Genomic DNA, 57,671 nt, shown 5'->3' with positions numbered 1-57,671 from the left:
GGAAAAACCTTTCAAGAAGCGCGGATCGAGACAGGCGGGGCTTGCGCCACCGCTGGAGCAGCTCGCGATCCACCACGGATAGCAGGCGCTCCAACCGAGTCAGGCGTGTCCGCGAAAGCTCCCTCGCAAGCGCGGGCACGCCTTACCGGCGCATTTTCCTAGTTCATATGCGCGAACCAGGGACGCACATACTCGTCGGGGAATTGCGGCATGTCGACCTTGTCGCTCATCGCCCAGGCGACCGGCTGCTGGTGCAGCGGCAGATAGAGGGCCTCATCATGCGTGATCTTGAAGGCCGCCTTCAGCATATCCACCCGCTTGGCCTCGTCCAGTTCGGTCGATGCCGAACGGGCCAATTCGTCGATCTTGGCGTTGGAAAGCCCGTTGGGGTTGCTGCCGCCATAATTGCCGTCATTGGTCGCCAGCAAGGCTTGCAGCACGCTGTAGCCATCCATCGGCGGTAGCGAGGCCCATCCGAGCATATAGATATCGAGATCGCCCTTATCCATTCGAGGGAAATAGGTCGTCTTGCTTTCGACGTGCACGTCGGCCTCGACGCCGATCTTGGCCCACATCGACGCGATTGCCAGGCAGATCTGTTCGTCGGCGATGTAGCGGTCGTTGGAACAGGCCAGTCCAACCTTGAAGCCGTCGGGATAGCCGGCTTCCGCCAGCATGGATTTCGCCTTCGCGACATCATAGTCCAGCGGTACGTCGATCGACTGATCGTAGCCGGTGACCTGTGGCGCGACCAGCGTGCCGGAGGTGCGCGACTTTCCGCGCATCAAACGCTTCTGGATCGTGTTCAAGTCGACCGCGTGCCAAAGCGCCTGGCGCACTTTCACGTTCAGCAGCGGATTGGGCTTGCCGGGCGCTGCATGAAGCTCCGGCCGGAAGCTGAAGCCGAGAAAGATCTCGCGCAGCGACGGGTTCTCGACAACCTTCAGGCCGGCGGTGTTGGCGACCCGGTCGATGTCCTGCAACGGAACCGGCGCGATCATGTCGAGTTCGCCCGAAAGCAGCGCCGCGACGCGCGTGGCGTTCGAAGCGATCGGGCGGAATTCCACCCCCGTCAGATTGTGCTGCGGCTTGTCCCACCATTCCTTGTTGACGGCGAAGACCGAGCGCGAGTCCGGCTCGTAGCTGACCAGCTTGAACGCGCCGGTGCCATTGGCATGATTGCTGGCGTAGGTGACGACCCCCGTCGAGGCATTGCCGGGCTTGAGGGCATTGTGCTCCTCCATCCATGGCTTGCTCATCATGTAGATGGCGACGAGATCGTTCAGGAGCAGCGGATAGGGTCCGCGCAGGATCAGGTCGACCGTGTAGTCGTCAACCTTCTCGACGCCGGTTACGGCGGAGAGGTTTTCTCGGTTGCGCGCGCCGGGATCGATCTGACGTTGGATGGTGGCGACGACATCATCGGCATTGAAGGGTTGACCTTCGTGGAACTTGACGCCCTGCCGCAGCTTGAAGCGCCAGCGCGTCGGCGAGACGATCTCCCAGGAGGTCGCAAGCGCAGGCTCGATAGCCATTTCCTTGTTGCGGCGCACCAGCCCGTCGAACACCATGTTCTGGACGCTCTGGGTAAAACTGTCGACCTGGGCATTCGGATCGTACGAAATGACGTCGCCGGCCGATGACCAGCGCAGTGTCTGTGCAAGCGAAGGCGCTGTCACCGACATCACCATCGCAAGTCCGGCGAGCAGGACCCTAACGCATTTTCTCATTCTCTTCTCCCATTTGTATACGAAGTTTCCGATATATTGGATACCATTTATCCCCATTGATATCGTACACACATTGTGCACAATATCAAGGCAGGCATGTTCGATTTCGTTTCTCATGTGCAAAACCGCTCAAGTGACCGTTCCGAAAAGGGATTCCGAATGACCCAGGCCTTGCTGATAGAAAACGGTGTCATCGTCACCATGGATGCGGGGCGCCGGATTTTCTCGAGGGGTCATGTCCTGGTGGAGGATGGCCGGATCGTCACCGCCGGCGACGGCGCGGCCCCCGCCACAGATCATAAGGTGGCGCGCATCGATGCTTCGGGAATGGTTGTCATGCCGGGTCTCGTCGACACGCACGCGCATGCGGGTCACATGCTGACCAAAGGCCTGGGAGACGATTCCGAAGCCTGGATGACTATCGCGGGGCGTATCTATGCAGAGGCGTCGGATACGGAATTCTGGGCAGCCGAGGCCACATTGTCGGCCCTTGAGCGCATAAAATGCGGAACGACCACCGCTGCCCTGCTGTTTGGCGGCGGGCCGGACATCATGCGCACCGAGGCGCCGGGGGCAGCACGGGCACATCTTGCCGCCATCGCCGAAATGGGAGTGCGCGAGATACTCGCCGTCGGGCCGAACCGGCCGACCTCGTCCCATGTCTATCGGGACCACGCATACGTTCCGTCTGTCGAAATCACCATTTCGCCGGAAACCCAGTTGGCAGTGTGCGCGGAAATCATCGATGATTGGGCTGGTCGCGATGGCCGGGTGCGGATTGCGGTCTCTCTCCCGGTGTTCACTCGGCGCGAACTTGACGAACAAACGGTATACAATCTGTCCCGCAATGCTCGCGACCTTGCTCGCGCAAAAAACGTGCTGTTCATCCAGGATGGCCATCGCGACGGTTCCATCGCCGCCAATGCGGAACGGCTCGATCTGTTCGACGAGCATTCGCTGCTGGCGCACTGCATCGAACTGACCGAGGCAGACATCGCCGCGCTGAAACGCAGCCACGCCAAGGTGGCGCATAATCCAAGTGCTCTGATGTCGGTCTCGGGCCGTTGTCCGGCGACGGAACTGATGGAAAGGGGTGTCACCGTGTCGCTCGGCACCGACGCGGCGGCGCCCGATCGCTCTTTCGACATGTTCCGCAACATGTTCCAGGCGCACCGCTATCATGCCCGGCACTTCAGGAACGATGCGGTCCTGCCGCCGATGCAATTGCTGGAGATGGCGACCATCGAGGGCGCGCGTGCCCTGTCGATGGAGAACGAAATCGGCTCGCTGGACCCGGGCAAGCGCGCCGACATCATCCTGGTCAACATGCGCCAGCCGCATCTGTGGCCGCCGGCACACCCCGCGCAGCGGCTGGCACGCTTCGCCAACGGCGCGGATGTTGACACGACGATCGTCGACGGGCGTGTCCTCATGCGCGGACGCCGCCTCGTCGATCACGATGAAGACGCCATTCTGGATCGCGCCGAAGGAGCCTTCCATCTGATGATGAAACGCGCCGGGCTGGCATAGGCCGAGTTCCGGGGCGCAAACAGGGAGACCCAGATGACCGAAGACCTTCTCATTCGCAATGTCAGGCCCTTGGGCGGCGCTGTCACGGACCTCTACATTCGCGACGGTCGGTTCGCGCACGCAACCAGCGGGAAAGCGGCGCATGAAATCGACGGGCTTGGACAGGTTGCCCTGCCCGGCCTGGTCGAGGCGCACACGCATCTCGATAAGACGCTTGTCGGCATGGACTGGTTTCAGAACCGTGTGGGACCCACGCGCAACGACAGGATCCTGGCCGACAGGAAGGCCAAGCGGGAACTCGGCATCGATGCGCGCAGGCAATCGGCGCGTCAGATCGTGCAGACGCTGGCTTTCGGCGTGACGCATATCCGCAGCCATGTCGATGTGGATACGGAAATCGGCATTACCAACATCGAGGGTGTCGTTGCAACGCGCGAAGCCTTCAAGGGATTGGTCGACGTGCAGGTCGTCGCCTTCCCGCAAAGCGGCATGCTGGGACGCGAAGGCACGCAGGCGCTGATGGAGGACGCATTGAAGGCGGGGGCCGATATTGTCGGCGGCATCGACCCGGCAACGATCGAGCGGGATCCGGTTCGCCACCTGGACGCAATCTTCGCGCTCGCGGATCGATACGGCAAGCCGGTCGACATTCATCTGCACGAACCGGGAGAATTGGGCGCCTTCTGCCTTGAGCTGATCGTCGAACGGACCAAGGCGCTCTCCCTTCAGGGCCGCGTCATGGTGAGCCATGCCTATTGTCTCGGCATGCTGGACACGCATAGGCAGCACACGTTGATCGACGCGCTGGCGGCTGAAGACATCGCCGTCATGACGGTCGGCAGCCCATCCGCGCCGGCGGTTCCGCTGCGCATGATGCGCCAGTCCGGCCTCGTCGTGGCATCCGGTTCCGACGGCATCCAGGGCACCTGGGAGCCATGGGGCAATGGCGACATGCTGGAGCGGGCCAAATATCTTGCGCAGCGCAACGGCATGACCAACGATGCCGATCTGGAAGAGACGGCGCGCGTTTGCACCTTTGGCGGCGCGCAAGGTATCGGCCTGACGGATTATGGGCTTTCGCCCGGTTGCCACGGCGATGTCGTGCTGGTTTGCGCGCGGACCCTGGCGGAAGCCGTGGCCCTGACCCCACGGAAGCGCACGGTCATCCGCGGCGGCCGCGTGCTCGTGCGTGACGGTGCGCTGGCCGGAGATCTGCCCGATGTCGCATAGTCGTCGGACGAACCAGCGTGACGACGGACCTGTCCTGCTCACCGCGCGATGGGTTGTCGGCCACCGGGACGGGCGCCATGTCCTTCTGGAGAATGGCGAGGTCGTCCATGAGAACGGCAGGATCGTCTTCGTCGGCCATCGCTACGGCGGGCCTGTAAAGCGGCGGATCGATCATGGCAGGGCGCTGATCGGCCCGGGTTTCATCGATCTGGATGCGCTTTCGGACCTGGATACGGGCGTGCTCGGCCTCGATCATCAACCCGGCTGGAAGAAGGGCCGCGTCTGGCCGCGCGACTATGTGGAAGCCGGGCCGGTCGAAATGCTGGCGCGCGAGGAGCTGGCGTTTCAAAAACACTATGCCTTCGCGCAACTCATCCGCAACGGCATCACTACTGCATTGCCGATCGCATCGCTGTTTTATCGTGCATGGAACGAGACATCGGACGAATTCGCATCCGCCGCCGAAAGCGCCGCAGAGTTGGGCCTTCGCGTCTATCTCGGGCCTGCCTTTCGCGCCGGCCATTCCGTCATCGAGGTGGATGGCGGCATCGTCGTCGAGGTGGACGAAGAGCGCGGCGCGGAGGGTCTGGACGATGCCGTTGCCTTTTGCCTGGAGCACGAAGGACGCTTCGGCGGATTGGTGCGAACCATGCTTGCACCGGACCGTGTCGAGTTCTGGACCGCCGACCTGTTGCGCAGGACCGCCAATGCCGCGCGAGACCTCGGCGTGCCGGTCCGTCTGCATTGCTGCCAGTCTTCATTCGAGATCGAGACAGTGCGTCGCCGGTTCGGCACGACATCCGCCCGCTGGCTCCAGGACATCCGCTTTCTCAGCGAAAGAGCGTTGTTGCCGCATGGCACCCACGCCGACGGCGATGATCTCGAAATCATCGCCGGTTCGGGTGCCACATTGGTGCATTGCCCGCTGGTGATGGCGCGGCATGGCGCGGCGCTCGACAATTTCGCCCGCCTTCGCGGCCAGGGTCTGCGCATCGGCATGGGCACGGACACCTGGCCACCCGACATGGTGCAGAACATGCAGGTCGGCCTGATGCTCGGCCGCGTCATGGCGGGCAATCTGGAGACGCCGAAATCAGCCGATCTCTATGACGCGGCAACGATTGGCGGCGCCGACGCGCTCGGCCGGTCGGACCTGGGACGTTTGCAGGCGGGAGCAGCCGGCGACATCGTCGTGTTCGACCTGTCCGGCAACCATCTGGGACAGGTCCTCGATCCGATCGCCTGCCTGACGACGTCCGCAAGCGGACGCGATGTGCACACGGTCATCATTGACGGGCGCACCGTGATGAGCGCCCGAACCATTCCGGGTTTCGATCTCGATGCAGCCCACCAGCGCGCACAGGCCCAGTTCGAACGGCTTGTCCAGCGTTATCCGCAACGCACCTGGCGACATCCGACGGTCGCCGAGATTTTCCCTCCCAGCTATCGGATGTTCATGGCATGAGGGCTCCAGAAACGACACACAACGATTGGAATAAACCTTGATGGCACGCGAGCCGACGGCATTGGCCCTCGACGCCGGGCCGTTTGCATCTCTAAACTCCGGCTTTGCGGATGCTTTTCTTCTTGTGTGCTTGGATATGAATTTTCAGGATCGGTCATGACAATCAACATTCGCAATAAAAATCCGAAATCCGCCGTATCCAAGTCCGACGCGGTCTATCGCACGTTGAAGCGCGTCATACTCGACCAGGCGCTGACCGCGGGAACAAAGCTGCCTGAGGATTCGATCGGCGAGCGGCTGGGCGTCAGCCGCACCATTGTCAGGCAGGCGCTGGCAAGGCTGAACGGCGAAGGCCTGGTCGAATTGCGCCCGCACAAGGGCGCCTGCGTCGCGCAGCCGAGCCTGGAGGAAGGCCACAATATATTCGAGGTGCGGCGGGCGCTTGAAGCGCTGGTGGTCGACACGCTGATCGGCAAGCTGACGCCGCAAAAGATCAAACAGCTCGAAGCTCATGTCGACGCGGAAGAGATGGCCAAAGCCAACAATGCCGCGTCGTCGATTCAGTTGGCCGGCGAATTTCATGTGCTGCTTGCCTCGCTCACCGGAAACGAACTGTTGCTGCGCTATGTCACGGAACTCGTTTCGCGTTCATCGCTCATCCTGTCGCTCTACGGGCGGCCGCATTCGTCCGACTGTGCCGTATCCGAGCATCACGAGATCATTGCCGCCCTGGCCGCGGCCGACCGGAACAAGGCTGCTGCCTTGATGGATCATCATATTGATGCAATCACCACACGTGCACTGCTGAAAGCGAAACCCGAAAATGACTTTCCGGACCTTCTTGCTGCCTATGCGCGGGAGGAAGGGCTATGATTTATTGGATGAATGCCGAAGAGACGAGGAGTGACCCGAAAATGATCAGGACGAAGGTGATGTCAGGTTAAATCCGCCTCCTCATGCGGTCGTGGCGACCAGCACTTCGGTCGGCTGGAACTTCAACACATCGATCAGTCCGATGTCGGAGATGCGCAATTCCGGGATGACGACAAGCGCCAGCAGAGAGTGCTGCATATAGGCATTATTGAGGGCGCATCCGCAGGCAAGCATCGCCGCGATCAGGCCATTGGCTTCTTCTGCCACGATTTCGGCGCGCTGGTCAGACATCAGTCCGGCGATCGGCAGCTTGACAAGCGCAAGTTCGCGTCCTTCGCTGAACAGCACGACGCCGCCGCCGACCTGTCCCAGCCGATTCGCCGCCAGCGCCATGTCGTCCTTGTCGGTACCCACCACGATCATGTGATGACTGTCATGGGCGACGGTGCTGGCGATGGCGCATGGTTTATCATAACCGAAGCCGGAAACGAACGCGTTGATGACCTTTCCCGTGCCGTGATGCCGTTCCACCAGCGCGATCTGGCAGACGTCACCGGTCCGATCCATCTGAACGATACCATTCAAGGCGCCGAGCGAAGCCTCCAGGGCACGGGTCGGTGCCTGGTTCTCGAGCACGCCGATGACCCGCGCCATGACCTGGTTCGCACCCTCGGGCGCCACGATGTCGAAGTCCGCCGCTGAGAGCTTCTTGCCCAAGCGAACCGTGTTCTTGGTCGAGGCGGGATAGTCGTAGGGCGTGATGTCGGCGACGAGCTTGCCGTCGTTCGACACCACACAGCCGCGTGCGATGACGGTTTCGACCGGGAGTTCGGTGAGATCGGAGGTCAAAACCAGGTCGGCGCGCCGCCCGGGCGTTATCGAGCCAAGCTCACGCTCCATGCCGAAATGCTGAGCAGTATTCAGGGTGGCCATCTGAATCGCGGTGATCGGCTTTAATCCCTGGGCGATGGCATGGCGCACAACGCGGTTCATATGGCCGTCATTGACTAGTGTGCCGGAATGGCTGTCGTCGGTACACAGCACGAAATTGCGCGAGTCCAGGCTGAGCTCGGTCAGCGCCTTGATCTGCGCGGCGACGTCGTACCAGGCGGAGCCAAGCCGTAACATGGCGCGCATGCCCTGGCGCACCCGCGCAACGCAGTCCGCCAGGCTGGTGCCTTCGTGATCGTCGGACGGACCGGCGGCGACATAGGCATGGAAGGGCAGACCGAGATCCTTCGAGGCATAGTGGCCGCCCACCGTCTTGCCTGCCGCCTGAGTGGCAGCGATCTCGGCCAGCATGTCGCCATTTCCGGCGACCACCCCAGGAAAGTTCATCATCTCGCCGAGGCCGACGATGTTCGGCCACGACATCGCCTCACGCACGTCGGCGGGACCGAGGCTGGCACCCGCGTTCTCGAGGCCCGGAGCGCTCGGCACGCAGCTCGGCATTTGCACGAACACATTGATCGGCAGTCCGGCAGCCTCGTCGTGCATCAGCTTGACGCCCGGCATGCCCAGGACGTTGGCGATCTCGTGCGGGTCGATGAACATCGAGGTGGTGCCATGCGGGATGACCGCACGCGCGAACTCGGTAACGGTAACCATGCCGCTCTCGACATGCATATGCGCATCGCACAGCCCTGGCAGCGCGTAGCGGCCCTCTCCGTCGATAATCTGCGTCTCGGGGCCCACGGCATGGTCGGAATTCGGGCCGACGAAGGCGAAGCGGCCGACCGCGATGGCAATGTCCGTCGCGGGGATGATCTCGCCCGAATGGACATTCACCCAGCGCACGTTCCGGACCACCATGTCGGCCGGCGTGCGTCCCATGGCGACATCAACCAACTGCGGCGCGCATTCGAACCAGCTCTGGATCATCTGTTGTTTTCTCCCCCGGCGCGCGCGCCCGCAAAGGGCCGCACGACCTCGACGCAATATCTTGGCGAACTGTAAGCGGCGCGCTGGCGGTAATAGTCCAGGCAGAAATCAAGGAAAACGGCGAACTTACGCGACACATACCGGCGTCGCATGTAGAGCAGATTGATTGGAACCAGTGGCGAGCGCCATTGCGGGAGCACCGGCACCAGATCGCCGTTCTTGCACTCGATCTCGGTGAAGAAGGCTGGCAGATAGACGATACCCTCGCCGGCTACGGCGAAGTATTTCAGCATCCAGTAGTCGTTCGCCATGCACTGCGCGGTCGGCATGAAGTCGACCGTTTCCGCGCCGCGCTCGAGATGCCAGGATTGCACGCCGCTCGGGCGGCGGAAGGCGACGGCCCCATGGCCCGCCAAGTCTGCGGGCGTCGACGGTTCCCCGAATTGCTCAATGTAGCGCGGGCTGGCGTAGAGACAGAAGGAAGCCTCCCCGAGCTTGCGAGCGATGTAGTCTGAGTTCGCCGGCTCGCCCCAATGGAATATGCCGTCGAAAGGCTGGTGCTTTTCGGGCGCCAGGAAATAGCCGAGCGAAAGGAAGATCACGTCGACATTCACCTGCGGATACTGTTGACGGAAGGCGAACAGCAGTTCCGAGGTGAAGGAAGTGCCGAACTCGCCGGTCGAGCCGATCGTCAGCGTGCCGGCGATATCGTGGCCCGCCTCGGCGATCGCCGCCTTGGCTCCTTCGCAACTTTCCTTGATGCGTTGCGCATGGTCGAGGAACTCGGCCCCGGCATCGCTCAAATGCAGTTCCCGACCGTCGCGCACAAACAGTGCGACACCGAGCGAATCCTCCAACGCGCGCACTTTGTGACTGAGGCTGGACTTGGGCAGTCCATACAGTTTCGCGGCGTGCGAGAGCGACTGCGCCTCCGCCACTTTGATAAAATAATCGATCGCTTCAAAATCCATCGATCGTCCAAGAATTTGAACGGTGCGTCCAGAACTAGCCAGAAACTGCCATTTGCATGGACGACCCTAATACGACAGGATCAGAGCGCGCAAGGTGGGATTTTTGGCGCAGACAAGCTTGGTCCCAAGCCCGAGCGAGGCCACACGAGCGGAGATGAATTTGTCCGACATACGCGAATTCATCCGTGCTGGTCGCGCCGAGCATAAATCGACTCTCATCGTCACCGGCGGCACACTAGTCAACGTCGCTTCGGGTGAGATCTATCCGGCCGACGTCGCCGTCTACAAGGATCGCATCGTCGCTGTCGGAGACGTCTCGGAGTACCGCGGCCCCGAGACCGAGATGATCGATGCTACTGGTTATTTCCTCTGCCCTGGCCTGATAGACGGCCACCTCCACGTTGAATGTTCCAAGATGTCGGTAACTAGCTTCGCCAAGGCGGTGGTGCCGCTCGGCACCACTTCGATTGTGTCGGGCCTCGACCAGATCCTCGTGGTGTCCGGCCTGGAAGGCGCCCGCGAATTCCTCGACGAGGCCAAGGCAACCCCTCTCAAGATCTTCTGGGGCGCACCATGCAAGACGCCCTACACACTGCCTCGCTCCAACGTCGGCTATTATTTCGGACCGGACGATCACCGCGCCACCCATTCCTGGCCGGAATGCGTCGGCATATGGGAGACGGTGCGCGAGTTCGTCGACACGATGGATGAGCACGTTCTGCAGGCGGTCGAGATCGCCGAAAAGAGCCGTCTGCCGATCCTCGGCTGCTCGCCGATGTGTCGCGGCAATCGATTGAACAGCTACCTGCAGGCCGGAGTGCGCTCCGACCACGAGAGCTACACGGCGGACGAGATGCTGGAGAAGCTGCGCAAAGGCATGCATGTCGTCATTCGCGAATCTTCGATCTCCCATTTTCTCGAAGAGAACCTGCGGATGGTCACCGAGATGGGAATAGCCGCGACGAGCCGGGTCAGCTTCTGCACCGATGACGTGGTCGCCTCGGATATTCTGGCCCGCGGCCACCTCGACAACATGATCCGCATGGCGGTCGCGATGGGAGTTCCGCCGCTCACCGCCATCCAGATGGCGACCATCAACGGCGCCGAGGCGCTGCGCATCGGCCAGAAGGTCGGCTCGATCTCGCCCGGGCTCGCCGCCGATATCCTGCTGGTCAAGGATATCGCGGATTTCCATGTCTCAGGTGTCATCGCGAAGGGCAAGCTGGCCGCCCGCGACGGCAAGCTCGTGGACGATCTTGCGCCGCCTGCCCGCAGCGCCGTTGTCACCAACACATTCAAGGTAGCGCCGGTTTCACAGAAAGACCTATTGGTGCGCGCGCCCGGAGCGGGCGACAAGGCGGCCGTGCTGGCGATCGCCGTTACGCCCGAGAGAATATTCGTACGCACGCGACGTGATGTCGTGCTCCCGGTCCGCGACGGCTATATAGACGCGGATCCATCACAGGACGTGCAGTATCTCACCGTCGTCGAACGCTACGGCCGCACTTCCCATCGGCCGGTCGCGTTCGCTTCAGGCTTCGGACTGCGCTCCGGCGCACTCGCCACTTCGACGGCGCCTGATGATAACAACATCGTTTGTGTGGGCACCAATCCCCACGACATGTCGTTGGCAATCAACCACATTATCGAGAACAATGGCGGCCAGGCGGTGGCGGACGGCGGTCGGATCGTGTCATTCCTGCCGCTGCCAATCGGCGGAATCGTATCGGACATTGATCCTCCAGAGATGGCGAAGAAAGAGCAGGAGCTCGACGCCGCCGCGCGCGCGCTCGGCTGTAGGCTGCCATGGCCTTTCATGTACATGTTCGTGCTGCAGATCACCGCGATACCCGATTTCGCGATAACCGATCTCGGCCTGATCGATTGCATAAACCTGACGGTGGTCGATCCGTTAAGCCGGCTTCATGACTGGGAACGCTAGAAAAGGGAGGGAACCATGCTGAAAAACCTTGTTGTCGCTGTTTCGCTCGTGGCCGCGACGTGGCTGTGGGGCGGCCGCGTACAAGCCGAAGAGCCGACCAAGCTCAGGATCGCCGGCATTCTTTCGGCGGGCAAGGAAGCACCGTGGGAATCATCCTTCGTGAGTTCCATGGACCGGATCATCGCCGCCAAGCCCCACGGCCTCGACATCGAGGTCAATTATACCGAGAACGTTTACGACAATGCCGAGCAGGTGTTCCGCACCTATGCCGAGACCGGCGACTACGACATCTTGTTCGGCGACACCGCCTATGCAGATGCGATCGAGAAGCTGAAGGACGAATTCCCCGATACGATGTTCGTCATGAGCGGTTCGGGCAATCGCGGACTCGGCGGCAATGCCTATTGGATATTCGTCCACGCGCACGAGCCTGCCTACGTGATGGGGCAACTGGCCGGCAAACTCACGAAGTCGAATGTCATCGGCGCCATCTCCACCTTCCCGGCCGAAGATACCAACGATCAGATCAATGCCTTCTTCACCGGCGCCAAGGAAGCGAACCCAAAGGTGAAACAGAAGATCACCTTCATCCAGTCCTGGTTCGATCCGGCTAAATCGAACGAGGCGACCTCGGCGCAGATCGCCGCCGGCGCGGACATGATCTACCAGATGTCGGGCGCCTTCGAGGTTTGTGAGGAGCGCGGCATAGGCTGCTTCGGCAATTATGTGGACATGTCGAAAGTGGCGCCGAAGTCGATCGTCGCCTCCACCATCGTCAAATGGGATCCGCACATTAATTGGATCATCGATGAATGGTGGAAGGCAAAGACCATGAACGCCAAATTCGACGCGCCGAAGGAACCAAGGTGGTTCAGCTGGCAGCAGGGTTCGGGCGACCTCATCCTCAATCCTGCTTGGGAAGCCAAAATGCCCGATGACGTAAAGGCGCTTGCGGCTGAAACGGCCAAGGCCATCCAGAGCGGCGAGAAGAAAATCGAGCTCAATGTGAACGAGCCGAAATCGGACTGACGCCGGAGGTGGTGCCAAGCCGGGCCGATCCGAGATGAGCAAGATACCGCGCCTGTCGGTTCGGCACCTGACGAAGCGTTTCGCTGCGCTTGCCGCCAATGACGACGTCTCGCTCGACGTCATGCCCGGAGAATTGCATTGCTTGTTGGGGGAGAATGGCGCAGGCAAGTCGACACTGTCGTCCTGCCTTTATGGGCTCTACCAGCCAGACGCCGGCGAAATTCGGGTGGACGGCAAGACCGTCCAGCTAGGCTCGCCGGGCGAAGCCATCCGCGCCGGCATCGGCATGGTGCACCAGCATTTCGTCTTAGTGCCCAGCTTCACTGTGCTGGAGAATGTGGCGGTAGGCACGGGCTCCGGCTGGCGGCTCGGCCGGGCTGAGGCTCTGTCCAGGATCGAGACGATCTGCTCCACCTACGGCATCTCGCTCAACCCACACCGGCACGTCGGCGACCTTTCCGTCGGCGAACAGCAATGGGTCGAGATTGTCAAGGCGCTCTACACTGGCGCCAGACTGCTTATCCTCGACGAACCGACGGCGGTGCTGACGCCCGAGGAATCGCGCCGCCTGTTTGCGATCGTGCGGCGGCTCACCAGTGAAGATCTGTCGGTCGTGCTGATCAGCCATAAGATGTCGGAAGTGATGCAATCCGACCGGGTCAGCGTGCTTCGCAAGGGCAGACTGGTCGGAACGGTCGTAACCTCGAACGTCAGCCGCGACCAACTCACCACCATGATGGTCGGCCGCTCCGTTGCGGCGCCGGCGCGCGCCGCAGATACGAAAGCGACCGGCGAGACGGTGCTTTCGGTGCGTGGGCTCACGCACCTGCGCGATGGAAGGCCCGTGCTGGACAACGCATCGCTCGACATCGCAGCCGGCGAGATCGTCGGCATCGCCGGCGTTTCCGGGAATGGCCAAGATGAGCTGTTCGAGTGCCTCGCAGGCCTCGCCGCGCCCGACGGCGGCACGGTCTTGCTCGATGGCGAAACTCTGCAGGCGTACTCACCGGCGACGATTGCTGCGAAAGGCATTGGCTACGTGCCCAGCGACCGCTTCCGCGACGGGCTCGTTGCCGATCTCGATATCGGCGAGAATCTTGTACTCGGCCAACAATGGCAAACGCGCTGGCGCAATGGGCCATTTATCGACACCGCGGCGCTCGACGCAAATGCACGCATGGTCATCGCTGCCTATTCGATTGCCGCAACCGGGCCGTCGTCACCCTCTCGCAAATTGTCTGGCGGCAACGCGCAGAAGGTCATCCTCGCCCGCGAGTTCGCCAAAGCGAAGCGGCTTCTGCTGTGCAACCAGCCGACGCGCGGCCTCGATGTCGGCGCCATCGAATTCGTCTACCGACAACTCCTGCACAAGCGCGACGAAGGCTGCGCCATCCTGCTTGCGAGCGAGGAACTGGAGGATCTTTTCGCTCTCAGCAGTCGTATATGTGTGATGTTTCGCGGCCGCGTCCTTGCGGTGCTCGATACGGAAAAAACCACCTATGACGAAATCGGCAGCCTGATGGCCGGCCATGGGAGCGAGGCTGCGGCGTGACCGGTTTCAACCTCGTGGAGTGGCGCCTCGAGCGCCGGCTGGAACCGCGGCCGACCGCGCGCATCGTTGCACTTGCTTTGGCGGCGATCGCGGCGGTTTTGGTTTGCAGTCTGCTTTTCGCCGCCGCGGGCGCCAGCCCGGGTGCCGCCTTCACGGCTCTCCTGAAAGGCAGCTTTGGCTCGTTGCGCGCCGCCGGCGAAACGCTGGTCAAGGCAACGCCCCTGATCTTCACCGGTCTTGCTGCCTGTGTCGCCTTCCGCGCGCGTATCTGGAACATTGGCGCCGAAGGCCAGGTTTTTGCCGGCGCCATGTTCGCTTATTGGGCGCAGCACAATCTCACCGGCTTTTCGCCTTTCATCCAAATTCCTGTGGTTATAGTCGGTGGCATTGTCGGCGGCGCACTCTATGCCGGCCTTGCGGGCGTGCTGAAGACCCGCTTCTCGGTCGATGAGGTGATCTCGACCGTCATGCTCAACTACATCATCGTCTATGTCCTTTCGCTGCTGCTGCTGCGCGGCCCATGGAGCGAGGCGGGCGCCTTCTTCGAACAGACGCCGAAGGTCGATCCGGGCTCGGTGCTTCCGTTGCTGTTTTCCGGTTCACGCCTGCATTCCGGCTTCCTGCTGGCGATTGTGGCGGCTGGCTTGGTTCACATGCTGTTGACGCGCACACCGCTGGGCTATGAGATCAAGGCTGCCGGGTCCAACATGCGCGCGCTCGATGTACAGGGCACCAATACTCGAAGGCTGGTCATAGTTGTGCTTCTGGTTTCCGGCGCGCTTGCGGGGCTCGCGGGGATCACGGAAGTCTACGGCGTCCATTACCGCCTGAAGGCAGGCGTAATAGCAGGTTACGGCTACAGCGGCATCATCGTGGCCATCCTCGGCCAATTGCATCCGCTTGGCGTCGTCGTTTCCTCGGTGCTGTTCGGAGCGTTGCTCAACGGCGCTACGCTCATGCAGATCAAGACCGGCGTGCCCTCGGCGCTGATATACGCCATCCAGGCGATCCTGCTTTTGTTCTTCCTAGCTGGCTGGGCAGCGTGCAATTTCCGCCTGCGGAGGGTCGGCCGTGCTTGACGCACTCTTTCAAACCTCAATCCTGGTCAGTGTGGCGGCGGCCACCATCCGCATCAGCACCCCGCTCCTGCTCGCCGCACTTGGAGAACTCATCGCCGAGCGCAGCGGCGTCTACAATATGGGTCTTGAGGGCATGATGCTGATGGGAGCCTTCACCGGCTATCTCGCCGCCTATGAAAGCGGGTCGTTATGGCTGGGCGTCCTCGCCGCCGGATTTACCGGCGCGCTGATGGCTCTCGTCTTTGCCGTGCTGGTGATCACGCTGAAAGTAGAGCAGATCGTCACCGGTCTTGCCGTCAACCTGCTCGGCGCCGGCCTTTCCACATACTGGTTGCGTTCCGCTTTCGCTGGCGACGGCAAGACGCCGACCATCCCTTTCTTCGCCGATGTGCCGGTGCCAGGGCTGAGCGATGTTCCCGTGCTGGGCCCCATCCTGTTTGACCAGCGGGTGCTGACCTACATAGCCTTTCTGATGGTGCCGGCGGTATGGCTCTTCCTGTTCCGAACGCGTTATGGACTGATCGTGCGCTGCGCCGGCGACAATCCCAAGGCCCTCGATGTTAAGGGGGTAAAGGTCGCGCCGGTGCAATATGCCGCCGTGCTCTTCGGCGGCCTGATGGCGGGCGTTGCCGGCGCGTTTCTCTCCGTCGGCCAGGCGGCGCGTTTCGTGCCGGACATGACCAACGGGCGCGGCTGGCTGGCCATCATCATCGTCATCGCCGGCCTATGGCGCCCCTACCCGATTTTCGTGGCGGCTCTGGTGTTCTCCTTCCTCGACGCGCTGCAATTGCAAATCCAGGGCGTCGGTATCGCCATTCCCTACCAATATATGTTGATGATGCCTTATGTTGCGGCGATCGTTGCGTTGATGATCCGTCGCTCGCGGACCAGCGCACCGGCTATGCTGGGCGTGCCGTACAGGCGGGAATAGGGTGGTCGGTTTTCATTCTGCTGCTGTAAGGCTGCCTGTACGTAGCTGCCATGCGGCATGGCTCAACCCGTGACCGCGGCAGCAAGCTTCCAGCAAGATCGACCGCTTTGGCGAAGCCGGTATTGTAGCCCAACCCGCCCAGGTAGGGAGACCTGACCGTCAGTCACGGGACGTCACAGGGCAAGCAATTTGCCGCCCTGGAAATCTGGATCGTTGGAACTCGACTATCCCGCTGGTGGTTAGCCAGAAGGCTGCATAAGCCTCGCTCAGGAACGCCAGCCACCACTGCCGAAGTGACCTGAACTACGGAGCGTCGCCAGCAGGATGTTGGCTGCTCCGCGTTGATCAATCTTCGCTTGCTCACCAAGCGGAGACGCATTCCAGGCAGCCAGTTCTGACACCAAAAGAGCGGTATCCCCGTCTACCGATGCGCATCTAAGTTGTCCGTTCTTCCCCATCACGATTATAGCTGTACCCATCACGCCATATCCAATCGCAGCTATCCGCTGAACCCAGGTATCGCCGTCAACGCGGACATCGAACAGAACCGACCCTTCGGTTTTTTCCGCAGCGTCCGCCACACGATCACAGAACGGTCGATTGAGGCCTTCGATGTTGCCGAGTGACTGCTCAAACAAGGCCAATTCGACATGCTCTGCCACCATAGCTGTGAGAGTGCGCGCTAGCTGGCCCAATCAGCAAGACACCAGGACCCATTATCCACAGCAGCCACAGCTGGTCCCCTTTTTGCCTACTTAATGCTCCCCCCGTCGGACCGCGAGCCGGGCGACGGCCTCTATGGCTTGGTCGACCTGGTCCGTCGTGGTGTAGTGTGACAGACCCAGCCGTGCGACGCCTTTTTTCGCGCGGTCCAAGCCTGCCGGAGGCTTCATGGCATAGAGTCGCCGGCCCAGCCGAAGATGTTTTTCCTCAGCCAGCGCAGCCGCGTTTTCCAGCGGCGAGCGATTGGCCAGCCGGAAGCTAAAGGTCGGCACGCGCGCGTCCAGTCGGTTGCGGCTGGCGATGCCGAGAGCGTCAGGCCGGGTATGGCCGTCGTACCGGCGAGGAATCGATCCATCAACCCAGCCTCGTAGGCGGTCGCCGCCTCCAATCCCGTCACGATGCGCCGGTCCAGCGGCGCCGCCGCGTCGACACCAGCACATTGCTCGCCGAGCCACGCGATGTGCTCGATCGCCGCTTGCGTGCCGGCCTGCGCCTCAAAGCACGGCGTGCCGGGCGGACGCACCTTGAGCGGGGTGAGCCGTTCGCGCAATCCGACCGCCACGAACATCATGCGCTTCTCGACGACAGATTTGGTCCCCCGTGCTGCGCCTGAGGGCTCATCTGGAGCTTCGGTATGGATATCATTTTTAGCCTCTCCATCACGCATCCTGCCCCCTTTTCCCGGTTCGGTGCCCTTGACAAGCGGAAAGTATCGGTATTTTCTCCATGAAATGATATTATTATTATCTGGAAAAGATGTTTAATTCACCTCTCAGATGTCCCGCATCAGGGCATCGGACGAGGGCCTTGAGTGAGGAAGACAGGAGAACCGGATGGCGGGCGAGCTCAGCAAAATGAAGATGTATATCGGCGGCGAGTGGGTCGAGCCGGCATCAGGGGACTACTTCGAGACGGTGGATCCCTTCACGGCCAAGCCATGGGCGCTGGTGCCGAGAGGAAATTCCGCGGACGCTGACCGCGCCATTCGCGCTGCGGACCGTGCTTTCAGAAAAGGTCCCTGGGGATCCATGCATCCCTCCGAGCGCGGAAGGCTTATTTATCGGCTTGGCAGCCTCATCGAAGAACATGCCGACGCGCTCGCGGAAATCGAGGTGCGCGACAATGGCCGCCTGCTCGCGGAAATGCGGCATCAAATCCGCTACATTCCCAAATGGTACTACTACTATGCGGGTCTGGCCGACAAAATCGAAGGCGTCGTCCATCCCTGCGACAAGCCGGCGCTGAGCTATTCCCGTCCGGAGCCTTTGGGGGTTTGCGTAGGCATCGTTCCATGGAACGCGCCGTTGCTCCTTTTCTCGCTCAAGGCCGCGCCCGCTCTCGCAGCGGGGAACACCATCGTCATGAAGCCGGCGGAACATACGTCCGCCACCGCCCTGAAGCTTATGGAGTTGGTCGAACTGGCTGGCTTCCCGCCTGGGGTGATCAACGTCGTGACCGGGTTTGGCAAGGAAATTGGCGAGCCGCTCGTTACGCACCCATTGACGCGTCATGTGGGCTTCACGGGCTCGACGGCAACTGGAGCGCATCTGTATTCGCTTGCGGCTCGCGACGTGAAGCGGGTCAGTCTCGAGCTGGGCGGCAAATCGCCAAATATCGTCTTCGATGATGCTGACCTGGACAACGCTGTCCGCGGCGTGGTCGGTGGCATTTTTGGAGCGACAGGACAGACCTGCATCGCCGGTTCGCGCCTGCTCGTGCAAAGACGCATTCACGACCAGTTCGTCGAGAAGCTTTCGGCCTTTAGCGGCGCGGCACGCGTCGGTGATCCGCGCAAGGTAGAGACCCAGATCGGCCCGATTGCCAACGCCATGCAGTACGACAGGGTGCTGGGTTACATAGACATTGCAAGGCAGGAGGGCGCAAGCCTCGTCTTGGGAGGCAAGCGACCCCAGCTTGCCGAGTGCAAGGACGGTTTCTTCATAGAGCCGACCATATTCACCGGCGTCAAAAACGATATGCGGATCGCCCGCGAGGAAGTATTCGGCCCGGTCCTCTCGACGATCGTATTCGACGACCAGGAAGAAGCGGTAGCGATCGCGAACGACAGCGAGTTCGGCTTGGCGGCCGGCGTCTGGACTTCAGACATGAAACGTGCGCTCCGCATGTCCGAACAACTCGATGCGGGCAGCGTCTGGATCAACACTTATCGCGACATCTCCTACACGACTCCGTTCGGCGGCTACAAGAAGAGCGGCTTAGGGCGCGAAAACGGCGTGGAGGGCATTCGCGAATACCTCCAGACGAAGGCGGTGTGGCTATCTATGGCCAAAGAAATCGAGAACCCCTTTGTCATCGGTTGAAGGTCAGCGGGTAGATTGGAGTCGGGCCGGGGAGCGGGTGCGCAGGTGATGAAGCGGAAAGGCAGCGAGATCCTCGCTGACGAACTTAGGCTCAACGGAGCCGAACTTGTCTACCACGTCCCTGGCGAGAGCTTTCTTTCCGTTCTGGACGCTCTGGCGTGCCGTCATCCGGAAATCCGCACAGTCACCTGCCGCCACGAAAACGGCGCTGCCCAGATGGCTGAGGCCCATGGCAAACTGACCGGACGGCCCGGCATTGCATTTGTCACACGCAGTCCCGGCGCCACCAACGCTGTGAACGGCGTGCACACGGCCTACCAGGATTCTTCGCCGATGGTCCTGATGGTGGGCCAGGTGAAGCGTGGGTTGATGGAGCGCGAAGCGTTCATGTCCTACGACTTTCGCACGATGTTCGCGCCCATGACGAAATGGGTAGCGCAGATAGATGACCCGAGACGCATCCCGGAATTCATCCAGCGGGCCTACCACACGGCCATGACCGGCCGGATGGGTCCAGTCGTCCTTGTGGTGCCGGAGGACGTGCTCGAGGAGGAATGCGTCGTGGCGGAAGGAAAGCCTTACAGGCGAGCCTCGGTTGGGACACCCGCGCTCGCCGACATGGAGAAGGTCCGCGCCATGCTCTGCGATGCGGAGCGGCCGCTAATTATCGTCGGCGGCTCGGGCTGGACCGAGCAGGCGCGCGACGACATCCAGCGGTTTGCCGAGAATTGCAGCGTGCCGGTCGTCACCACGTTTCGTCGTCGGGACATCATCGACCATCGACTGCAATGCTACGCCGGAGAGATCGGCATTGGCGCCAATCCGGCTCTGCTTTCGCACATCAGAGACACCGACCTGGTGATCATGGTCAATGACGCGCTCAGCGATGTGAACACGATTGGTGCCGGATATATGGAGGGCTTCACGCTCTTTGATATTCCCGTGCCGAAGCAAAAGTTCGTCCATGTGACGAGCAGCCTGGAAGAATTGAACCGGGTCTTTCAGGTCGATCTCGCAATACTTGCCGGCAACGACGCGTTCGCCGCCGCGCTAGCCAAGTTTCCTCCGGTCGACCGCGCTGCGAGAGCGGAATGGGTCCGCCGGCTGCGCAAAACCTTCGAGATGGAAACGACGCCGGGACCGTGCCCAGGTCCGATCGACTTGCCGAACATGATGAAATGGCTTCGGGACCGGTTGCCCGATGATGCGATCGTGACGAACGGCGTGGGCGCCTACGCGACCTGGAGTCAAAGATATTTCGCCCACTACAAGCTGCATACGCAACTTGGTCCGATTAGCGGCTCGATGGGTTATAGCCTTCCGGCCGCCATCTCGGCGAAACTGCTTTACCCGGAGCGGGTTGTCGTCAATTTCGTCGGCGACGGCTGCTACCAGATGTGCGGAGAAGAACTCGCAACCGCTGTCCAGTACGGCGCCAACGTCATCATCCTGCTTTTCAACAACAACATGTACGGGACGATCCGTATCCATGAGGAAAACAGGCTCGAAGGCCGCGTCAATGGGACCAACCTGACGAATCCCGATTTCTGCATGCTTGCCAAGGCTTACGGCGCCCACGCCGAGCGTGTGCGTAAGACCGAGGATTTCGCTCCGGCGTTCGAGCGCGCGATCGGCTCTGGCACCCCTGCCCTGATCGAACTCGCCCTCGATCCCGAGGCGATCCATACGCGTTACTCGCTGACAGATTTAAGAAACCGCAGATCGGGAAGGGCGTGAGCCATCCTGTCTGACGCGAGCAAAATTAGCCGGTTCGATAGCTGGCCGGCAGAAGCACCCTCGGCAGAAGGGGTGAGCAAACAAAAGGGTGTCAAACCCTCTCAACCACACAAGCGAAGGGGAAGTAAAATGAGGAAAGTGATACTTGCAGTTTCGGTCGGGCTCCTTGCCGTGACCGCTCTCGTGCTCGGCAGGCCGACAGTCGCGCTTGCCGATGACGCAATCACAGCTTCGGTCAAGACCGATCCGGCCCTGCACGCGATGCTGCCCAAGAGCATCCAGGATTCCGGAATTATCAAGCTGGCGACCGATGCGCATTATCCTCCGTGCGAGAGCTTCGCGGAAGACAATGTCACGATGATCGGCTGGGAGCCGGACCTTTGGGATGCCCTGGCGAAGAAGCTCGGGGTCAAGGTCAAAGCGGAATCAATCAACTTCGATGGCTTGATTCCCGGCGTCCAGAGCGGTCGCTACGACACCGCGATGGAGTGCATCTCCGACACGGTCGAGCGCGAGAAACAGGTGACGTTCGTCGATCTGTCGATTTCCATCAACGGCATCTTCACGCTTGAGAACAGTGCGATCACCGACAATCCGCTGAGCCTGTGCGGCCTGAAAAGCGGCGCGCAGAAGGGCACGACATTTGTCCAGAGCATCAAGGAATTGCTTTCGCCTCTCTGCGTGAAGAACGGCAAGGCGCCGATCGCAACGAACGAGTTCGCTTCGGCGGATGCCACTATCTTGGCGCTGCTTTCAGGCCGCGTCGACTTCCTGGTCAACGATGCTTCCGCCGCCGCGTTTATCAAGAAACAGTCGTCTCAGCCGGTGAAGCTGATTGTGCTTGACGTGCTGCCGAAGCAAATCGACGGCTTCATCGTCAAGAAAGACAACACGGAACTGGCCAATGCGCTATTGGCCGGAACGAAAGCGCTGATGGATGAAGGCGTCTATGACCGCATCATGGACAAATGGGATATCGCGGCTCTGAAGCTGAAAACGCCCGGCATCAATCTGGTCTCCAAGGGCGCGACCGCCAACTGAGACCCGAACGGCCAAGGCACAAGCTTCCATCGTTGCCTTGGCACCGCAGCTTTCCGGCTCCGATCGCCCAATCGGGAATCGGAGCCGGAAAAAACCCGCCGGGACAACCATCTGGACTTCGATGAAGACAGCGCCGAATCTTCTTGCAAGACTACGGCGCATGGGAGGAAATGTTGGAAGCCATGCAACCACGAAAGTTCGACCGGCTCGTGCCTGAGACGCCGCTCGACCAGACGGAGCAGAAGCGGCTGCAACGCAATCTTGCGTCTGATCACAAGCTGATGGTTGTTCCTGTCCGCAAGCCGGGCAGATGGATCGCCGCAGCGGCCATGGCGGCGGCGGCGATATGGCTGGCTCATGGAATCGTCACCAATACCAACTTTGGGTGGGACGTGGTCTTCGCGAACGTGTTTGAGCCGATCGTCCTGCAAGGGCTTGGACTGACACTATGGCTGACCGTTGCCGCGATGTGCATCGGAACCGTTTTGAGCGTCATCCTCGCGATCATGCGGATTTCGGAGAACCCTTTTCTCAATGTGCCGGCCGGGCTCTACCTTTGGTTCTTCCGCGGAACGCCGGTCCTTGTGCAGCTCATTTTCTGGTACAATCTCGCCTTCCTGATACCGGAAATCGTTATTGGAATTCCCTTCGGCCCGACCTTCTTCAGAGGTTCGGCCAACGATCTGATCACACCCTATTCTGCCGCCCTGCTCGGCCTCGGCCTCAACGAAGGCGCATACATGGCGGAGATCGTCCGCGCTGGCATCATGTCGGTAGATCAAGGTCAGCAGGAGGCTGCTCGGGCGCTGGGAATGAGGCCAGGACAGATTCTGAGGCGGATCGTTCTCCCGCAGGCAGTACGAGTCATCGTGCCGCCGACGGGCAATGAGACGATCGGGATGCTGAAGATGACGTCGCTGGTGAGCGTCATTGCGCTATCCGATCTTCTCTATTCGGTCCAGACGATCTCATCGCGCACCTTCCAGACCATCCCGCTGCTGCTCGTCGCCTGCGTTTGGTACCTCGCCATAACCTCTGTGATGACCGCGATACAGGGACGGATAGAGAAACGATTTGCTCGGGGAGACCGCACGGCAACGGTATCATGGTCGAGACGGATGTTCGGTGGCTCAGGCATAAGGAATTCGAAATGACAATGCCCATGGTTTCCGCCGTTCAGGTGGGCAAGAGCTTTGGCGCCCTTTCAGTCCTCAAGGGAATTGATTTCGATGTCGAACTCGGAGAGGTCGTATGCCTGATCGGCCCCTCCGGTTCAGGCAAGTCGACCTTGCTCAGATGTATCAATCATTTGGAGAAGATCGATTCCGGGGCGCTCTATGTCGATGGCGACCTGGTGGGATACTGCCGCAGGGGAGATCGACTTTATGAACTTAAGGAAAGGGAAATCTCCGTCAGGCGATCCAATATCGGCATGGTCTTCCAGCGTTTCAATCTGTTCGCCCATATGACTGCGCTGCAGAATGTGATCGAGGCCCCCATCCTGGTTCAAAAGCGCCCACGGAAGGAGGTTGTCGGCGAGGCGATCGCACTCCTCCAACGGGTCGGGCTGGGCAGCAGGCTCGATGCCTATCCGGATCAGCTTTCCGGCGGCCAGCAGCAGCGGGTGGCAATCGCGCGCGCTTTGGCGATGAAGCCCAAGCTCATGCTTTTCGATGAGCCGACGAGTGCACTGGATCCCGAACTCGTCGGCGAGGTGCTCGACGTCATGCGCTCGCTCGCCGCCGACGGCATGACGATGATCGTTGTCACTCACGAAATGCGCTTTGCCGAAGATGTGGCGGACAAGGTCGTATTCATGGACGGCGGGATGGTCATTGAAGAAGGGCCACCAAAGCTGATTTTCGGCAGCCCCCGTCATGAGCGGACACGCGCGTTTCTTTCGCGCATCATCTGAACCTGGCATACGCCAATCCATGGACGCGGACGGCGATTTTTGGCGCCGCCTTCCCGCTTCCGTCGATGGTGACGGCCGCACGAACCTGGAAGGGGCGCATGCCAAAGGTTCGGGAACGCTACGCCGCTTCGACTAGGCCGCCGCCATGGAAGGCAAGCGCCGCCTTGGCCGGCCATGCTGGCCGGCGTGCCCTTCGGCATCCAGTAGCGCCGGGTCCTTTCACTTGAAGGCCATCGCGTGGTCATTGACTGCTCGTTTTTCAGGCATCCTTCGAAATGGCTCAGTCGTTTGCGCAGATGATGGACTTCGCGCAGATGTAGCCCCACGTCAGGTTGGGCCCCAATGTGGTGCCGGCTCCCACCGCCCACGTGCCGAACGGATTAGCCATCGCCACGCCCACGCAATAGAGACCTTCGACCACTCTCCCGTCCGCTCTGAGCACGCGACCGCCGGCGTCGGTTCGAGGTCCGCCCTTGGTTGAGACGATGGTACGGTTGAATGGAATTGCGATGAAGGGAGCCTTTTGGATCGGTGACAGGCGGCTTTTCCCGGGACCCTTCTTCGCCTGGCCCGATGCCATACCCTCACGATGAAATTGTCCATCCACGCCGGACGCACAGGACGCGTTGAAACGCTCGATCGTCCGCGCGAATTCATCGGCGGGCAGTTTGGTTGCTTCGGCAAGCGCCGAGAATGTTTGCGCCTTCTTGGTCCAACCCGGATTGCGCGCTGCAAAGTGCCGCAGGATGGGCGAGTTCTCAAGGAACGCTTGATCGCTGACAAGCCATGCCGGCAGATGAACCGGCTGACCAGTGGAAGGATCGCGTTCATCTATGACTTCCCCCAGGTTGAAGCGGTATTCGTTGACGAAACGTCGGCCATGCCGGTTGACAACAATCGCGTTGGGTTCCTGGTGAAAAAAAGAGCTGACGCCAAAGGGTCGACGTGACCCACTCAGCGGGAAGCCTCCAGTGATGTTCGCTTGATCCATGTGAGCAAGTTCTGCACCGGCCGCAACCGCGATACGAACAGCGTCCCCATCATTTCCCGGCGGACTTGCGATGAAATCGCAGTGCCCGGGAAAATGCTTTTCCCGCAATTCGTTATTCCATTCAAATCCACCGGTAGCCAGGACGACTCCCTTGCGAGCCAGGATGCTCCGTTTCGCGCCCGCCGCCTCGACCACCAGCCCCTTCACGCGTCCCTTTTCAACGATCGGGGCGACCGCGCGGGCTTCGAGCGCTATCCGGCAGCCATGGTGCAGGCAACCTTTGAGCAGCCCCGTGACGAGGGCGGTTCCCATCCCTCTGGCGCCGGTTAGCAATCGCCAGAACAATTGCGGCCACCTTCTGAAGGCGGCTTCGACCGGATGATGGAATGGGTCGAGTTCAAGCATCTCCTGGAAAGTGAATACATGCGGGAGACTTGGGGGCCTCAGAATCCGGGCATAGGGCCCGGCTAGCTTCCGTCTTAGCACCCCGGGCGACAGCATCCGCCCGACATTCACGGCTCCTGCTTTTTCGAGATGAGGATCGCCCTCCGTCATCAGCGAGAAGCGTAGCGGGGTCTCCCTTTCGAGGAAGGCCAGCATGTTCGGGGCCTCATCGACGAAGCTGCGCCAGAGCGCGTCTTCGGTCTCCCTCCAACCGTCGGGAGCCACAGCCCGGATATAGGTCAGGGCGCGCTCCCGGTCGTCCGACAGGCCAGCGGCGGCAGCGTGGTGGTTCGCCGGAATCCAGACGGCCGCTCCGGACATCGCCGTGGTCCCGCCGACGAGACCGGTCCGTTCAAGAATGATGGTGGATAGACCCGCGGCGGAAGTGCGAAGTGCCGCTGCCAGGCCGGCCGAGCCAGATCCCGCGACCAATACGTCGCACGTTTCATCAGGCTCTGCCATCGGCCTGACCCTTAGACCGCGTCTGCCGCTAGGAGCAGCAACGCCGCCACAAGCGAGAAATTGACCAGGATCATGTAAAAGTGTCGGTCGCGTTCCGGCCCGCTATACATAAACATGTTGTGGTAAAGCGGGGTCGCCACCACAAGGAAGGCGATCAGCACAACGACCGCCGGCAATACCCAGTATCCGGCGATCAGCGCCAGGCCCGCCACTGCCTGAGTCGCAAACCCGGCAGCCATTATCGGCGCCGGCAAAAGCCAGCCATAGCTGGTTTTCACCACCGTGACCCGCTGCTTGAAATGCAGAAAGTGCCGCGCGCCGGCGATCAGGAAAAAACCGCCAATGATTACCCGGCCAATCGCCTCAAGAATCGACACTCTCTCGCTCCATGTGCATATGATATTTTTTCTTCTATGCTATAATATCAGTTTTATCAAGCCAGATGCCTGAATCCCCTGATTGATCCGGTCTCTTCTTCGCCGCTTGCCGGTATCCCATCCCATGGGCACGGAGGCTGAGACGATTCCCTGGACGCCACCCGAGAAGCTCAAGCCCTTGCAAGGACGGGCAAAAACAGCAGAATTGGCAATATGCGCGCCGTAAAGCGGACCGAGTGGGCAGCGCAGATCAAAAATATCATTAATGACGTTTATTGATATGGAAATTGGCTGCTGAAACGTATAGCACTGTCCCAGTTCGATTAACTGCGGAGGATGAGATGAAGTTCAACCACAGCATGGTGCGAGTGCGCGATCTGGATGCCGCTTTGGACTTTTACGTGCACAAGCTCGGGCTTGTCGAAGTGAAGCGCACGGAAAATGAAAAAGGCCGCTACACCTTGGTCTTCCTCTGTGCTCCCAACGATATCGAGATTCTCGGAGGCAGCGCGCCGCAGATCGAGCTCACCTACAATTGGGATATCGAGGACTATGGATCGGCCCGGAATTTCGGGCACCTGGGCCTCGAAGTGGACGACATCTACGCAGTCTGCGAGCGGCTGGTGAAGGGCGGCGTTACGCTGAGCCGACCACCGCGAGATGGTCGCATGGCGTTTGTCCGATCGCCCGACCTCATTTCAATCGAACTGATGCAGCGAGGTACACCGTTGCCGCCGGTGGAGCCTTGGGCCTCAATGCCCAATGCCGGTGCTTGGTGAACCGATCGAGTAAAGGCAACTATGCGCAACCCGGCTGGGCCGATCTGACTTTGGATGCCCTGTCGGGCCGCGCAAGTGCCATGTCCCTTTTCTGTGATGCGCAGGAATACCGGGCCTACCCTACCCATCGGCAGCATCACTCAACTTGAGGCTGGAACTTTGATGCGCAATCGAATCTTTTCCGGGGCCTCGTCCGAAGCCATAGCCGGTTACGCCAAAGCCGTCATCGATGGTAGGATATCTACGTTTCGGGCACTACTGGACGCGATCCAGTCACAAACGAGTTTCCCGAGGATCCAGCCCAGCAGGCACGAAATGCCCTGTCGTCGATCAACGATACCCTTCGCCAGGCGGGATCGAGCTTGGCCGATGCTGTGGTTAGCCGCGTCTTCGTTACGGACGCCGAGGCGGCATCGGCCGTCGTACCGGTTCTTGGTGAGGTCTTCGGCGACATCAGACCAACAAGCACCTTTCTCATCTGCCAGATTCCTGCGTCCGGTGCCCGGGTCGAGATTGAGATCACCGCGTCCAGATCCGACTCGGTAATCCTGGGGTGAACGGACAATCCCGGAGTTGGACCGCTCTGCTTCCGGGCTGTATGGCTCCCCCTCCTCGCGGCCGCCTTTTTTGGTCTTTCCCGGCCGGCCTGCGGATTGCCAGTTGCGCACCTTGAAGCGGCTGAAGCGCCTGCCATCAAGATCGAGACCAAGATCCGGTTAAGCGCGAGTCCGCGACGAGTTGCGGCAAGACGGTCCCTACTGCGAGATAACCTATTCCGCAGTATTCATCCTGCCTTCGGCGAGGTCCAACTTTTTGCGAAGCGCATTGGTGACAAGGCCGAAATGTCAACGGGCGATCGCCGGCCCGCGGCGAGGTCCGAGAGAACCTTTCCGGCCATCGGGCCCGGGCCAAAGCCATGACCGCTGAACCCTGCTCCGACAAGCATGCCCGATATGCCTTCAATTGGGCCCAGGACCGGAATGACATCCGGCATTGTGTCGATGATCCCCGCCCAAAAGGTCTCGATCTCCAGAGAGGCCAATGTCGGCAAGAGCCGAGAAAACTCACGACTCGCCTGCTCCACGCGAAAGAGTTCCGGACGCGGGTTGTCGCGGCTGGGCGGAAAGTCGGCGACCGGCAAGTGTGTCCGCAACGGAAAAAACCGCTTGATCGGCGCAAGATAATCTATGCGTGCCGCATCGGGATTGGACTTTCGTGTGGCCTCGTACCATCGCATATGCCGCCAGGAATCCAGCCGCAGGTCGTATTCACCTCCGGCGACGGATATCAAATAGGCCCCGTTCAGATCCTGCCGGATGCCGGTATGTTGACCCGAGACGCAGGCCGCTATGCGCGATTCGGGCCTCGCCACCGTTCTTGCGACCGTCGCCCGGACGAACTCCTGAGGCAGATCCAGTCCTGCCTTCCTCAACAGGGCGGCACTCCCGGCTCCCGCGGCGACGATTACCGTGCCCGCGCGGTAAAGCCGACCGCGGATCCGGACACCGGAGATTTTCCCGGCGCCGGTTTCTATGCGAGTGACCGACTCACCGAAAGCGAATGCCGCTCCGGCTCCGAGCGCCGCATCAAAAAACGCCCGGGTCGCTCGGGCAGGCTCGGCCTTCCCATCACTGGGCGTGTACATCGCTCCGACCACGCCGCAATCAGTTGCCAGTTGAGGTACCAGCGCGTGGGTTTCCGTTGCCGACAGCATCCGCGTGTCGAGCCCAAACTCTTCGGCCGCCCGCTTTTGCCAGGCACGCCGGGAAACAAGATCAGCCTCGCTGAACGCCAGAGACAGGTTCCCGCCTTGCTGCCATCCCACCCGGCGCCCCAGTTCCGCTTCGATTTCTTTCCACATCGACAGGGCGCCGATCATCAGTGGAAGTTCTCGAAAGTCGCGATTCTGCTGACGGACAAAGCCGAGGTTGCGGCCAGATTGCGCTGATCCCGGTGCGTCTCGCTCCACTAGCAGGACACGCATTCCATTCTTGGCGGCATAATATGCCGCGGAGCATCCGACAACGCCCCCGCCGATAATGATCACGTCCCAGTCGCGTTTGGATATCGCTTCCATCATGCCGCCGCGTTGCCGTGTTCCGCAGAGAAAGTCTTATCGCTCCACGCGGGATCATCGAGAACCTTGGCAGGCTTGCCGCGCGAAGACGTCCCGTCTATCAACAAAGACTGGCCGTTCACCGCCAAGCCGTGACCATGATTTCCACGTTAAGAGCAGGATCAGCCAACCGCGACTCCACGCAGGCGCGAACGGGCTTGCCGACATCGGCGACCCATTCTTCCCAAACCGTATTGAATTCGTTGAACGTAGCGCTGTCCGTCAACCAAATCTGCGCGCTGACGAGATTCCCTTTGCTGCTGCCTGCTTCAGCGAGATGATGGTCGATCCTCTGGAGGATCTCTTTTGTCTGCGCGGCCACGGTAGCGCCGCGCGTCTCCACCGCGGTAAGGCCAGCCAGAAAAACGAAGCCACCCGCCTCCACGGCAAGACTCATGCGATTGTTCTCGCTATGTCGAACGATCCCGCTGCTCATTCCAACCCTTCCCGCACCAAGAGATTTATATATTACATTAGAAAATATATGATAGGATAAGTGACGCATAGCCTTTGTCAAGCGGTTAGGATTCGCGGCTTAACAGACCGTCGTTTCCCAACTGGTCTCAGATTTCACCAATTTCCCGCGAATTGCCGCCGATTCCAGACTCGCCATGATCAAAGCGAACCAAATGGCGCTGGACAATCCAGCCGAACTCGTCGTATCAATTAACCTAACATATGATATTACAATGGGGCTGGAATGGCGAACGAACTTCAAAACTCGCAACCCCTCTACGGGCAGATCAAGTCGGCCATTGAAAAGCGCATACGCGGCGACGAATGGCCTGCCGATTTCCGCGTGCCTTCCGAGGAACTGCTCGCCGAGGAATTCGGCGCCTCTTCCCTGACAGTGCGCCGGGCCCTGCGGGAACTTCAGTCAGAAGGCATGCTGGTTCGAATCCAGGGTCGCGGCACTTTCGTCGTCGGCCCCCGGATGCAGTGCGCCATATTCGATCTGCCCGACGTCTCGGAGGAAATCGCCCTCAGTGGCGGCGTGCATACCAGCGAAGTGCTCTTTCTGGGCTTTGTGCCCCCCGAAAGTCCGTTCGCCGGCATGCTGCCCCTGCCCTATGAAGGGCCGGTCTGCCACTCACGCCTGCTTCACAAGGAGGATGGAACGCCCATCCAGATCGAGGATCGCTTCGTCAACCCGGCGGAGGCCCCCGGCTATCTGAAGCAGGACTTCACCCGCATTACGCCTCACGCCTACCTCCTGCGGGAAACCGAAGTCACCTATGTCGACAATACGATCCGGGCCATCCGGGCCGACGAAGAAAGCAGGCGGGCCCTTGAGATCGACGGCAACCAGCCTTGCCTTCTGCTCGATCGCCGCACATGGCGCGAAGGCGTGCCCGTCACCCGCAGCCGCTTCCTCTATCCGGGCGACCGTTACCGGTTGCGCAGTTCACATGAAGCCACACCGAGCCGCGGCGGCACTATGCAACAGCGAAGTGCCCCGGCATCCAGGAGAATCCGATGAGAGACTACGTTGCCCGCTTGCGTGAACGCGGCGACCTGCTTGTTGTGGACAAGGAGATCGATCCGTTCCACGAACTGGCGGCTGTCACCCATGTGGCCCAGAAGCGCTGGGGCAAGCCGATCCTTTTCAACAACGTCAAGGGCACACGCTTTCCGGTCGTTACCAACGTCTATGGCTCGCGGGAGCGCCTGGCGGAGGTGATCGGCATCGATTCCACCGATTTCTGTCGTCAGTGGAGCAATCTTGCCAATCTCGGCTCGACAAGCGTTGGCGAACCCTTCGTCAGCGTCGAGGACCCGGAACTGACCGAATGCAAGCTGTCTGAACTGCCACTCATCACCTACTCCGATCGCGATGCCGCGCCCTATTTCACCTCGGCCATGTTCATTGCCAAGGATCCCGAAACGGGGGTCGGCAATCTGTCCTATCACCGTTCGATGTATGTGAGCGACAGCGAGTTGCGCTGCCGCCTGGCGCCGCGCCATCACCTCACCATCTATCATGAAAAGGCCGAGAAGATGGGCAAGCCGCTGGAGGCGGCGATGCTGATCGGCGCACCGGCGACATCCTTCCTCACCGCCGCGGCTCCGCTGCCCTATGACGTGGACGAGCTTGAGGTCGCGGCGCGGCTGAAGGGCAGCCCCATCGCCATGCGCAAGTGCAAGTATATCGACCTCGAGGTTCCAGCCGACACCGAGATCGTCATCGAGGGCCGCTTCCTGCCAAACGAACGCCGGCCTGAGGGCCCGTTCGGCGAATTCATGGGTTACTACGTCCCTGAAGGCCCAAATGCGGTGTTCGAGGTTTTGGGGGTCACCGTGCGGCGCGACGCCATGTTCCACAGCATACTGTGCGGTTCGGCCGAGGAGGTGCTGACGCTGGAACTGTCGGTGTCCGCCAACATCTTCCAGCGGTTGAGCGCGGCGCTACCCGGCATTCTCGACGTCACCTGCCAGCCCTTTGTCAATCATGCCGTGATCAAGGTCGACCAGCAGTTCGAGGGGCACGCCCGCCAGGTGATGCTCGCCACCATCGGCGCCGAGCCGATCTGGGCCAAGGTGGTCACCGTCGTCGATGAGGATGTGGACATCTACAGCATGGACGACGTGATGTGGGCGACCCTGACCCGTTGCCGTCCCGACAAGGACATGATCATCATTCCCGATACGCCTTCCTTCTATCGCGACGAAGCCAAGGATCATTGGGGGCGCCTGCTCGTCGACGCCACCAAGCCGTTCCACCGCAAGGCCGAATTCGAACGCAAGAAGATCCGCCTTGCCGACAAGGTCGACCTTGCGGACTGGTTCGAAAACGCGTGAGCGGATCGGCTTCACTCTGGCAGGGCGGCGGGGGCGGGCCACAGCCTCTCCGCATCATCGTCGGCATCAGCGGCGCCTCCGGCGCCGTCTATGGCGTCAGGGCGCTCGACCAGCTCAGGGCCGCTGGCATCGAGACCCATCTGATAGTGACGCGGTCGGCGCATCTGACGCTTTCCCAGGAACTCGGCATGCGTCCTGCGGAGATCGCCGAACGGGCCAGCGTCTTCCACAATGTTCAAAACATCGGCGCCTCGATTTCCAGCGGATCCTTCCGGACGCTCGGCATGCTGATCGCACCCTGCTCCGTCAGGACGATGTCCGAGATCGCCTCCGGCGTCACCTCTAGCCTCATGAGCCGCGCCGCGGACGTCGTGTTGAAGGAACGCCGCAAGCTCGTTCTGATGCTTCGCGAGACTCCGCTGCATCTCGGGCACCTTCGGACAATGACCGCGCTCGCCGAAATAGGGGCGATCCTCATGCCGCCTGTGCCTGCTTTCTACGCCAAGCCGCGCTCGCTCGAAGAGATGGTGGACCACAGCGTCGGCCGCGCGCTCGACCTCTTCGGCATCGACAGCGGCAAGGTGGGGCGGTGGGAGGGAATGAGCGTCGACCGCGAAGCCTGTCCGAAGCCCGCCGACGACGCCTCCTGACCCAGCAGAGTCCTTACCAATGCAACCTGTTATTAATGTCCTGCAAACCGCTGATCGCCCGCACCGCCACCGTCCAGTCCACGGCGCGCATGTTGGCATTATCGTGCTCGACACGGGGTTCGAGCGCCTTCCCGGCGATGTCGCCAATGCCCTGACTTGGCGTTTTCCGGTACAGTATCATGTTGTCACCGGAGTACGCCCACAGGATGTGATCGAAGGCGCTCCCGAAAAGGTCTTGCCGGCTTTTTACGATGCGATAGACCGGTTGACCCAACTGGGCGTGGACGGCATCGCCACCAGTTGCGGGTTCCTGGCAGTGGTGCATCCGCAATTGCGCGCCTATAGCCGGGTGCCGGTAGCCTCATCCAGTCTGATGCAAATCCCGCTCGTGCTGCAGACGTTGCCGGCGGACAAGACTGTCGGCGTCATCGTTTCGGACCGCAAGGCCATTACAGACAAGCATTTCACAAATATCGGGGCTCCTGTCGGCCTTCCGCTCGGCGAACTCGCCTTTGACGGGCCGATCCGCGCCAATATGCGCAACAACGCCTCCCGGGTCTCCTACGCGGCACAGGAACGCGACGCTCTGGAGACCGTGGAGCGCATGCTCGCCGAAACGCCGTCGATAGGCGCCCTGGTCAGCGAATGCGCCAATCTTCCTCCCTATTCGCAGGCAATCGAGAAGGCCTTTGGCGTACCTGTCTACGATGTCGTGTCGCTGGTCGAGTGGCTTCACGCAGGCTTGAGGCCTCGCGGTTTCCACCCGGAAACCTCGTGAAGTGCAGTAGCGATGGAGGTGTTCGACCTGATCGTCGTGGGGGGCGGCCTCGTCGGGGCGGCCCTTGCATGGGGCGCGCAGACTGCCGGAGCCAACGTCGTCCTGCTCGACGAAGGCGACCAGGCCCATCGCGCCGCTCGTGGCAACTTCGGCCTTGTCTGGCTCCAGGGAAAGGGCGTCGGCACCCCACACTATATGCAATGGTCACTGCACGCAGGCCGAATGTGGCCGGGATTTGCCGCAAAGTTGAGCAACGCCGTTTCCTTCGACATCGGGTGGCGGCAACCTGGAGGGCTGCAATTCTGCTTTAGCGAGGCGGAACTAGACAAGCGCCGCGATGTCATCGCCCGCACACGGGCCGATGGCGGCGACATCGACATATCCATCCTCGACCGCGCCGACTTGCGGGCTATGCTGCCCGGTATCGGTGATGACGTGGTTGGCGCTTCGTTTTCCTCGCTCGATGGCCACGTCAATCCTCTATATCTGCTACGCGCGCTGCAGGGAGGGCTGCAGGACGCCGGCGGCAGCTACCGCCCCGGCTTCCGGGTCGAGAACATCGCCACGGAAAAGGACGGGTTCAAGGCAGTCAGCCGTACTGGCTGCGTTACCGGCAGGCGGATCGCCCTGGCCGCTGGTCTGGGCGCGGCCAACCTCGCCGGGCATGTGGAGCTTTCAATGCCGGTGAAGCCCGAGCGGGGACAGATTGTCGTCACCGAACGGATTAAGCCATTCCTGCCCTATGCCACCAACTGCATCCGGCAATCGCTTGAGGGCACGGTCCTGCTTGGCAGCAGCCATGAAGATCGAGGTTTCGACGACGGAACAGACGTGATTACCGCGGCCGCGCTTTGCAGGACGGCAGCCCGCGTTTTTCCCGCGCTGGCTGAGGCCACGGTGGTGCGCAGTTGGGGTTCGTTGCGCGTCATGACGCCTGACGGCCTCCCCATTTACGAGGAATCCGCTCGTTTTCCGGGCGCCTTTGCGGTCACCTGCCACAGCGGCGTCACCCTCGCCAGCGTGCATGCGCTGGAAATCGGTCCGGCGCTGGCGAAAGGCCGGCTACCGCAACATCTTTCGAGCTTCACAGGCGGCAGGTTCGATGTTCACCAGAGTTGAGTGTAGTTCCGCACTGCCTCCGGGCGCCAACGTCCTCGACTTTGAGGGCTCCCAGGTTCCCTTCCAGTCTGGCGACAGTGTCGCTGCGGCGCTGCTGGCGGCCGGAGTTTCACCCTTGAGAGGAAGCCCTGTCGACGAAAGCCCGCGCGCACCCTATTGCATGATGGGCGTGTGCTTTGAGTGCCTGGTCGAAATCGACGGCAAGCAGAATCAGCAATCCTGCCTGACAAGGGCCCGCCCCGGGATGATCATCAGGCGCCAGCACGGTGCGAGGACGCTCGGATGAACGGCCTTTGGGACGCTATCGTGATCGGAGCCGGACCTGCCGGAATGACGGCTGCCGCAACACTGTCCGAAGGCGGTGCCCGCACACTCGTCATCGACGAACAACCCGCGCCCGGCGGACAGATCTACCGCGCCGTCGAACGCAACACGGACAGTGCGAGACTTTCCGCAGTGCTCGGCTCCGACTATGCGGACGGCGCTGCGCTGACGGCCAGGATGCGCGCCAGCGCCGCGGAGTTGCGTTTCAACACGAGCGCCTGGCGCATCGATGCCGACGGCACGGTCTGGACGAAGGCCGACGGCAAGGTCGAGCAGTTGCAGGCAAAGGCCCTCGTCATTGCCTCGGGCGCGATGGAGCGGCCGGTTCCGGTGCCTGGCTGGACGCTGCCCGGCGTCCTGACGGTCGGCGCCTTGCAGATCATGCTCAAGGATGCGGGGCTTCGCCCTTCCGGGCGCCTCGTGCTGGCCGGCTGCGGTCCTCTCGTCTACCTGTTCGCGGCCCAGTGCCTTGAAGCCGGCGTTTCCGACCTCGTGCTTCTCGACACCGCCAAGCGGACCAATCTCATACCCGCACTGCGGCATTTGCCGAAAGCCGTTTGCGGCCACGGTTTGGGTTACCTTTGGAAAGGCCTGGGATTGATGGCCGCGTTGCACCGACGCGGCGTGAAAATCTATCGCGGCGTTTCCAAGCTCCGCATCGAGGGCGCCGAGCGGGCTGTCGCCGCCAGCTTCCGGACCCGAACGGGCACCATACGCATCGACCTCGATCTGGTTGCCCTGCACGAGGGCGTGATACCGAGCCAGCAGATAGCCCGATCCATCGGCTGTGCCCATCGATGGGATGAAGAGCAACAGTGCTTCCTCCCGATCCTCGACCCGATGCGGGAAACCTCCATTCCGGGCGTCTTCATCGCCGGCGACGGCGGCGGCATCGTGGGCGCGATGGCAAGCGCCCATACCGGCGCGTTGTGCGCGCTTGCGATCCTCAAGGGTCTCGATAAGATTTCCGATACCGAATTGGAAAGCCGAAAGGCCGTCGCGCAGCAGGCCCTTGACGCCCACCTGACGATCAGGCCTTTCCTCGACCGGCTCTATCGTCCGCGCAATGAAGTGCTCGTTCCGGCGGACGACGTGGTCGTATGTCGTTGCGAGGCTATTCGTGCCGGAGCCATTCGCGACATCGTCCGGTGGGGCTGTCTCGGCCCGAACCAGGCCAAGGCGTTCCTGCGTTGCGGCATGGGTCCTTGCCAGGGCCGTATGTGTGGTCCGACGGTCAGCGCCATCGTCGCGCACGAAACCGGCCAGACTCCCGACGCAACGGGATATTACCGTATCCGCCCCCCCCTGAAACCAGTCTCGATCGGCGAACTGGCCACCCAATACGAGGAGGATTGACTTGAACGAACAGTCCTCTCCCGCAGACGCCGCATGGGCATTCCTGATTGACTTCTATGGACGCGAGGGCGTTTCCGAAGCCTGCCTCGTCCTGCAGGACGAGGCAGGTCTGGACGTGGTGGAAATGCTGATGCTCATCTATGCCGACATAGCTTTGGGCAAGTCCCTTTCAAGCGATGAGATCGCAGCGCTGCGGGCCGCAATGTCAAGCTGGCGTGAAGACGTAGTGCTTCCGCTGCGCGCGCTTCGCCGAACATTGAAGCCGCCACGCGAGGATATCGCCGACAATGCGAAAGAACAGCTGCGCGCCCAGATCAAAAAAGCCGAGCTGACGGCGGAGCGGCTGCAGATCGATTTCGCCGCAAATTGGCTGGAGAATGCGATCGGTGGCGGCCCACCGCCGGTAGCGACCCTGTCGAGGCTGATTGCCGAACGCAGCCACAACGGCATGGTCGAAAAAGCACTGGCGCACATCATAGCGGTGGCGCAGACCGGCCAAGACGCCCCTACACGAGCAGCAGCCGCTCCCTAGACGCCGCGAGCACGCGGTGCCGGGCGTGTGAACTTAGCGCATCGCCCGAGGGCGTTTTGGACGTGATTACGGGCGTGGGGTTGCAGGAGGTTGAATTCCGATGACCATTCCGGCCGACCCGCTCGATCCCGGTGGCATCCGTGGCTTCGGTCGCCGGATGCGGGCCGGCGAGACGACGGCCGTTGCCGCGACTGAGGCCTACTTGGCGCGGATCGCCGCCTACGATCGCCAGCTGCAAACCTATGAACACGTGGCGGCATCAGCCGCGTTGCGAGCCGCCAAACTCGTCGACGAGGCACTCGCCGGCGGCGTTGATTTCGGCCCCTTGATGGGTGTTCCCATCGCGATCAAGGACATCATCGCCGTTGAAGGAATGCCGACAACGGCCGGCTCGGATGTCGATGTCTCGGACCTGATCGGCGGCCCGGGCGGTTTCATGCGCAGCCTTGCCGCCGCCGGCTGCGTCATTATTGGCAAGACCAAGGCCGTCGAGTTCGCGATGAGCGGCACAGGTACCAATTATCGGCGGGGTACACCGCGCAATCCATGGGATGCCGCTGTATTTCGACTGACCGCCGGCTCTTCCAGCGGGTCGGCGGCCGCCGTGGCTGCGGGCCTTTGCGGTTTTGCCATTGGCACCGACACCGGCGGCTCGATCCGCGGCCCGGCTGCGTTCTGCGGCGTGTTCGGTCTGAAGCCGACGGCGAACATCTGGCCGACGGATGGCAGCTTCCCGGTCTCGGCGACGCTCGACACTATCGGCCCGCTAACCCGTTCGGCCGAGGACGCCGCCATCGTTTGGGCCGCTCTTCGCGGCACTCCCGTGCCTCCGGCGGCAACGATCAGAGGAGTAAAGCTCGGCCGACCTCGGGCCCTTTTCGGCGACCTTCTGGACCGTCATGTGGCGGCTCGGCTGGAAGGCGCCTTGTCGACGCTTGCAGCCGTCGGCGTCACGATTGTGGAAATGGACATTCCGGAACTCGCCGAGATCGATCCGCTCTTCCGCACCATCAGCCTAGCCGAAATGGTCACCTCGTTCGGCCGCGAGCGGTTCCACCGCACGAGCGCTTTGATGAACCCAGACATTGCCGCCAGCATCGCCGCCGGGTTCGACATCACGCAGACCTCGTATGCGAGTGCGCGTCGGCGGCAGCAGGAACTTGTTCAGCTCAACACTGCCTGGTTCAACGGAATCGATGCCTGGGTCGGACCGGTGAAATGGAAGCTGCCGCCGGCATTTCCGGGAGATTTTACGTCTCTGTCAGCATCCGCCGCTCTTCTGGACGCCTGCGCCGGCCCTACTCGATCGGCAAATGTCCTCGGCCTCTGCGCGGCGAGCCTGCCGCTCCCCCACGCTCCGTCGACATTGCCTACGGGTTTGCAACTGATCTGTCCTGGCAGAGCAGACGAACTGCTCCTCTCCCTCGCCTGTACGTTCGAATCAGTACTGGGACGCTCGCCCTCCCCCGACCTCTCAGGCTTCGCTCGCTCGTGACCGGCTGTTCTTGCCCGCTTTTTTTGGGCTCGTTCAAAATATCGGGTGGGGACAGTAAATCAGGGTATGATCACCGGGTCTATACGTTGCTCCCGCCAGGTTGTTGCGGTCCAAAAAGGTCTTTGGCCTTTGACCTGACCCTGCAGGCATCCGAGCCCTCTGGCACAACGCCGTCGGGGTCTTCTTCTCGGGCGGCAGCGCAAAGTCCGCTCGGCGCGCACACCATATGTGTCTCAGCTCCGCCCTTTTTTACTTTGCGTTGGATTCAAGATGAAATTAGGGGACGCAAGCGAGAGGTCGGCTTTCGGCATCAAGCGGGGCTAAGCAGTCATTCAACTCCTGGCCTCAAGCAGCTCATGCACGCTCCACTTGACGGCGCGTGCCGCCCCAGCCGATGTCGGGTTTATCTATGTCGACGGCGAGACATGCCTTTGAGCACGCTTATTGGGGGCGCCGACTGGCGAGCCGCTTCGGCATCATTAGCGATGGAACGGAAAAGAAACCATTCTGCATAAGACTGCTGCTTTTCGACGCACCTTTTCGAAACGTCGGAACGAGCGCTTTTCGCGCAGGCCTCGATGCCCCCATAGGTGAACCGGTTCCATGACGAGTCTGACAATACGCCACCGCATCCTCGTCAGTTTCGCTGCAGTTCTGGTGGTTATGTCCGTGATCGCCGTTATCGCGTACGCCTGGTTTCTTCAGGCGGAGCGGGAGGCAACTGAGGTCGAGAAGAGCATTCTTCCAGACCTCTATCACAGCACCGAGATCATGATGGGGCAGATGAAGGCACATAGCCTGCTTCAGGAATATGCCCTCCAGGACAACCCGTCGGATAAAAGCACGCTTGAAAGCACGATCGCGACCAATCGCGACCAAGTGCGGCGGTTGATGGACGAGTATGAAGCAACGATCGTGTCCGACATCGACAAGCAGAATTACGCAGTCGTCAAAGAACTCGCCAACCAATTTCGGCTGGCGGAAACTGCTGTGCTGGACACGAGCCGAGCTGCCTTGTCGAAAGGTGAAACTCCCAATGAAAGCCCGGTCATCAAGAACACGGTAGAGCCGATCTTTGTGAAATTGCAGTCCGCTCTGCAAGCCATGCTCGAGGATCACAGAGGCGAGGCAAACAGCGCGACGCAGCGGATCAGCTCAATCGTTAGCACGGCGGAAGTCGGTTTGAGCGTGGGCTTGTTGATAGCCCTCGGGCTAGCCCTTCTTTTGGGTTACCAGCTGTTTCGCGCTGTCACAGCTCCGCTCACACGTTTGGTCGACGCGGTTCAAATGATACGGCAAGGCGACTTCAGCGAACGCCTCGATCTGAGGCGCCGGGACGAATTCAGCGTGCTTGCCGACGGCTTCAACGCAATGGCAGACGATCTCACAACTCTCATTGGTCAGGTACAAAGGTCCAGCATACAGGTTGGCACGTCGATAACTGAGATTGCTGCAACCTCCAAGCAGCAGCAGGCAACAGCGACTGAAATCGCCGCGACCACGACTGAGATCCGCGCGACAGCCAAGGAAATTTCCGCCACTTCAAACGAGCTGGTTCGCACGATGAACGAGGTCTCGACAGTTGCCGAGCAAACGGCTGCCGTCGCGGGCGGAGGGCAAGAGGGGCTGACCCGTATGGAAGGAACCATGCAGCAGGTCATGGACGCGGCGGGTGCGATCAATTCCAAACTCGCAATCCTCAGCGAGAAAGCTGGCAGCATCAATCAGGTGGTGACGACCATCACCAAAGTGGCCGATCAGACGAACCTGTTGTCGCTCAACGCTTCCATCGAGGCTGAGAAGGCCGGCCAATATGGCCGGGGCTTTGCAGTGGTGGCGACAGAGATCCGAAGGCTTGCGGACCAGACGGCCGTCTCCACTTACGATATCGAGCAGATGGTCAAAGACATCCAGTCGGCAGTTGCTGCCGGTGTGATGGGCATGGACAAGTTTTCCGAGCAGGTCCGCCGGGGCATGCACGAAATCCAGCAGGTCGGCGGGCAACTCTTCGACATCATCCAGCAGGTCCAGGGGTTGGTGCCACGTTTCGAAGTCGCCAATGAAGGCATGCAAGCACAAGCGATCGGCGCGGGACAGATAAGCGACACGCTAACCCAGCTAAGCGAGGCAGCTCAGCAAACAGTCGAGTCCCTTCAGCAATCGACGCTCGCGATCGACGAGCTCAATCAAGTCTCAGGTAGCATGCGAAGCAGCATTTCAAGGTTCAAGCTGAGAGCATAGCGGGCCGGCAGTAGGAGGTGATAATGCTATTCCTCGCCTTCAGTATGGGTTCGGATCGCTACTTGATCGATGTCCACCAAATTGAAGAGGTGCTGCCCTATATCGATGTGAAAGTTCTGCCGGGTGCGCCAACCGGTGTGGTCGGTCTGGTCAGTTATAACGGAATACCCATCCCTCTCATCGATGTTACTCTTCTTGCGCTTGGCCGGCCATCGGAGCGCCTATTGAGCACCCGGATCGTTGTTACGCGCTACCCGGCGCGAGATGGCGAGCAACGCCTGCTTGGGTTGGTCGCGGAACGGGTGACGGATACGGTCGAGCGAGACCCTGCCGACTTCGCGCCGTTCGGCCTCGAGCCAGGAACGCCGTCTTATCTTGGTCCGGTGACTTCGGATGGCACGGAGATCATTCAGTGGGTCAAAGCGGAAGCGCTGCTTTCGGAAGAGATTCGTACCGCATTGCTCCGCCAGGCCGTGATGGGTGTTTAATGACCGGCGCAATAGAAAAGCTCCTGATGGAAACCATTGGACTGGACAGTGCCAGCGTTGGCCCGACAGTGGTCCGTCAGGCGGTCAGAGACCGGATGGCAGCGTGCCGGATTGCCAATCCTCAGGCCTATAGGGAACACTTGACCGGTTCCCCGCAGGAGCTTCAGGAGTTGATCAATGCGGTGGTGATCCCGGAGACTTGGTTCTTTCGCGACCGAGAAGCGTTCACGATGTTGGCGCGGCATGCGCGCGTGCACAAGCGTGCTCAGCCAACAAAAGTCTTGAGCCTGCCATGTTCAACCGGTGAAGAGGCCTATTCGGTCGCAATGGCCATGTTCGATGCCGGTTTTGAGGCGCACGAGTTCAACATCGATGCGGTGGACGTCAGTACCCGCAATATCGCGCTGGCTGAACGTGCCGTCTACGGGCGCAATTCCTTTCGCGGCAGCTATCTCGAATTCAGGGACCGCTATTTCGAAGCGGTCGAGGGTGGGTTGCGGCCCAGTGCTGCGGTGCTGAAACAGGTTCGCTTCAGGGTCGGCAACCTATTCGGTACTCGCGCAATTTTTGGGCAAGAGGTCTACGACATCGTACTCTGTCGGAATTTGCTGATCTATTTCAATCGCGAACTGCAGGATCGCGCATTGACCCGCCTGAAAGACCTCTTGGCCACGGACGGACTTCTTCTGGTCGGTCCCGCGGAAGCAGCACTTCCAAGGCTGCATGGCTTTATTTCCGCTGAATGGCCCTTGGCCTTTGCCTTCCTAGAATCGGAGCCCATCAAGGCCGCGGCGCCGACAACTGCTATCCCGGTGCGGACATCAACCCCGAAGCTCAACAAGAGCAAGCCCGTTCTTCGGCCACGACTGACCGTCGGCAAGGAAAACAGTGCGCCGGCCCTGGCCAAGCCCGTTGATCAGGTCTCGGAAAGCCTAGTCGCGGTTGAACGGATCGCCAATGCGGGTCGGGTAAAGGAGGCACAGGAGGTCGCCCTCGCCCATCTCGAGAAATTCGGTCCTTCCGCGCAAATCTTCTACCTGCTGGGCCTCGTTCAGGATGCGGATGGCGCTGCATCCAAGGCCGCGCAAAGCTATCGCAAGGCACTCTATCTCGCGCCAAATCATCGAGAGGCTCTGGTCCACCTGGCTTTGCTGCTTCGCAAGCAAGGCGACCACAGCGGCGCCGAGGCGCTGGCCGACAGGCTGGTCCGGGTCCAGAAAAGGAGCGGCACCTGATGCCGGCTTCGACAAGGATCGCTCTGCCAGTGGAGCAGATTGAAATCGACGATTGCTGGCGGCGGATAGGCGTTCGGGGTGACAAGTCCTGTCCCCAACTGGAGCAGCATCTACACTGCCGGAATTGCCCGACCTACAGGAAGATTGCACGGCGCCTCCTTGATCGTGCGGCGCCCTCGTCATATCGCGGCGAATGGCCCGATAGCGCTGGTCGTGCAGCGGTCGTTTCGGCGGACGATGAAGCGCCACAGACGGCCGTTCTCTTCCGGTTGGGGCACGAATGGCTGGCGCTTCCAGCTGGCATTTTTCATGAAGTGGCTGAATCCCGTCCCGTTCATTCCCTTCCACACCGCAGGAATAGTGCAGTGCTCGGCATCGCCAATGTCCGGGGCGAATTGCTGATTTGCCTGTCGCTCGCTGAATTGCTCGGGATCGACGAACCCAAGGAGGAGGAACAAGGCAGACGAGCCAAGATATTTCGCCGCCTCGTCGTGGTGGGCGAGCGGGACAAGCGGGTTGCTTTCACGGTTGATGAGGTCCACGGCTTACATCGCTACCGGGCACGCGACACTCTCGCTGTGCCAGCTACGATCGGCAAGACTCTGTCGGCGGCTACTGTTGCCGTTTTGCCCTGGCGTGAACGGGCTGTTGGCTGTCTCGACCCGGGACAACTGCTCACGATGATGCATCGGAGCATGGCATGACAGATGAGGACTTCAGTCAGGTTTCGATGTTGAGCCTTTTCCAGGCCGAACTGGAGACGCAATCACAGGCTTTGACCTCCGGCCTTCTGGCGCTCGAACGCGATCCTGTCGCCACCGACGCCCTGGAAGAATGCATGCGGGCCGCGCATTCGCTGAAAGGAGCAGCCCGCATTATCGATCTGACGCCCGCCGTCAAAGTTGCAAATGCAATGGAAGATTGCTTGGTCGCCGCGCAACGTGGGCATCTGAGGGTACGCAAGGAGCATATAGATGCGCTTCTGCAAGGCTCTGACCTTCTGAAATTGATCGCATCGGGATCATCGAACGAGAGCGTCAACCCGGAAGTCGAAAGCTTTCTGGCGAAGTTCGAGGAACTGTCCCTCCCCGAGCCCGCACCCCAAGATTCGGCAGCTGATTTCGCAACCCCAGAGCATAGCCGAAAGGAGCCGGCGGCAACCTCGTCAGCGAACCCCCTTGTCGAGCCGAAAGCTCAAGCCCGAGGGAGCATCGGCTCAGATAGAATGGTTCGGGTGACGGCAGACAGCCTGAACCGATTGCTCGGTTTGGCTGGCGAGTCGCTGATGGAAGCTCGGCGGCTCAGGCCATTCGCTGACGGGCTGCTGCGGCTGAAGCGCCTTCAATCAGACATCGCAAGTGCGTTCGACAATCTTGATGCAGTGCTGCTGCCGGTCGCAAAAGATGCGGCTGTGGTGGAGGCGCTGGTTGAAACGCAGCGAAAGCTTCGGTTGAGCCAAGCCTTCTTGGCGGAGCGTCTCGATGAGTTGGATTCAGTCGATCGGAAAGCCACCGATCTTGCCAACCGATTGTACGAGGAGACGTTGGCGAGCCGGATGCGGCCTTTTGAGGACGGGGTAAGACACTACGCAAGAACGGTCCGCGACCTCGGTCGTACACTTGGCAAGCGGGTGCGACTGGAGATCGTAGGCGGCTCGACCGGCATCGACCGCGATATCCTCGAGCAGCTGGATGCCCCCTTGGGGCATCTTCTGCGCAACGCGGTAGACCATGGGCTTGAACCGCCTGATGAGCGCCTCGCAACCGGCAAACCCGAAGAGGGACTCATCAGGCTCGAAGCGAGGCACAATGCCGGACTGCTGCAAATAGCCGTGGTGGACGACGGCAGAGGGATCGAGCTCTCGAAGCTGCGCGAGACTGTCGTCGCCCGGCAGTTTGCAACCAGGGAAAGCGCCGACGCGCTCAGCGAAACGGAATTGCTGGCATTCCTTTTTCTGCCCGGCTTTTCGATGAAAGTTGGCCTGTCCGACGTCTCCGGCCGTGGCGTGGGACTCGACGCAGTGCAGGCGATGACGAAGGAGGTTCGCGGAATCACGAGCGTCTCCTCGGAATTTGGTCGAGGAACCCGGTTTCAACTGCAACTGCCGCTGACGTTGTCAGTCCTGCGCACCTTACTCGTCGAAGTCGATGGGGAGCCCTATGCGTTTCCACTCGCTGCCATCTCCAAGACAATGAAATTGCAGCGCGTGGAGATCAACCTCCTGCAGGGCCGCCCGCATTTTCGCTTGAACGATCGACAGATCGGGTTGGTGACAGCGCGCGAGGTGCTGGATCGAGGAGAGTCTGCGTCCGAACCAGAGGAACTCTCGGTCGTCGTGGTGGAAACGGGTCGTGGGGACGCCTACGGCGTAATCGTCGACCGTTTTCTCGGGGAACGCGAACTGGTGATCAGACCTCTCGATTCCCGGTTTGCCAAGATCAAGGACATCAGCGCAGCGGCCCTGATGGAGGACGGTTCGCCTGTTCTGATCTTCGACGTCGATGATCTGGTTCGATCGGTGGAAAAGCTTGCGTCGTCCAGCGGATTTCGAGCCCTTCGGCGAGCCGCGGGCGGTCCCGGACCGAGCAGACGCAAGCGCGTGCTGGTGATTGACGATTCACTCACGGTTCGCGAACTCCAGCGCAAGATGCTGGGCAATCACGGTTATGACGTCGAAGTGGCAGTCGACGGTATGGACGGGTGGAATGCCGTCCGATCTGGTCCTTTTGATCTCGTCGTCACTGACATAGACATGCCGCGCATGGATGGTATCGAACTGGTGAGCCTGATCAGAAAGGACGTCCATCTCAGGAACACACCCATCATGATCGTTTCATACAAGGATCGGGAAGAAGACCGCTCGCGCGGGCTTGACGCCGGTGCCGACTATTATCTGACCAAGAGTACCTTTCAGGACGAGGCGCTGATCCATGCCGTCGTGGACATGATCGGCGAGGCGACTGAATGAGATCGAAATTGGCGACCAACGAATGAGAATTGGCGTAGTCAACGACATGCCGATGGCGGTTGAACTTCTGCGCCGGCTGGTCATGTCGACCGGCGAACACCAAGTCGCATGGATTGCGACCAATGGGCGTGAGGCGGTCGAGGTCTGCAGACGTGATCTGCCGGATCTGATACTTATGGATCTAGCAATGCCAGAGATGGACGGGGTGGAAGCGACCCGCAGAATCATGGCGGAAACCCCATGTTCAATCTTGCTGGTGACAGCCAGTATCGAAGCCAACGTCGCCGGCGTCTACGAAGCGATGGGGCATGGCGCGCTCGACGCCGTCGATATTCCCTCAGTAGGCATCGAAGGTGATGCGTCCTCGCAATCCGCACGGCTGTTGACCAACAAGATAGCAATGATCGGCAAGCTGATCGGCGATGCGCCGGGCAAGGCAAGAAGGAGGATGTCCCGTGCGGCTGAGCCGACAGCTCGACGGCTAATTGCAATCGGTGCCTCTGCTGGCGGGCCGGCCGCCGCTGCCGCAGTCCTGAGCGCGTTTCCCGTTGATTTCGCCGCCGCCATCGTGCTCGTACAGCATCTCGATGCCCAATTCGTTCCAGGCCTTGCTGATTGGCTCGGCCAGCATACGCCTCTCCCGATCCGTCCAGCGCGGGAAAACGATAGTCCTCAAGCGGGCACCGTTCTCATTGCCAGTTCCGCGGATCATCTGGTTTTCAAGTCAGCTCAGCAACTTGGCTATACGCCTAGCCCCGAGGACAGCGTTTATCGGCCGTCCGTAGATGTGTTCTTCGAAAGTGCCGCGCAATGGTGGCCTGGCTCGGTGATTGGAGTCCTGCTCACAGGCATGGGCAAGGATGGTGCGCACGGGTTGAGACAGCTCCGCGACAAGGGGCATCTCACAATCGCGCAGGATAGAGCAACCAGCGCCGTCTACGGCATGCCGAAGGCCGCCGCCGATGTCGGCGCGGCTGTTGATATTCTTCCTTTGAGTGCGATCGGCTCACGCATAATCGAAGCCCTTTCAGCGCTCCAGGTGAAAGGGTTCGTCCGATGACGCTAGAACCACAGCTGGTCCCACCACTTGCAGATAACTATTCATCCATGGTTCTGCTCATCGATGACCAGATCATGGTTTGCGAGGCGGTCAGGCGCGCTCTAGCCAGCGAGCCTGATATCTCCTTACACTTCTGCACCGACCCATTGAGAGCGATCACGGTCGCCGACGAGGTAAAGCCAACCGTCATCCTGCAGGATCTCGTCATGCCCGGGGTCGATGGGCTGCATCTGGTGCGAGAATACCGGAAGCATGCTTCGACACGCGCGGTACCAGTCATTGTGCTGTCGAGCAAGGAAGACCCAGCCACCAAGGGCGAAGCGTTCGCTGCGGGAGCGAACGATTATCTCGTAAAGCTTCCGGATCGTATCGAGCTGATTGCACGCGTTCGATATCACACGCGGGCCTATCTGGATCACGTCCAGCGAGAAGCTGCATACCGAGCGCTAAGGGAAAGCCAGCGACAGCTGATCAGTGCTAATCTCGAGCTTGAACGTCTGACGCGGATCGATGGCCTGACGGGCCTCGGCAACAGGCGCTATTTTGACGAATATCTGGCGTCTGAATGGAAGCGTGCTTTTCGCGCACAATCCCCATTGTCGCTGTTGATGATCGATGCCGACAACTTCAAACGATACAATGATACCTATGGCCATATGGCCGGCGACGAGGTGCTCAAGCAAATCGCCCGCGTAATCCAGAGCGGTTCCGGCCGTTCCACCGATCTCGCTGCGCGGTACGGAGGCGAAGAGTTCGTCATCGTGCTGGTCGACACTTTACTGGAACAATCCAGTGCGATCGCAGAGCAGCTCGTCCAGAGCGTGCGGGAGCTGAACATACCCCACGGCTCGGATCGCGTGACCATCAGCGTTGGCGTCGCAACAGCGGTGCCCACCGAGAACGAAACGCCGAAGGATTTCGTCAATGCCGCCGATCTGGCTCTTTTTCGTGCCAAATCGGAAGGACGAAATCGTGTTGCGCTTCAGATGTCCCGCGCTTGACGAGTGGCTAGGCAAACTGTTGGGCCATGCAAGCCGTATTGCCGGTCGTGAGCTCATGGCGGCAGGATGGTACACTTTCACCAATTGCATGATAGCGGACGTGCTGCGGCCGCCGACCTGTCGGCCTATCCGAATACCGCAGCAGGCTCCAAACATTTGAAAATACGTTGAATGCACCCCGCTCGCCGGCCTTCAAGAAGGTCTATGCCGACCAGCTCGCTCATTCCGCGGTTGGACATCAAAAACTCATCGCCATTGCATTTGGCTGAAGCGGGCGCCGCAGTTCTGCTCTGACAGGAGCGTGGACCGCAAGCAGTTCGTTCCACTCCACCGAGTTTTCTGCTTGAATACCTCTAAAGCCATCCATGGAGGCCCCTTCCATTCTGAATGATCCCTTCGCCCCCTTACGACAGCGTTTCCTGGCTCGGTGCGCCACTCAACTCGCGGAGTTGAGGGCGGCGCGTCAGAGAGGCCCGTCAGTGGGCTCCAACGACACCCTGATTCCCACCGCGCACTCGCTCGCCGGGGCCGCAGGGACATTCGGGTTTGCGGAGATCAGCGCGCGGGCATCGGCGTTGGAGACATTGCTGATCGAGCAGGCGGACGATGGGGCCTCGCACGCCGCACTCGATGCGCTTATCACGGAGATCGAGCGGACGCTGAAGTGACTCAGCAGACGGGGCTCACTTCTTCGCGCCGCCCAGGCCGGTCCTGGTCATCTCACCCCAGCTCTGGTCGGCCCGAAGAAATTGCCACCAGCCCTTCACGCGCCAGAAATTGTTGAGCTGGCGGTAGCCGAAATTCTCGATCACGGCGACCGCCGTCAATACCGCGAGGTCCCTGGCGCGGGGAAAACGCTGCAACTCGGCCTCTTCGAGAACGAGGGAGCATACGCTCACGCAGACGCCATAGGTGAAGATGAGCGAGGTGAAGGCCAGAAGATATTCGGCCGAAAGGACACCGAGCAGCCAGAAGGCGGGGATGAGGATATAGCCCAGCACCTCCGCCACCGGTCCCAGAACGTCGACAATGAAGATGTGGCCGAAGCCGAGAAAGCCGACGCGGCCATAGCGCGGGTTGAAGAGCATGGAGCGGTAGCGGAAGAAGCATTCGAGCGAGCCGCGCTGCCAGCGCGTGCGCTGCCGGGCAAGGACGCTCAGCGATTCCGGCGCCTCGGTCCAGCACACCGGCTCCGGAATGAACTGGATGCGGTATTTGCGCTTTTTATCCCGCATATAGCGGTGCAGCTTGATGACGAGGTCGAGGTCCTCGCCCATCGAACCCTTGGTGAAGCCGCCGACCGCCACCACTTCGGCCCGGCGAAACATGCCAAAAGCGCCGGAGACCAGCATCAGTGTGTTGATGCGGCTCCAGGCAAGCCGCGCCATCAGGAAGGCGCGCAGGTATTCGACCACCTGGAGCAGTGGCAACAGACGGCGTGGCAGACGGACTTCGCGCACCCTGCCTGCCTCGATCCTGGAGCCGTTGGCGATGCGGATCGTGCCGCCGACGGCAATGGTGCGCTCGGGGTCGTCGATGAATGGCTGGGCGGCACGCATCAGCGCGTCGGGCTCAAGGATAGAGTCGCCGTCGATGACACAAAAGAGCGGCGCGCGACAGACATTGATGCCGGCGTTCTGGGCGTCGGCCTTGCCGCCGTTCTCCTTGTCGACGACGAACAGCCGCTCGGTCATCGGTGACGAATAGAGGCCGCGGATCGGATTGTGCGCGAGCGCCTCCTCATAGGGCCGATGGAACTTTACCAGCTTGAACGCCTCGATGAGGCGCAGCAAGGTCTCGTCTTTCGAGCCGTCGTTGATGACGATGACCTCGAAATTGGGATATTCGAGCGCCAGCATGGAATGGACGCTCTCGACCACGTTCAAGGCCTCGTTGTAGGCGGGCACCAATAGCGCGATCGGCGGCGCGACATCGCCATAGCGGTGCCAAAGCAGCGCCGAGCGCGCGACCGGTGGGCGCTTGGACAATGCATAGCCGGCGACGATGAGCTGCAGGAGGTATATCGTCGTCTGCGCCAGCCCGGCCCCGATGATGAACCAAGACAAGATGGTGGCGGCAAGAACGATCTCGTCGCTCCAGTCGGCGATCATACGGCTGGTCCCTCGGCAAGAATGAGCGAGGCGGTGCGCTGGCTGCGCGAGACCTCGCTGTCGGCAATCTGGCGCAGCAACCGCTCTCCCGGCTGGCCGAAGGAGCGCAGCGCGTTGGCGGCGGCATAGCGCACGTTCCACACCTCGTCGCCCATCAGCTTGGATAGCGGCCGCCCAAGTTCGGCGAGGCCGAGGCGGCCGGCGGCATCGGCGGCCGCGCTGCGCACCTCCCAGTCGCCTTTTGTCATCGCGGTCGAGAGGATCGCCGGCGCGTCGGCATTTCCGGTGAGGCCGAGCGCCCGCAGTGCCGCCGCGGCAACCTCGGGCGAGGCGTCGTCGGCCAAGCGGGCGAAGAGATCGGCGAAGCGGAAGCCGCCGGCGCGGGCCAATGCGTCGATCGCGGCCGCCCTTATGAAGGGCACGGCGTCGGCGCGCGCAGCATGGTCCGCCAGTTCCTCCAGGCGCGCGTGCGGAAAGCGCCTGAACAGCTCGATCAGGCGTCGCGAGCGCTGCCCGGCCACGCCGATCTTGCGCAGCGCAATGCCGAGCGGCGGCAGGCTGTTCAGATCGCAGAGCGCTATGGCGACGGCGATCCTGACCTCGCGCGAGCGGTCGTGGTTGAGCGCGGAAAGCAGGCTTGCCACCGCACCTTCCGAGCGCAGCGCCGCCAGCATCTCGGCCGCATGGATGCGTTCGGCGCCGTTGCCCTTTTCCAGTTGCCTGCCGACAAGGGCCGGCAGGCCACATTCCTTGAAAGCAGCAAGGACATCGTCGTGCTCCTCGCCGCGCAAAAGCGAAATGAACTCGAAGCCGGTATTGATCGCCACGCCAGCCGGCACCGAAAGAATGGCCGTTTTCAACACCTCGCGGTCGCGGCTCTCGGTGAAGGCGATCAGCGCAGTCAGAAGCTGACGCCGCTGGTCGGCCGCAGCCTTGCTCCGGCGCTGCTGCAGGACGCGTCTCGCGATCAGGAACAGCATGATCACCAGCGAAAGAGCGCTGAGCAGTATGGAGAGACCCCAGATGTACCACATGGTCAGAACCGCGCGGTCAGGCCGAGACCGAATGTATTCCGGTCGAATCTCGGTCGTTCTTCATGCGCGATGCTGGCGCGCAACGTCAGCGGATCGCTGATGTCCCAGGAAACACCACCAAAGACCGCGCGCGTCGGCACCAGCGTGCCGTCGGAGATTTCGGGAGCGTCGGCATAACCGCCGAATACGTTGAAGTGCGGTGTCGCAGCAAGGTCGACGCGAAGCACATAACCGTCTGCGCCCGTGCCGATATCATCCTGCGCATGAACCCAGCGGGCGGAAAGCCCCAGGCGGCCGTCTAGGATAGAGGTCTGCACCCATGGCGAGATGCTGGTGACATTTGTGTCGGCGAAATTGTCGTACCGGGTGTCGATGTTGAGCGAAAGCGGGCCGAACGCCTTTGCCGGCGCCATGACCTGCCACGAAGCCCCGGCGCCGATCGAATAGCGCGCGAGGAAATCAGCGTCCGGCGTCGCCGCCGCCAGAGCATAGGCAGAGAACGCCGGCGAGAAGGCCTGGTCGATACGGCCTTCGATCTGGACGTCGGTGCGGCCGAAGCGTGTGGCCAGCCGGGTGCGACCGGAAATCGTGGTGCGCGGCGACAGCCCATAGGCAAGGCCTGCCGAACTGTCGGTCCAGTCGCCGAGCTCGCTGGTGAGATCGCTCACCTCGCTGCCGAGGTCGAGCCGCCATTTGCGCGGCGGCGGCACGGCCAGCCTTTGCTCGATATCGAAAGAGCCAGGCTCGACGGCGAGCGCTTGGCTGTAGGCATCCCGCGCGTCCTCCTCTTTACCCTCGGCGCGGCGCACATCGCCGAGCCCGACCAGCGCCTCGGCATTGCGCGGATCGGCCGCAAGCACGCGCTGGAACGACTGCCCGGCCCGCGTGTAATCGGCCTCGAGCAAAGCCACTCTCGCATCCAGCTCGAGCGCCTCGACATTGCCTGGCACTGAGGCCAGCACGCCATCGACCAAGCGGCGGGCGCTCGGCGCGTCGCCCCGCCAGATCGCCAGGCGCACCTTGCCGAGCCGCGCGTCGAGAAGGCCCGGCTTGATCGCAAGCGCGCGGTCGAAGAAAAGCCCCGCCTCGTCGAAGCTTTGGCTGGAGCCGACGACCAGGCCAAGGGCGACGAGGATGTCGGTGTTCTTCGGCGCCAGTCCCAGTGCCCGGCGATAGACTTTCTCCGCCTCGGGCAGCTTTCCCGCCGCTCGCAGGCGTCTGCCCTGCTCCATCAGACCGGCGACGGGATCGGGCCGCCGGCTAGTCGGTTTCTTTGTCGGCGCCGGAACCGCGGGAGACCGTCTCACCTCACTGCCGGCGGCTTGCTTCGCCTTCTGGATATTGGCGATAAGCGTGGCGGCGTCAGCGTTGCCGGGCTCGGCCCGCAGGGCCGTTTCGGCTAGCGGAAGCGCGGCATCCAGATTGCCCGAGCGGAACTCGACCTCAGCCATGCCAAAGCTGGCGTCCCGATAGGTTGGGGCCAAGGATAGGGCATTGGAAAAAGCGTCGCGCGCCGCCGACAGATTGTCGCGGCCGAGTTCGGCAAAACCGAGTTGCACCAAGGCGTCGGCGTTATCGGGTTTAAGCGCAAGGGCGCGCCGTAAAAACTCCACCGCCTCGTCAAAATGCTGCGCTTGCCTGGCCTTGACGCCGAACTCGTAAAGTTCATCCACCGTCTGCGCCAGCACCGCGCCCTGGGGCGCAGCGATCGCCAGGATCAGACATGCGCCAAGGGCTGCGCACCGGCAGCGCCGCATCAGCGTTTCCCGCTCTTTCGCGCGAGCAGACGCGCCAACCGCGCCAGAAGCTCCTCGGGGATGAATGGCTTCACAAGGTAGTCGTCGGCTCCTTTTTCGAGGGCCGAGACGATGTCCCTTTCGCCCTTGCGGGCGGTCAGCATGACGACCGGGGTTTCGGACAAAGCCGGATCGCCCTTGATGCGGGCAAGGACCTCCAGGCCGTCGGCCTTGGGCATCATCGCGTCGAGCACGATGATGTCCGGCGCCTCATGCTCTGCCTTCGAGAGCGCTTCCGCCCCGTCTACTGCTTTGATGACCTCATATCCCTTTGCCCTGAGCCTGAATTCCATCAGCTCGATCAACAAGGGATCGTCATCGCAAATCAGAACTCTTGCCTTCGCTCCGTTCACCAGCCTTGCTCCGGTTCCGTCGCCCCCCGGAGTGATCCCATGAACCGACATCCGCCAATGCGGTCCATGCAGACAGAAATATTCGTCTCGACTCTCTCATCGACGTCCGCCGATGCCACGCGATTACAGACAACCTGATTCGCTGCGCCTGCACCTCGGCACAATCAGTAGATGAATAAGGCGACATGGTATAGGAGCCCTGAACGGCATCGCACAGTGTGCAGACAAACTGCGCTCGGTGGCCAAGCCATACGTCGGCTCAGGTGCGCGATAGAAGCAATCTTTTGACTTCACCGGCAAGCGCAAGTGGGTCGAAAGGTTTGGCGATCACCCCCACCGCCCCCATAGCCAGATAGCGTTCGACCTCATGCGTCTGGGTGCGCGCGGTGATGAACACCACGGGTATCGACGCCGTCGGCCGGGACTCGGCCAGGCGCCTCAGCGTCTCCGGTCCGTCCAAGTCCGGCATCATCACATCGAGCAGGATGAGGTCGGGCCGCCATTCGGCGGCATCGGCCAGCGCCTGCATGCCCGAAGAACAGGATCGCACCTCGAATTCCGGCTCGAGCTCCAGCGACATCTGGGCGATTTCGCGGATATCGTCCTCGTCGTCTACATAGAGGATCCTTGCGGGCATTAGCATCACTCCTTGGCGTGCGCGGCAGGCCGAGTGCCATTGCGGGACGAAACCAACATGTTCCGTACCAACTTTGCCACATCGATTTCCGACGCTCTGGTCTTGGTCATGATCGCCTGCACCCGATCGCCGAGCTTCTGGTCGAGTTCCGCCGCCGAGAACACGATGACCGCAGTCTCGAGCGGCAGATCGGTCAGGAGGTCGAGGCCCGATCCGTCGGGAAGCGCGATATCCAGGATGACTAGGTCGAAGCGATGGCGGGCGATCGCCTCCTGGGCCTGCTTTAGTGTCTTCGCCGAGGTGATCGAGACGCCCGAACCCAGCCCTTCTGACATCACCGCAAGCACGCCCTCATCGTCTTCGACATGCAGGATTTGTGGCTTCGGCTCGACCCTACGGCCGACGATCTTGGCAAGAGCGGCGTGAAGCCGTTTCGAATCCACCGGCTTCTCCAGCCAGTCGACGATGCCGACGGCGCTGCCGTTCAGCGAGCGCCTGGCCTCGTCGGCGACGGCGGAGATGACGATGACCGCAATGTCGGAATTCACCGGTGATGCCCGTATGTCGTGGAAGAGCTTGATTCCGGATTCCCCCGCCAGCTTGATGTCGAGCGTCAGCGCCACGTAGTCGCGCGAGCTCAGCAGCGCCTTGGCGGTGTCGATATCGGGCGCGACGTCGCTGGCAAAGCCTTCTGCATCGAGAAGTGCTGCGATCACCACAGCAATGTCAGGCTCGTCCTCGCAGATGAGGACACGCAGGCGGCCATCGCGCTTGCGCGCCCGGCGCTCGACCGAAACCGGCTTCTCGGTCTGCCTGTGCGCTTCGGGGAGGTCAATGTGAAACGAGGTTCCCTTGCCTTCCTCGGTTTCGAAGGAGATGCCGCCGCCCAGCTTTTCAGTGATGGCCTTGACGATGCTCAAGCCCAGGCCAGTACCGCCTATCTTGCGAGTGCTGGAGGCGTCCGCCTGCTCGAACTTCCCGAATATGCGATTGCGGAACGCCTCGGGGATGCCAGCGCCCTGGTCCACGACCGAGATGCGCAGCATATCGGGGGCACGACGATGGAGTTTCACCGTGACGATGCCATCAGTGTGCGAGAACTTGATCGCATTCGACAGCAGGTTGGCCATCACCTGATGCAGGCGATCCGGATCTATGTTGGCTTCGGCGCGCGGGGCATCGTCGACCAAGACGATCCTGATTCGGCTGTCGGCCATGTAGTTGGTGCTGGCGGCAATCGCCTGTTCCAGGACCGGGCGGACAGCCATCTGCCTGATCTTGAAGGTGATCACGCCAGATTCGATCTTCTCCATATCAAGGATGTCGTTGATGAGAAGAACCAGCCTTTCACTGTTGGTGTGGGCGATGTTGACGAGATTGGCGGCCTTGGGCGGCAGTTCGCCGGCGACGCCGGCCGCGATCAAACCAAGTGAGCCGCGGATGGAGGTCAGTGGGGTGCGCAATTCGTGGCTGACCGTCGAGATGAAATCGTTCTTCAGCTGGGCATTTCGCTTTTGCTCGGTGATGTCGCGATTGTAGGTGATGACGCCGCTGATCTTGCCGGTCTCGTCGCGGAACGGTGCCTTCAGCGTGTAGAGCCAGCCTTGTCTGCCGTCCGGGAAAACCGCCGGCTGGTCGATGCGCAGCGTCTGCCCGGCTTCCAGAGCGCCCATCTCATCCTGCCGGAAGCGCTCGGCCACGTCCTTAGAGTAGAAATCGAAATCCGTCTTGCCGATAAGCTGTTCGACCGAAGCGGCGCGCATCATTTCGGCAGTGGCGGGATTGGCGGCGATGAACCGGCCGTCGACATCCTTAATGTTCAGGCAATCCGGGAGTTCGCGGACCATGGCCCGGTAGATCATGTTGGACATCGCAAGATCGCGCCGCCGCTGCTGCCGGTCCAGCAGAACGCTTATGAGGACGGTGCTGAGGAAGCGGAACACGAGTGATGGGAGTGTGCTCTGCTGCACCAGGTCGGCAACGACTTGCGAGGGGATGATCAGGAGCGTGATCAGCCCGGCGAAAGCTACCGACACGCCGAGTCCGAATATGTCGAACATGGTGCGAGACCGGGCAGTAACGATGTGGTGCCACGCAATACCGACTATAGCGGTGATGAGGATCCCCACGACACCGACGCTCGCGCCCTGTCCACCGAGATAGATGCGATAGGCAATGGAGCCGGCAGTAGCGATGAACATCGCCGGCCATCCACCGAAGAACGCGGCAGCCGCAATGAAGGCGGCGCGGAGATCGACGACGAAGCCGGAGACGGATAAGCCCGTCGCCATGGAAATGATCGCGCCCATGCACATGACCACACCAAGAACCAGCGACTGCATCCGCGTCGACAGACGCCCAGTGAAGTCCGCCACAAGATCCCAGGCGACCACGAGGATGGAGACCAGGGCAAGATTGGCGAGGAGTGACTGCCAGAACTCGGTCATAACTTTCCCGCTCCTTTTCCCGATAGATACCGCCAAAACCTATCCGAGGTCTAAAGAAGCTACAGGCTCCGGCCCTCTGCCAGTTGAGGCTCGCTGCTCGAAGTCGCGTCGGTGGTTAATCCGCGCGTCGACAGCCCTCTGGCCGAGCCTGCCATAGCCCGGGCGGAGCCATCCTCTCCGCTCGCGGTTTGGGCGAGCAACCCAAAGGGAGAGCTTCATGACACAATCGCGCGACTGGTTGATACAGTGGCTGAGAGACGCTCACGCCATGGAGGAGCAGGCCGAGACGATGCTCTCCGGGCAACTGTCACGCCTCGAAAGCTATCCGGAACTCGGCGACCGCATCCGTCAGCATCTCGACGAGACGCGGCAGCAGGCCTCGCGCCTCAAAAGCTGTCTTGACCGGATCGGAGAGGGATCCTCCGCGATGAAAGACGCAGGCGGCAAGCTCACCGCCATGGCCCAGTCGATCAGCGGCGTGTTTGCCGGCGACGAGGTGATGAAGGGCTCGCTCGCCAGCTATACTTTCGAGCAATCTGCGCGAAGAGGAAGCGATGGCGGATTGGCTCAAGAGCCATCTCGCCGAGACGACGCAGATGTTCCTGTCTCGCGCCGCGGCCGACAGCGATGCCGCGAAACGGTGACGCCCAAATGGCGCGGGCGGACTTTTTTTCTGGCGATCGGGTCCGCGGGCGGCTCTTGCGCCGGCCGCTGGGTCTTAGGTCGCAGCTAAGAGCCCGCTTCTCCTCCCACAAGAGCGGACTCTTGTCTCGAGTTTATGATCGGCCGCGGATTCGTCAGGGCACGGGTGGGGCAACATGAAGCGACTTCTGTCAGATCTCGCCGCAATGGCTGAGCCCGGCTTCTGGATCGCCCTGGGGCTTTTGGCGCTGCCTTACGCAAGTGGGCGTATTCGTCCTCATTAAGACATGCCGGTGCCTCTGATCGCTCAGGCTTCCAGCCGCCCATGCGCGGACCTTAATACACCATCGTTGAGAGCACTTTCGGGTCTCACTGTCATGATCGCAAAGGGGCCGCGTGACCGACGAGGTGGGGATGCATCGACCGATGAAGTTGCAGGGCGCGTGTTGAGCAATCCGCTCAGTGTTATTGCGGGGTTGCTCCCATTCTTGCGCGTGGCGCACCATATTAGCCATTTGACGGGCGCAGATGCCGTTTGCGGGGACTCGCCCACCAAGAGGCTCTAGAGTTGCGAGTGTAGTCTGCTGGCCAGCCAGTCCGATACTTTTTCGGTCAGGGGGCGCGCTTCCCATTCGCCCAAACTGATCTGCCTTGATCGCGCAAGATCCTGGCTGAACAGGTCGATCTGCGTTTTGGCAAAATCCCGGCCGTAGACATTCAGCGTGGCTTCGTCGTTCAGCCGCAAAGAGCGCTCGTCCAGGTTGGCAGAGCCAAAGCTCGTCCAGACGTCGTCGACGATCAGGAGTTTGGGATGATACATCGTTGGCTGGAACTCGAAGATCCGGACCCCAGCTTTGAGCAAGTCGCCCCAGAAGTACCGCGAGCCCTTTCGGACCAGGGGCACGTCTGTGAGCCAGTTGGGCACGATCACGTCGACTGCTACCCCTCGTTTCCTAGCGTCCAAGATCTGCTGCAGGGCAATATCGTCAGGCACGAAATAGGCCATTCCGATGCGAAGATGATCCCTGGCGGCAGCGATCGCCGCCAGCATCATCAGTTCCATGTTCTCCGAGCCATTTGGCTGCGATGACAGGATCAGCTGAGCGCTAAGCGACCCCGCAGGTTCGGAGGGTGGGTAGAACTTCTCACCTTGCAATGTCTCGCCGGCCGTCTCCAACCAGTTTTCCGCGAATGCCGCCTGGAAGGCAGACACTGCGGGTCCTTTGACTTGATAGTGCGTGTCGCGCCACTCATCTGGGTTGCGGGCGTTTCCGAGCCAGTTGTCGGCAATACCGACGCCGCCGGTGAACGCGACCAGCCCGTCAACGATGAGCAGCTTGCGATGGGTCCGGTTGTTTACACGATCCAACGTATACCAATGAATAGGTCTATAGCGCTGGAACCGCACGCCGGCGCTTGTCATGATCTCGATCAGGTCTTCATCGAACGGCAGGCTGCCGACCCAGTCAACGAGCACACGGACCTC

At 61.1% G+C, this 57,671-nt stretch carries 49 protein-coding genes and 1 pseudogene; 34 read left to right on the top strand and 16 right to left on the bottom strand.

The window, feature by feature from the left end:
• Nucleotides 1–158: 158 nt before the first annotated feature.
• Nucleotides 159–1,730: an ABC transporter substrate-binding protein gene (locus LB541_RS26320; protein ID WP_140581946.1), complete on the bottom strand. Its 1,572-nt coding sequence runs from the start codon at nucleotides 1,728–1,730 to the stop codon at nucleotides 159–161.
• 159 nt (nucleotides 1,731–1,889) lie between these two features.
• Between LB541_RS26320 and LB541_RS26315 the strand changes: the two genes are divergently transcribed.
• The 4 genes from LB541_RS26315 to LB541_RS26300 all read left to right on the top strand — a co-directional run bounded on the left by LB541_RS26315 (nucleotide 1,890) and on the right by LB541_RS26300 (nucleotide 6,828).
• Nucleotides 1,890–3,260 carry an amidohydrolase family protein gene (locus tag LB541_RS26315; protein ID WP_224619933.1) on the top strand — a complete coding sequence of 457 codons (1,371 nt, stop codon included), beginning with the start codon at nucleotides 1,890–1,892 and terminating at the stop codon, nucleotides 3,258–3,260.
• Between the two features lie 33 nt (nucleotides 3,261–3,293).
• Entirely contained in the window at nucleotides 3,294–4,490 is a 1,197-nt protein-coding gene (locus tag LB541_RS26310) for an amidohydrolase (RefSeq protein WP_140500712.1), read from the top strand.
• Nucleotides 4,480–5,955 (top strand): amidohydrolase family protein, encoded by a 1,476-nt coding sequence (locus LB541_RS26305; RefSeq protein ID WP_224619932.1) that lies wholly within the window; start codon nucleotides 4,480–4,482, stop codon nucleotides 5,953–5,955. The genes LB541_RS26310 and LB541_RS26305 overlap by 11 nt, the downstream gene beginning before the upstream one ends.
• Before the next feature lie 156 nt (nucleotides 5,956–6,111).
• Complete coding sequence (locus LB541_RS26300; RefSeq protein WP_140500714.1) at nucleotides 6,112–6,828, top strand: GntR family transcriptional regulator; 717 nt, start codon at nucleotides 6,112–6,114, stop codon at nucleotides 6,826–6,828.
• Between the two features lie 81 nt (nucleotides 6,829–6,909).
• Here the strand turns inward: LB541_RS26300 and ade are convergent, their stop codons facing one another.
• Both ade and LB541_RS26290 read right to left on the bottom strand, forming a co-directional pair.
• The gene (gene ade / locus LB541_RS26295; protein WP_224619931.1) at nucleotides 6,910–8,709 is read right to left on the bottom strand and encodes an adenine deaminase; all 1,800 of its coding nucleotides are present in this window, start codon (nucleotides 8,707–8,709) and stop codon (nucleotides 6,910–6,912) included.
• Nucleotides 8,706–9,680, bottom strand: coding sequence for a LysR family transcriptional regulator (locus tag LB541_RS26290; RefSeq protein ID WP_140518202.1), 975 nt, complete (start codon nucleotides 9,678–9,680; stop codon nucleotides 8,706–8,708). The genes ade and LB541_RS26290 overlap by 4 nt, the downstream gene beginning before the upstream one ends.
• A gap of 160 nt (nucleotides 9,681–9,840) precedes the next feature.
• Here LB541_RS26290 and LB541_RS26285 point away from each other — a divergent pair, with 160 nt between their 5' ends.
• From LB541_RS26285 to LB541_RS26265, 5 genes are read left to right on the top strand one after another with little or no spacing between them, the layout of a single operon-like run.
• Nucleotides 9,841–11,622 (top strand): adenine deaminase, encoded by a 1,782-nt coding sequence (locus LB541_RS26285; RefSeq protein ID WP_140500717.1) that lies wholly within the window; start codon nucleotides 9,841–9,843, stop codon nucleotides 11,620–11,622.
• A gap of 15 nt (nucleotides 11,623–11,637) precedes the next feature.
• Nucleotides 11,638–12,651, top strand: coding sequence for a BMP family protein (locus LB541_RS26280; RefSeq protein WP_140560696.1), 1,014 nt, complete (start codon nucleotides 11,638–11,640; stop codon nucleotides 12,649–12,651).
• Nucleotides 12,652–12,685: 34 nt separating this feature from the next.
• Nucleotides 12,686–14,203 carry an ABC transporter ATP-binding protein gene (locus LB541_RS26275; protein ID WP_224619930.1) on the top strand — a complete coding sequence of 506 codons (1,518 nt, stop codon included), beginning with the start codon at nucleotides 12,686–12,688 and terminating at the stop codon, nucleotides 14,201–14,203.
• Nucleotides 14,200–15,282 (top strand): ABC transporter permease, encoded by a 1,083-nt coding sequence (locus tag LB541_RS26270; RefSeq protein WP_224619929.1) that lies wholly within the window; start codon nucleotides 14,200–14,202, stop codon nucleotides 15,280–15,282. The genes LB541_RS26275 and LB541_RS26270 overlap by 4 nt, the downstream gene beginning before the upstream one ends.
• Complete coding sequence (locus LB541_RS26265) at nucleotides 15,275–16,213, top strand: ABC transporter permease (protein WP_140500720.1); 939 nt, start codon at nucleotides 15,275–15,277, stop codon at nucleotides 16,211–16,213. The genes LB541_RS26270 and LB541_RS26265 overlap by 8 nt, the downstream gene beginning before the upstream one ends.
• Nucleotides 16,214–16,479: 266 nt before the next feature.
• On the opposite strand, the gene LB541_RS26260 is transcribed toward LB541_RS26265, so the two are convergent.
• Complete coding sequence (locus tag LB541_RS26260; protein WP_411969819.1) at nucleotides 16,480–16,878, bottom strand: hypothetical protein; 399 nt, start codon at nucleotides 16,876–16,878, stop codon at nucleotides 16,480–16,482.
• 224 nt (nucleotides 16,879–17,102) lie between these two features.
• Nucleotides 17,103–17,507, bottom strand: a complete 405-nt coding sequence (locus LB541_RS26255) for a hypothetical protein (RefSeq protein WP_224619926.1) — start codon at nucleotides 17,505–17,507, stop codon at nucleotides 17,103–17,105.
• A 262-nt stretch (nucleotides 17,508–17,769) separates the two neighbouring features.
• Here LB541_RS26255 and LB541_RS26250 point away from each other — a divergent pair, with 262 nt between their 5' ends.
• The 5 genes from LB541_RS26250 to LB541_RS26230 all read left to right on the top strand — a co-directional run bounded on the left by LB541_RS26250 (nucleotide 17,770) and on the right by LB541_RS26230 (nucleotide 23,950).
• Complete coding sequence (locus LB541_RS26250; RefSeq protein WP_140560692.1) at nucleotides 17,770–19,257, top strand: aldehyde dehydrogenase; 1,488 nt, start codon at nucleotides 17,770–17,772, stop codon at nucleotides 19,255–19,257.
• A 48-nt stretch (nucleotides 19,258–19,305) separates the two neighbouring features.
• Nucleotides 19,306–20,994 carry a thiamine pyrophosphate-binding protein gene (locus LB541_RS26245; protein ID WP_140567995.1) on the top strand — a complete coding sequence of 563 codons (1,689 nt, stop codon included), beginning with the start codon at nucleotides 19,306–19,308 and terminating at the stop codon, nucleotides 20,992–20,994.
• 129 nt (nucleotides 20,995–21,123) lie between these two features.
• Entirely contained in the window at nucleotides 21,124–22,035 is a 912-nt protein-coding gene (locus LB541_RS26240; protein WP_140672549.1) for an ABC transporter substrate-binding protein, read from the top strand.
• Nucleotides 22,036–22,364: 329 nt separating this feature from the next.
• Nucleotides 22,365–23,189: an amino acid ABC transporter permease gene (locus LB541_RS26235; RefSeq protein ID WP_210240097.1), complete on the top strand. Its 825-nt coding sequence runs from the start codon at nucleotides 22,365–22,367 to the stop codon at nucleotides 23,187–23,189.
• The gene (locus LB541_RS26230; protein WP_140560690.1) at nucleotides 23,186–23,950 is read left to right on the top strand and encodes an amino acid ABC transporter ATP-binding protein; all 765 of its coding nucleotides are present in this window, start codon (nucleotides 23,186–23,188) and stop codon (nucleotides 23,948–23,950) included. Before LB541_RS26235 ends, LB541_RS26230 begins: the two co-directional genes overlap by 4 nt.
• Nucleotides 23,951–24,230: 280 nt before the next feature.
• Here LB541_RS26230 and LB541_RS26225 read toward each other — a convergent pair whose 3' ends face one another.
• On the bottom strand, nucleotides 24,231–25,847 hold the full coding sequence (locus LB541_RS26225; protein WP_140567935.1) for an FAD-dependent oxidoreductase: 1,617 nt from the start codon (nucleotides 25,845–25,847) through the stop codon (nucleotides 24,231–24,233).
• Between the two features lie 11 nt (nucleotides 25,848–25,858).
• Nucleotides 25,859–26,224, bottom strand: coding sequence for a DoxX family protein (locus LB541_RS26220; protein WP_181167694.1), 366 nt, complete (start codon nucleotides 26,222–26,224; stop codon nucleotides 25,859–25,861).
• A 341-nt stretch (nucleotides 26,225–26,565) separates the two neighbouring features.
• Between LB541_RS26220 and LB541_RS26215 the strand changes: the two genes are divergently transcribed.
• Both LB541_RS26215 and LB541_RS26210 read left to right on the top strand, forming a co-directional pair.
• On the top strand, nucleotides 26,566–27,003 hold the full coding sequence (locus tag LB541_RS26215; protein ID WP_140672550.1) for a VOC family protein: 438 nt from the start codon (nucleotides 26,566–26,568) through the stop codon (nucleotides 27,001–27,003).
• A gap of 239 nt (nucleotides 27,004–27,242) precedes the next feature.
• The gene (locus LB541_RS26210) at nucleotides 27,243–27,560 is read left to right on the top strand and encodes a Rid family hydrolase (protein ID WP_224619939.1); all 318 of its coding nucleotides are present in this window, start codon (nucleotides 27,243–27,245) and stop codon (nucleotides 27,558–27,560) included.
• Between the two features lie 227 nt (nucleotides 27,561–27,787).
• Here LB541_RS26210 and LB541_RS26205 read toward each other — a convergent pair whose 3' ends face one another.
• Together LB541_RS26205 and LB541_RS26200 are read right to left on the bottom strand one after the other, a co-directional pair.
• On the bottom strand, nucleotides 27,788–29,083 hold the full coding sequence (locus tag LB541_RS26205) for an NAD(P)/FAD-dependent oxidoreductase (protein WP_140672551.1): 1,296 nt from the start codon (nucleotides 29,081–29,083) through the stop codon (nucleotides 27,788–27,790).
• Nucleotides 29,084–29,198: 115 nt separating this feature from the next.
• Nucleotides 29,199–29,555, bottom strand: coding sequence for a RidA family protein (locus LB541_RS26200; protein WP_140672552.1), 357 nt, complete (start codon nucleotides 29,553–29,555; stop codon nucleotides 29,199–29,201).
• 264 nt (nucleotides 29,556–29,819) lie between these two features.
• Here LB541_RS26200 and LB541_RS26195 point away from each other — a divergent pair, with 264 nt between their 5' ends.
• The 17 genes from LB541_RS26195 to LB541_RS26115 all read left to right on the top strand — a co-directional run bounded on the left by LB541_RS26195 (nucleotide 29,820) and on the right by LB541_RS26115 (nucleotide 47,833).
• Nucleotides 29,820–30,599, top strand: coding sequence for a UTRA domain-containing protein (locus tag LB541_RS26195; protein ID WP_140560684.1), 780 nt, complete (start codon nucleotides 29,820–29,822; stop codon nucleotides 30,597–30,599).
• The gene (locus tag LB541_RS26190) at nucleotides 30,596–31,918 is read left to right on the top strand and encodes a UbiD family decarboxylase (RefSeq protein ID WP_140560683.1); all 1,323 of its coding nucleotides are present in this window, start codon (nucleotides 30,596–30,598) and stop codon (nucleotides 31,916–31,918) included. Before LB541_RS26195 ends, LB541_RS26190 begins: the two co-directional genes overlap by 4 nt.
• On the top strand, nucleotides 31,915–32,568 hold the full coding sequence (locus LB541_RS26185) for a UbiX family flavin prenyltransferase (protein WP_140672553.1): 654 nt from the start codon (nucleotides 31,915–31,917) through the stop codon (nucleotides 32,566–32,568). The genes LB541_RS26190 and LB541_RS26185 overlap by 4 nt, the downstream gene beginning before the upstream one ends.
• A 19-nt stretch (nucleotides 32,569–32,587) precedes the next feature.
• A complete protein-coding gene (locus LB541_RS26180) occupies nucleotides 32,588–33,346 on the top strand; it encodes an aspartate/glutamate racemase family protein (RefSeq protein WP_140672554.1) in 759 nt (252 codons plus the stop codon).
• A 12-nt stretch (nucleotides 33,347–33,358) separates the two neighbouring features.
• Nucleotides 33,359–34,465 (top strand): NAD(P)/FAD-dependent oxidoreductase, encoded by a 1,107-nt coding sequence (locus LB541_RS26175; RefSeq protein ID WP_224619922.1) that lies wholly within the window; start codon nucleotides 33,359–33,361, stop codon nucleotides 34,463–34,465.
• Nucleotides 34,371–34,751, top strand: coding sequence for a (2Fe-2S)-binding protein (locus LB541_RS26170; protein WP_318012637.1), 381 nt, complete (start codon nucleotides 34,371–34,373; stop codon nucleotides 34,749–34,751). The genes LB541_RS26175 and LB541_RS26170 overlap by 95 nt, the downstream gene beginning before the upstream one ends.
• Nucleotides 34,748–36,145: an NAD(P)/FAD-dependent oxidoreductase gene (locus LB541_RS26165; RefSeq protein ID WP_140672556.1), complete on the top strand. Its 1,398-nt coding sequence runs from the start codon at nucleotides 34,748–34,750 to the stop codon at nucleotides 36,143–36,145. Before LB541_RS26170 ends, LB541_RS26165 begins: the two co-directional genes overlap by 4 nt.
• 1 nt (nucleotide 36,146) lies before the next feature.
• Nucleotides 36,147–36,677 carry a TIGR02444 family protein gene (locus LB541_RS26160; protein ID WP_181171700.1) on the top strand — a complete coding sequence of 177 codons (531 nt, stop codon included), beginning with the start codon at nucleotides 36,147–36,149 and terminating at the stop codon, nucleotides 36,675–36,677.
• A gap of 100 nt (nucleotides 36,678–36,777) precedes the next feature.
• Entirely contained in the window at nucleotides 36,778–38,172 is a 1,395-nt protein-coding gene (locus tag LB541_RS26155) for an amidase (protein WP_140672558.1), read from the top strand.
• 603 nt (nucleotides 38,173–38,775) lie between these two features.
• Nucleotides 38,776–40,413 (top strand): methyl-accepting chemotaxis protein, encoded by a 1,638-nt coding sequence (locus tag LB541_RS26150; RefSeq protein WP_140763959.1) that lies wholly within the window; start codon nucleotides 38,776–38,778, stop codon nucleotides 40,411–40,413.
• Nucleotides 40,414–40,436: 23 nt separating this feature from the next.
• Nucleotides 40,437–40,901, top strand: coding sequence for a chemotaxis protein CheW (locus LB541_RS26145; RefSeq protein ID WP_140525723.1), 465 nt, complete (start codon nucleotides 40,437–40,439; stop codon nucleotides 40,899–40,901).
• A complete protein-coding gene (locus LB541_RS26140) occupies nucleotides 40,901–42,136 on the top strand; it encodes a CheR family methyltransferase (protein ID WP_140525722.1) in 1,236 nt (411 codons plus the stop codon). The genes LB541_RS26145 and LB541_RS26140 overlap by 1 nt, the downstream gene beginning before the upstream one ends.
• Entirely contained in the window at nucleotides 42,136–42,840 is a 705-nt protein-coding gene (locus LB541_RS26135) for a chemotaxis protein CheW (protein WP_224619920.1), read from the top strand. Before LB541_RS26140 ends, LB541_RS26135 begins: the two co-directional genes overlap by 1 nt.
• Complete coding sequence (locus LB541_RS26130) at nucleotides 42,837–45,104, top strand: hybrid sensor histidine kinase/response regulator (protein ID WP_224619918.1); 2,268 nt, start codon at nucleotides 42,837–42,839, stop codon at nucleotides 45,102–45,104. The genes LB541_RS26135 and LB541_RS26130 overlap by 4 nt, the downstream gene beginning before the upstream one ends.
• 22 nt (nucleotides 45,105–45,126) lie before the next feature.
• A complete protein-coding gene (locus tag LB541_RS26125) occupies nucleotides 45,127–46,164 on the top strand; it encodes a chemotaxis response regulator protein-glutamate methylesterase (RefSeq protein ID WP_140633766.1) in 1,038 nt (345 codons plus the stop codon).
• A 47-nt stretch (nucleotides 46,165–46,211) separates the two neighbouring features.
• Nucleotides 46,212–47,165: a PleD family two-component system response regulator gene (locus LB541_RS26120; protein WP_281406002.1), complete on the top strand. Its 954-nt coding sequence runs from the start codon at nucleotides 46,212–46,214 to the stop codon at nucleotides 47,163–47,165.
• A gap of 365 nt (nucleotides 47,166–47,530) precedes the next feature.
• Nucleotides 47,531–47,833 (top strand): Hpt domain-containing protein, encoded by a 303-nt coding sequence (locus tag LB541_RS26115; RefSeq protein WP_181165450.1) that lies wholly within the window; start codon nucleotides 47,531–47,533, stop codon nucleotides 47,831–47,833.
• A 15-nt stretch (nucleotides 47,834–47,848) separates the two neighbouring features.
• On the opposite strand, the gene LB541_RS26110 is transcribed toward LB541_RS26115, so the two are convergent.
• The 6 genes from LB541_RS26110 to LB541_RS26085 form a co-directional block, all read right to left on the bottom strand.
• Nucleotides 47,849–49,276, bottom strand: coding sequence for a glycosyltransferase family 2 protein (locus tag LB541_RS26110; RefSeq protein WP_181165449.1), 1,428 nt, complete (start codon nucleotides 49,274–49,276; stop codon nucleotides 47,849–47,851).
• Nucleotides 49,273–50,310, bottom strand: coding sequence for a HEAT repeat domain-containing protein (locus tag LB541_RS26105; RefSeq protein ID WP_224619916.1), 1,038 nt, complete (start codon nucleotides 50,308–50,310; stop codon nucleotides 49,273–49,275). The genes LB541_RS26110 and LB541_RS26105 overlap by 4 nt, the downstream gene beginning before the upstream one ends.
• Nucleotides 50,311–50,312: 2 nt before the next feature.
• A complete protein-coding gene (locus LB541_RS26100) occupies nucleotides 50,313–52,067 on the bottom strand; it encodes a YaiO family outer membrane beta-barrel protein (RefSeq protein WP_224619914.1) in 1,755 nt (584 codons plus the stop codon).
• Nucleotides 52,067–52,459: a response regulator transcription factor gene (locus tag LB541_RS26095; RefSeq protein WP_140500730.1), complete on the bottom strand. Its 393-nt coding sequence runs from the start codon at nucleotides 52,457–52,459 to the stop codon at nucleotides 52,067–52,069. The genes LB541_RS26100 and LB541_RS26095 overlap by 1 nt, the downstream gene beginning before the upstream one ends.
• Before the next feature lie 259 nt (nucleotides 52,460–52,718).
• A complete protein-coding gene (locus tag LB541_RS26090) occupies nucleotides 52,719–53,096 on the bottom strand; it encodes a response regulator (protein ID WP_140500731.1) in 378 nt (125 codons plus the stop codon).
• 5 nt (nucleotides 53,097–53,101) lie between these two features.
• Nucleotides 53,102–55,543: an ATP-binding protein gene (locus tag LB541_RS26085; RefSeq protein ID WP_224619912.1), complete on the bottom strand. Its 2,442-nt coding sequence runs from the start codon at nucleotides 55,541–55,543 to the stop codon at nucleotides 53,102–53,104.
• Nucleotides 55,544–55,760: 217 nt separating this feature from the next.
• On the opposite strand from LB541_RS26085, the pseudogene LB541_RS26080 reads away from it, so the two are divergent.
• Nucleotides 55,761–56,187, top strand: a pseudogene (locus tag LB541_RS26080) (DUF892 family protein).
• Between the two features lie 560 nt (nucleotides 56,188–56,747).
• Here the strand turns inward: LB541_RS26080 and LB541_RS26075 are convergent.
• A partial coding sequence (locus LB541_RS26075) for a phospholipase D-like domain-containing protein (RefSeq protein WP_224619910.1) occupies nucleotides 56,748–57,671 on the bottom strand: 924 nt, incomplete at its 5' end.

Source organism: Mesorhizobium sp. BR1-1-15, assembly GCF_020165475.1.
Lineage (GTDB): Bacteria > Pseudomonadota > Alphaproteobacteria > Rhizobiales > Rhizobiaceae > Mesorhizobium.
The sequence above is the reverse complement of the archived record's forward strand: the minus strand, read 5'-3'. Positions and strand labels throughout refer to the sequence as shown.

Bases quoted from the DNA above. Each gene is read 5' to 3' on its own strand.
- LB541_RS26245 (WP_140567995.1), top strand. From the start codon at position 19,306: ATGAAGCGGAAAGGCAGCGAGATCCTCGCTGACGAACTTAGGCTCAAC.
- LB541_RS26200 (WP_140672552.1), bottom strand. From the start codon at position 29,555: ATGAGCAGCGGGATCGTTCGACATAGCGAGAACAATCGCATGAGTCTT.
- LB541_RS26105 (WP_224619916.1), bottom strand. From the start codon at position 50,310: ATGTGGTACATCTGGGGTCTCTCCATACTGCTCAGCGCTCTTTCGCTG.
- LB541_RS26175 (WP_224619922.1), top strand. From the start codon at position 33,359: ATGGAGGTGTTCGACCTGATCGTCGTGGGGGGCGGCCTCGTCGGGGCG.
- LB541_RS26130 (WP_224619918.1), top strand. From the start codon at position 42,837: ATGACAGATGAGGACTTCAGTCAGGTTTCGATGTTGAGCCTTTTCCAG.
- LB541_RS26235 (WP_210240097.1), top strand. From the start codon at position 22,365: ATGGCGGCGGCGGCGATATGGCTGGCTCATGGAATCGTCACCAATACC.
- LB541_RS26320 (WP_140581946.1), bottom strand. From the start codon at position 1,730: ATGAGAAAATGCGTTAGGGTCCTGCTCGCCGGACTTGCGATGGTGATG.
- LB541_RS26305 (WP_224619932.1), top strand. From the start codon at position 4,480: ATGTCGCATAGTCGTCGGACGAACCAGCGTGACGACGGACCTGTCCTG.
- LB541_RS26275 (WP_224619930.1), top strand. From the start codon at position 12,686: ATGAGCAAGATACCGCGCCTGTCGGTTCGGCACCTGACGAAGCGTTTC.
- LB541_RS26165 (WP_140672556.1), top strand. From the start codon at position 34,748: ATGAACGGCCTTTGGGACGCTATCGTGATCGGAGCCGGACCTGCCGGA.
- LB541_RS26290 (WP_140518202.1), bottom strand. From the start codon at position 9,680: ATGGATTTTGAAGCGATCGATTATTTTATCAAAGTGGCGGAGGCGCAG.
- LB541_RS26280 (WP_140560696.1), top strand. From the start codon at position 11,638: ATGCTGAAAAACCTTGTTGTCGCTGTTTCGCTCGTGGCCGCGACGTGG.
- LB541_RS26110 (WP_181165449.1), bottom strand. From the start codon at position 49,276: ATGATCGCCGACTGGAGCGACGAGATCGTTCTTGCCGCCACCATCTTG.
- LB541_RS26300 (WP_140500714.1), top strand. From the start codon at position 6,112: ATGACAATCAACATTCGCAATAAAAATCCGAAATCCGCCGTATCCAAG.
- LB541_RS26140 (WP_140525722.1), top strand. From the start codon at position 40,901: ATGACCGGCGCAATAGAAAAGCTCCTGATGGAAACCATTGGACTGGAC.
- LB541_RS26215 (WP_140672550.1), top strand. From the start codon at position 26,566: ATGAAGTTCAACCACAGCATGGTGCGAGTGCGCGATCTGGATGCCGCT.
- LB541_RS26205 (WP_140672551.1), bottom strand. From the start codon at position 29,083: ATGATGGAAGCGATATCCAAACGCGACTGGGACGTGATCATTATCGGC.
- LB541_RS26085 (WP_224619912.1), bottom strand. From the start codon at position 55,543: ATGACCGAGTTCTGGCAGTCACTCCTCGCCAATCTTGCCCTGGTCTCC.
- LB541_RS26135 (WP_224619920.1), top strand. From the start codon at position 42,136: ATGCCGGCTTCGACAAGGATCGCTCTGCCAGTGGAGCAGATTGAAATC.
- LB541_RS26125 (WP_140633766.1), top strand. From the start codon at position 45,127: ATGAGAATTGGCGTAGTCAACGACATGCCGATGGCGGTTGAACTTCTG.
- LB541_RS26150 (WP_140763959.1), top strand. From the start codon at position 38,776: ATGACGAGTCTGACAATACGCCACCGCATCCTCGTCAGTTTCGCTGCA.
- LB541_RS26190 (WP_140560683.1), top strand. From the start codon at position 30,596: ATGAGAGACTACGTTGCCCGCTTGCGTGAACGCGGCGACCTGCTTGTT.
- LB541_RS26310 (WP_140500712.1), top strand. From the start codon at position 3,294: ATGACCGAAGACCTTCTCATTCGCAATGTCAGGCCCTTGGGCGGCGCT.
- LB541_RS26195 (WP_140560684.1), top strand. From the start codon at position 29,820: ATGGCGAACGAACTTCAAAACTCGCAACCCCTCTACGGGCAGATCAAG.
- LB541_RS26145 (WP_140525723.1), top strand. From the start codon at position 40,437: ATGCTATTCCTCGCCTTCAGTATGGGTTCGGATCGCTACTTGATCGAT.
- LB541_RS26090 (WP_140500731.1), bottom strand. From the start codon at position 53,096: ATGCCCGCAAGGATCCTCTATGTAGACGACGAGGACGATATCCGCGAA.
- LB541_RS26225 (WP_140567935.1), bottom strand. From the start codon at position 25,847: ATGGCAGAGCCTGATGAAACGTGCGACGTATTGGTCGCGGGATCTGGC.
- LB541_RS26230 (WP_140560690.1), top strand. From the start codon at position 23,186: ATGACAATGCCCATGGTTTCCGCCGTTCAGGTGGGCAAGAGCTTTGGC.
- LB541_RS26115 (WP_181165450.1), top strand. From the start codon at position 47,531: ATGGAGGCCCCTTCCATTCTGAATGATCCCTTCGCCCCCTTACGACAG.
- LB541_RS26100 (WP_224619914.1), bottom strand. From the start codon at position 52,067: ATGCGGCGCTGCCGGTGCGCAGCCCTTGGCGCATGTCTGATCCTGGCG.
- LB541_RS26155 (WP_140672558.1), top strand. From the start codon at position 36,778: ATGACCATTCCGGCCGACCCGCTCGATCCCGGTGGCATCCGTGGCTTC.
- LB541_RS26255 (WP_224619926.1), bottom strand. From the start codon at position 17,507: ATGATGTTCGTGGCGGTCGGATTGCGCGAACGGCTCACCCCGCTCAAG.
- ade (WP_224619931.1), bottom strand. From the start codon at position 8,709: ATGATCCAGAGCTGGTTCGAATGCGCGCCGCAGTTGGTTGATGTCGCC.
- LB541_RS26260 (WP_411969819.1), bottom strand. From the start codon at position 16,878: ATGGTGGCAGAGCATGTCGAATTGGCCTTGTTTGAGCAGTCACTCGGC.
- LB541_RS26240 (WP_140672549.1), top strand. From the start codon at position 21,124: ATGAGGAAAGTGATACTTGCAGTTTCGGTCGGGCTCCTTGCCGTGACC.
- LB541_RS26315 (WP_224619933.1), top strand. From the start codon at position 1,890: ATGACCCAGGCCTTGCTGATAGAAAACGGTGTCATCGTCACCATGGAT.
- LB541_RS26170 (WP_318012637.1), top strand. From the start codon at position 34,371: ATGCGCTGGAAATCGGTCCGGCGCTGGCGAAAGGCCGGCTACCGCAAC.
- LB541_RS26180 (WP_140672554.1), top strand. From the start codon at position 32,588: ATGCAACCTGTTATTAATGTCCTGCAAACCGCTGATCGCCCGCACCGC.
- LB541_RS26120 (WP_281406002.1), top strand. From the start codon at position 46,212: ATGGTTCTGCTCATCGATGACCAGATCATGGTTTGCGAGGCGGTCAGG.
- LB541_RS26250 (WP_140560692.1), top strand. From the start codon at position 17,770: ATGGCGGGCGAGCTCAGCAAAATGAAGATGTATATCGGCGGCGAGTGG.